Annotated in this window: 56 protein-coding genes (2 of these 56 cut by a window edge); 3 read left to right on the top strand and 53 right to left on the bottom strand. The window is 42.4% G+C overall.

What is annotated here, in order from left to right; genetic code table 11:
* From topA to EKQ44_RS02935, 29 genes are all read right to left on the bottom strand, one after another.
* A protein-coding gene (gene topA / locus EKQ44_RS03075) for a type I DNA topoisomerase (protein ID WP_237662036.1) crosses the window boundary here: on the bottom strand, positions 1–1838 show its 5' portion. Its footprint begins 241 nt before the window's first position; the window shows 1838 of its 2079 coding nt (coding positions 1–1838); it begins with the start codon at positions 1836–1838; the stop codon falls past the left edge of the window.
* Between the two features lie 635 nt (positions 1839–2473).
* Positions 2474–3361 carry a DNA-processing protein DprA gene (gene dprA / locus EKQ44_RS03070; protein ID WP_237662035.1) on the bottom strand — a complete coding sequence of 296 codons (888 nt, stop codon included), beginning with the start codon at positions 3359–3361 and terminating at the stop codon, positions 2474–2476.
* Between the two features lie 77 nt (positions 3362–3438).
* Positions 3439–4341, bottom strand: coding sequence for a succinate--CoA ligase subunit alpha (gene sucD, locus EKQ44_RS03065; protein WP_168863802.1), 903 nt, complete (start codon positions 4339–4341; stop codon positions 3439–3441).
* A gap of 18 nt (positions 4342–4359) precedes the next feature.
* Complete coding sequence (gene sucC / locus EKQ44_RS03060) at positions 4360–5520, bottom strand: ADP-forming succinate--CoA ligase subunit beta (protein ID WP_237662034.1); 1161 nt, start codon at positions 5518–5520, stop codon at positions 4360–4362.
* Positions 5521–5746: 226 nt separating this feature from the next.
* Positions 5747–6043, bottom strand: coding sequence for an EscU/YscU/HrcU family type III secretion system export apparatus switch protein (locus EKQ44_RS03055; protein WP_237662033.1), 297 nt, complete (start codon positions 6041–6043; stop codon positions 5747–5749).
* On the bottom strand, positions 6040–7152 hold the full coding sequence (locus tag EKQ44_RS03050) for a primosomal protein N' (protein WP_237662032.1): 1113 nt from the start codon (positions 7150–7152) through the stop codon (positions 6040–6042). Before EKQ44_RS03050 ends, EKQ44_RS03055 begins: the two co-directional genes overlap by 4 nt.
* Positions 7153–7168: 16 nt before the next feature.
* The gene (locus tag EKQ44_RS03045; protein ID WP_237662031.1) at positions 7169–7939 is read right to left on the bottom strand and encodes a ribonuclease HII; all 771 of its coding nucleotides are present in this window, start codon (positions 7937–7939) and stop codon (positions 7169–7171) included.
* A gap of 53 nt (positions 7940–7992) precedes the next feature.
* Positions 7993–8850 carry a ribosome biogenesis GTPase YlqF gene (ylqF, locus tag EKQ44_RS03040; protein ID WP_237662030.1) on the bottom strand — a complete coding sequence of 286 codons (858 nt, stop codon included), beginning with the start codon at positions 8848–8850 and terminating at the stop codon, positions 7993–7995.
* Positions 8851–9161: 311 nt separating this feature from the next.
* The gene (gene lepB, locus EKQ44_RS03035; RefSeq protein ID WP_237662029.1) at positions 9162–9713 is read right to left on the bottom strand and encodes a signal peptidase I; all 552 of its coding nucleotides are present in this window, start codon (positions 9711–9713) and stop codon (positions 9162–9164) included.
* 161 nt (positions 9714–9874) lie between these two features.
* Positions 9875–10219 (bottom strand): 50S ribosomal protein L19, encoded by a 345-nt coding sequence (rplS, locus tag EKQ44_RS03030; protein ID WP_237662028.1) that lies wholly within the window; start codon positions 10217–10219, stop codon positions 9875–9877.
* A gap of 121 nt (positions 10220–10340) precedes the next feature.
* The gene (gene trmD / locus EKQ44_RS03025; RefSeq protein WP_237662027.1) at positions 10341–11090 is read right to left on the bottom strand and encodes a tRNA (guanosine(37)-N1)-methyltransferase TrmD; all 750 of its coding nucleotides are present in this window, start codon (positions 11088–11090) and stop codon (positions 10341–10343) included.
* 1 nt (position 11091) lies between these two features.
* Positions 11092–11610, bottom strand: coding sequence for a ribosome maturation factor RimM (gene rimM / locus EKQ44_RS03020; protein ID WP_237662026.1), 519 nt, complete (start codon positions 11608–11610; stop codon positions 11092–11094).
* 137 nt (positions 11611–11747) lie between these two features.
* The gene (locus EKQ44_RS03015) at positions 11748–11978 is read right to left on the bottom strand and encodes a KH domain-containing protein (RefSeq protein ID WP_237662025.1); all 231 of its coding nucleotides are present in this window, start codon (positions 11976–11978) and stop codon (positions 11748–11750) included.
* 8 nt (positions 11979–11986) lie between these two features.
* Entirely contained in the window at positions 11987–12259 is a 273-nt protein-coding gene (gene rpsP, locus EKQ44_RS03010) for a 30S ribosomal protein S16 (RefSeq protein WP_010193419.1), read from the bottom strand.
* A 118-nt stretch (positions 12260–12377) separates the two neighbouring features.
* Positions 12378–13724, bottom strand: a complete 1347-nt coding sequence (gene ffh, locus EKQ44_RS03005) for a signal recognition particle protein (protein WP_237662024.1) — start codon at positions 13722–13724, stop codon at positions 12378–12380.
* Between the two features lie 12 nt (positions 13725–13736).
* Positions 13737–14075 carry a putative DNA-binding protein gene (locus tag EKQ44_RS03000; RefSeq protein ID WP_237662023.1) on the bottom strand — a complete coding sequence of 113 codons (339 nt, stop codon included), beginning with the start codon at positions 14073–14075 and terminating at the stop codon, positions 13737–13739.
* A 608-nt stretch (positions 14076–14683) separates the two neighbouring features.
* Entirely contained in the window at positions 14684–15682 is a 999-nt protein-coding gene (gene ftsY / locus EKQ44_RS02995; protein WP_237662022.1) for a signal recognition particle-docking protein FtsY, read from the bottom strand.
* 18 nt (positions 15683–15700) lie between these two features.
* Positions 15701–19267 (bottom strand): chromosome segregation protein SMC, encoded by a 3567-nt coding sequence (gene smc, locus EKQ44_RS02990; protein WP_237662021.1) that lies wholly within the window; start codon positions 19265–19267, stop codon positions 15701–15703.
* A 308-nt stretch (positions 19268–19575) separates the two neighbouring features.
* On the bottom strand, positions 19576–20289 hold the full coding sequence (gene rnc, locus EKQ44_RS02985) for a ribonuclease III (RefSeq protein ID WP_237662546.1): 714 nt from the start codon (positions 20287–20289) through the stop codon (positions 19576–19578).
* A 481-nt stretch (positions 20290–20770) separates the two neighbouring features.
* Entirely contained in the window at positions 20771–21004 is a 234-nt protein-coding gene (gene acpP / locus EKQ44_RS02980) for an acyl carrier protein (protein WP_010193151.1), read from the bottom strand.
* 542 nt (positions 21005–21546) lie between these two features.
* A complete protein-coding gene (fabG, locus tag EKQ44_RS02975; RefSeq protein ID WP_237662020.1) occupies positions 21547–22287 on the bottom strand; it encodes a 3-oxoacyl-[acyl-carrier-protein] reductase in 741 nt (246 codons plus the stop codon).
* Positions 22280–23236: an ACP S-malonyltransferase gene (fabD, locus tag EKQ44_RS02970; protein WP_237662019.1), complete on the bottom strand. Its 957-nt coding sequence runs from the start codon at positions 23234–23236 to the stop codon at positions 22280–22282. The genes fabG and fabD overlap by 8 nt, the downstream gene beginning before the upstream one ends.
* Positions 23236–24255: a phosphate acyltransferase PlsX gene (gene plsX / locus EKQ44_RS02965; RefSeq protein WP_237662018.1), complete on the bottom strand. Its 1020-nt coding sequence runs from the start codon at positions 24253–24255 to the stop codon at positions 23236–23238. Before plsX ends, fabD begins: the two co-directional genes overlap by 1 nt.
* 19 nt (positions 24256–24274) lie before the next feature.
* Positions 24275–24841, bottom strand: a complete 567-nt coding sequence (gene fapR, locus EKQ44_RS02960; protein ID WP_237662017.1) for a transcription factor FapR — start codon at positions 24839–24841, stop codon at positions 24275–24277.
* A gap of 141 nt (positions 24842–24982) precedes the next feature.
* Positions 24983–27031, bottom strand: a complete 2049-nt coding sequence (gene recG, locus EKQ44_RS02955) for an ATP-dependent DNA helicase RecG (protein WP_237662016.1) — start codon at positions 27029–27031, stop codon at positions 24983–24985.
* Positions 27024–27911, bottom strand: coding sequence for an L-serine ammonia-lyase, iron-sulfur-dependent, subunit alpha (gene sdaAA / locus EKQ44_RS02950; protein WP_237662015.1), 888 nt, complete (start codon positions 27909–27911; stop codon positions 27024–27026). The genes recG and sdaAA overlap by 8 nt, the downstream gene beginning before the upstream one ends.
* A gap of 58 nt (positions 27912–27969) precedes the next feature.
* Positions 27970–28632: an L-serine ammonia-lyase, iron-sulfur-dependent subunit beta gene (gene sdaAB, locus EKQ44_RS02945; RefSeq protein ID WP_237662014.1), complete on the bottom strand. Its 663-nt coding sequence runs from the start codon at positions 28630–28632 to the stop codon at positions 27970–27972.
* A 112-nt stretch (positions 28633–28744) separates the two neighbouring features.
* On the bottom strand, positions 28745–30421 hold the full coding sequence (locus EKQ44_RS02940; RefSeq protein WP_237662013.1) for a DAK2 domain-containing protein: 1677 nt from the start codon (positions 30419–30421) through the stop codon (positions 28745–28747).
* Positions 30422–30437: 16 nt separating this feature from the next.
* Entirely contained in the window at positions 30438–30800 is a 363-nt protein-coding gene (locus EKQ44_RS02935; RefSeq protein WP_237662012.1) for an Asp23/Gls24 family envelope stress response protein, read from the bottom strand.
* Positions 30801–31164: 364 nt separating this feature from the next.
* On the opposite strand from EKQ44_RS02935, the gene rpmB reads away from it, so the two are divergent.
* Positions 31165–31353, top strand: a complete 189-nt coding sequence (gene rpmB / locus EKQ44_RS02930; protein ID WP_010193132.1) for a 50S ribosomal protein L28 — start codon at positions 31165–31167, stop codon at positions 31351–31353.
* Between the two features lie 494 nt (positions 31354–31847).
* On the opposite strand, the gene spoVM is transcribed toward rpmB, so the two are convergent.
* The 18 genes from spoVM to EKQ44_RS02840 form a co-directional block, all read right to left on the bottom strand.
* Positions 31848–31928, bottom strand: coding sequence for a stage V sporulation protein SpoVM (gene spoVM / locus EKQ44_RS02925; RefSeq protein ID WP_060665857.1), 81 nt, complete (start codon positions 31926–31928; stop codon positions 31848–31850).
* A 71-nt stretch (positions 31929–31999) separates the two neighbouring features.
* Positions 32000–32695 (bottom strand): thiamine diphosphokinase, encoded by a 696-nt coding sequence (locus EKQ44_RS02920; RefSeq protein WP_237662011.1) that lies wholly within the window; start codon positions 32693–32695, stop codon positions 32000–32002.
* Between the two features lie 204 nt (positions 32696–32899).
* Positions 32900–33079, bottom strand: a complete 180-nt coding sequence (locus EKQ44_RS02915; protein ID WP_237662010.1) for a hypothetical protein — start codon at positions 33077–33079, stop codon at positions 32900–32902.
* Between the two features lie 54 nt (positions 33080–33133).
* Positions 33134–33787: a ribulose-phosphate 3-epimerase gene (rpe, locus tag EKQ44_RS02910; protein ID WP_237662009.1), complete on the bottom strand. Its 654-nt coding sequence runs from the start codon at positions 33785–33787 to the stop codon at positions 33134–33136.
* Between the two features lie 2 nt (positions 33788–33789).
* Positions 33790–34668, bottom strand: a complete 879-nt coding sequence (gene rsgA / locus EKQ44_RS02905) for a ribosome small subunit-dependent GTPase A (RefSeq protein ID WP_237662008.1) — start codon at positions 34666–34668, stop codon at positions 33790–33792.
* 19 nt (positions 34669–34687) lie between these two features.
* Positions 34688–36661 (bottom strand): Stk1 family PASTA domain-containing Ser/Thr kinase, encoded by a 1974-nt coding sequence (gene pknB / locus EKQ44_RS02900; RefSeq protein WP_237662007.1) that lies wholly within the window; start codon positions 36659–36661, stop codon positions 34688–34690.
* Positions 36662–36666: 5 nt separating this feature from the next.
* Complete coding sequence (locus EKQ44_RS02895) at positions 36667–37416, bottom strand: Stp1/IreP family PP2C-type Ser/Thr phosphatase (protein WP_237662006.1); 750 nt, start codon at positions 37414–37416, stop codon at positions 36667–36669.
* 9 nt (positions 37417–37425) lie between these two features.
* Positions 37426–38517: a dual-specificity RNA methyltransferase RlmN gene (rlmN, locus tag EKQ44_RS02890; RefSeq protein WP_237662005.1), complete on the bottom strand. Its 1092-nt coding sequence runs from the start codon at positions 38515–38517 to the stop codon at positions 37426–37428.
* A 3-nt stretch (positions 38518–38520) separates the two neighbouring features.
* Complete coding sequence (gene rsmB / locus EKQ44_RS02885) at positions 38521–39858, bottom strand: 16S rRNA (cytosine(967)-C(5))-methyltransferase RsmB (protein WP_237662004.1); 1338 nt, start codon at positions 39856–39858, stop codon at positions 38521–38523.
* A 1-nt stretch (position 39859) separates the two neighbouring features.
* A complete protein-coding gene (fmt, locus tag EKQ44_RS02880; protein WP_237662003.1) occupies positions 39860–40804 on the bottom strand; it encodes a methionyl-tRNA formyltransferase in 945 nt (314 codons plus the stop codon).
* A gap of 5 nt (positions 40805–40809) precedes the next feature.
* Positions 40810–41289: a peptide deformylase gene (gene def / locus EKQ44_RS02875; RefSeq protein WP_237662002.1), complete on the bottom strand. Its 480-nt coding sequence runs from the start codon at positions 41287–41289 to the stop codon at positions 40810–40812.
* An 18-nt stretch (positions 41290–41307) separates the two neighbouring features.
* Positions 41308–43719, bottom strand: a complete 2412-nt coding sequence (gene priA / locus EKQ44_RS02870; RefSeq protein ID WP_237662001.1) for a primosomal protein N' — start codon at positions 43717–43719, stop codon at positions 41308–41310.
* Entirely contained in the window at positions 43716–44924 is a 1209-nt protein-coding gene (gene coaBC, locus EKQ44_RS02865; RefSeq protein WP_237662000.1) for a bifunctional phosphopantothenoylcysteine decarboxylase/phosphopantothenate--cysteine ligase CoaBC, read from the bottom strand. The genes priA and coaBC overlap by 4 nt, the downstream gene beginning before the upstream one ends.
* A gap of 303 nt (positions 44925–45227) precedes the next feature.
* Complete coding sequence (rpoZ, locus tag EKQ44_RS02860) at positions 45228–45461, bottom strand: DNA-directed RNA polymerase subunit omega (protein ID WP_060665844.1); 234 nt, start codon at positions 45459–45461, stop codon at positions 45228–45230.
* Between the two features lies 1 nt (position 45462).
* On the bottom strand, positions 45463–46077 hold the full coding sequence (gmk, locus tag EKQ44_RS02855; protein WP_064101160.1) for a guanylate kinase: 615 nt from the start codon (positions 46075–46077) through the stop codon (positions 45463–45465).
* A gap of 15 nt (positions 46078–46092) precedes the next feature.
* Positions 46093–46356, bottom strand: coding sequence for an extracellular matrix/biofilm regulator RemA (remA, locus tag EKQ44_RS02850; RefSeq protein ID WP_010193107.1), 264 nt, complete (start codon positions 46354–46356; stop codon positions 46093–46095).
* Between the two features lie 59 nt (positions 46357–46415).
* Entirely contained in the window at positions 46416–47291 is an 876-nt protein-coding gene (locus tag EKQ44_RS02845) for a YicC/YloC family endoribonuclease (protein WP_237661999.1), read from the bottom strand.
* Between the two features lie 173 nt (positions 47292–47464).
* Positions 47465–50152 carry a calcium-translocating P-type ATPase, SERCA-type gene (locus EKQ44_RS02840; protein ID WP_237661998.1) on the bottom strand — a complete coding sequence of 896 codons (2688 nt, stop codon included), beginning with the start codon at positions 50150–50152 and terminating at the stop codon, positions 47465–47467.
* 159 nt (positions 50153–50311) lie between these two features.
* Between EKQ44_RS02840 and EKQ44_RS02835 the strand changes: the two genes are divergently transcribed.
* Positions 50312–52015 (top strand): Rqc2 family fibronectin-binding protein, encoded by a 1704-nt coding sequence (locus EKQ44_RS02835; protein WP_237661997.1) that lies wholly within the window; start codon positions 50312–50314, stop codon positions 52013–52015.
* 44 nt (positions 52016–52059) lie between these two features.
* On the opposite strand, the gene EKQ44_RS02830 is transcribed toward EKQ44_RS02835, so the two are convergent.
* On the bottom strand, positions 52060–52692 hold the full coding sequence (locus tag EKQ44_RS02830) for a hypothetical protein (protein ID WP_237661996.1): 633 nt from the start codon (positions 52690–52692) through the stop codon (positions 52060–52062).
* Entirely contained in the window at positions 52679–53209 is a 531-nt protein-coding gene (locus EKQ44_RS02825; RefSeq protein WP_237661995.1) for an RNA polymerase sigma factor, read from the bottom strand. The genes EKQ44_RS02830 and EKQ44_RS02825 overlap by 14 nt, the downstream gene beginning before the upstream one ends.
* A gap of 176 nt (positions 53210–53385) precedes the next feature.
* On the opposite strand from EKQ44_RS02825, the gene EKQ44_RS02820 reads away from it, so the two are divergent.
* Positions 53386–54144, top strand: coding sequence for a SurA N-terminal domain-containing protein (locus tag EKQ44_RS02820; RefSeq protein WP_237661994.1), 759 nt, complete (start codon positions 53386–53388; stop codon positions 54142–54144).
* Here EKQ44_RS02820 and EKQ44_RS02815 read toward each other — a convergent pair.
* The 4 genes from EKQ44_RS02815 to EKQ44_RS02800 form a co-directional block, all read right to left on the bottom strand.
* Entirely contained in the window at positions 54136–55218 is a 1083-nt protein-coding gene (locus EKQ44_RS02815) for a nuclease-related domain-containing protein (RefSeq protein WP_237661993.1), read from the bottom strand. The two genes, EKQ44_RS02820 and EKQ44_RS02815, sit on opposite strands and share 9 nt — an antisense overlap.
* 1013 nt (positions 55219–56231) lie before the next feature.
* On the bottom strand, positions 56232–56864 hold the full coding sequence (pyrE, locus tag EKQ44_RS02810; protein ID WP_237662545.1) for an orotate phosphoribosyltransferase: 633 nt from the start codon (positions 56862–56864) through the stop codon (positions 56232–56234).
* Between the two features lie 8 nt (positions 56865–56872).
* A complete protein-coding gene (pyrF, locus tag EKQ44_RS02805; RefSeq protein ID WP_237661992.1) occupies positions 56873–57586 on the bottom strand; it encodes an orotidine-5'-phosphate decarboxylase in 714 nt (237 codons plus the stop codon).
* A protein-coding gene (locus EKQ44_RS02800; protein WP_237661991.1) for a dihydroorotate dehydrogenase crosses the window boundary here: on the bottom strand, positions 57558–57671 show its end. The gene runs 828 nt beyond the window's last position; only the last 114 of its 942 coding nucleotides appear in the window; its start codon lies beyond the right edge, outside the window — the gene reads right to left on this strand; it ends in the stop codon at positions 57558–57560. Before EKQ44_RS02800 ends, pyrF begins: the two co-directional genes overlap by 29 nt.

The following is a 57671-nucleotide window of genomic DNA, read 5'->3' as shown; positions in this document are numbered from 1 at the left end:
ACAATCGGTTTGGTATTACGACAGTCTGGAAAATTGGAACATGCCATGAACTTACCGTATCTTCCCATTTTGAACACCATTTCATGACCGCATAGTTCGCAATCCTCACCGGCTGGTTCATCCTTGATCTCGATTTCTTCCATTTCCTGTTCCGCTTTTTCAAGTCGTTTGGCAAACTCGTGATAAAAACCGTCTATTATATCGACCCAGTTAACTTTCCCATCCTCCACATTATCCAAATTGGTTTCAAGGTCCGCTGTAAATTCCACATTGATGATTTCAGGGAAGAATTCCAGGATAAGTTGAATAACGATCTCCCCAAGCTCGGTTGGGACAAATCGTTTATTATCCAAAGCCACATAGCCCCGCTTTTGAATAGTATCAAGCGTTGGAGCATATGTTGATGGTCTGCCTATGCCCAATTCTTCAAGCGTCCTAACTAATCTCGCTTCGGTATACCTTGGCGGTGGTTGAGTGAAATGTTGCTTGGGATCGATATCTTTCGAAAAGACTGTATCTCCTTTTTCCAAAGGAGGCAAAAGGTTTTCCTTTTCTTCCTGCTGATCATCATTACCTTCCACATATACTTTCATAAAGCCAGCGAACTTGACGGTGGAACCTGTTGCACGGAATTGGACATTGTTTTGTATAAGATCCACACTAACTGTATCCAAGATGGCTGGAGCCATTTGACTTGCGACAAAACGTTCCCAAATCAATTTATATAGGCGATACTGATCTCTTGACAGATATTCTTTGATAGACAAAGGGTCTTTCATTGTAGAAGTAGGACGTATCGCTTCATGGGCATCTTGTGCATTGCTTTTTTTCGTCTCTTTTCTCTCTTCTTTGGAGACAAATTGATTGCCATAGGTTTTTTCGATATACTCCACCGCTTCTTTTTTGGCTGTTTCAGAAATACGTGTGGAATCTGTACGCATATAAGTAATGAGACCTACCGTTCCTTCTTTGCCCAGCTCAATTCCCTCGTACAACTGCTGTGCCATCATCATCGTTTTCTTTGCACGGAAATTCAGCTTACGTGCTGCTTCCTGTTGCAGAGAAGAAGTAATGAAAGGTAGGGCTGGATTTCGTTTTCTTTCCTTTTTGGTTACACTTTTCACTTCAAATGCATTGCCATCCAGCTTTCCTAATACATCTTTTACTTCCGCTTCTGACTTTAGTTCCGTCTTTTTACCATCTATCCCATAAAAGTTTGCTTCAAATTCCTTGGACTTTCCTGTAAGGAATGAACTTTTTATGGACCAATATTCTTCTGGAATAAAAGCATTTATTTCTTGTTCTCTTTCAATCACAAGTCTGACTGCGACGGATTGAACCCGACCTGCACTTAATCCCTTTTTCACTTTCTTCCATAGTAAAGGACTGATATTGTATCCAACAAGACGATCAAGGATCCTTCTTGCCTGTTGGGCATCCACCACATCCAAATTGATTGGTCTAGGATGCTTAAAGGACTCTTTAATGGCATCTTTGGTGATCTCATTAAACACTACTCTGCAGTCTGAAGTGATGTCGATATCCAAACTGTGGGCGAGATGCCAAGCAATCGCTTCCCCTTCACGATCCGGGTCAGCCGCGAGAAAGATTTTCTTCGCTTTTTTAGCTGCGGTCTTGAGCTCTTTCAGTACAGGTCCTTTACCTCGGATGGTGATATACTTTGGTTCAAACTCATGATCCACATTCACACCCATTTGGCTTTTAGGAAGATCTCTTACATGTCCCATGGATGCTTTTACTTTATATTTTTTTCCTAGATAACGTTCAATCGTTTTCGCTTTCGCTGGTGATTCCACAATAACTAAGTAATCTGACATTCAATAATCCTCCTCAAGAGGGTAAATTCTTAGAAAAAACATGGTGTAGCGTTTTCTCAAAGTTTTTAGCTTCTATGTTTAATTTTTACTTATGTTTAGGTTTAGTGCATTCTATTCCAGTGGTTCTCTTAAAGCAACCTAGCTGTTGAATGAAGCAATAGGCGAAGACTCCTAAAGGAGATAGCGTTTAGGGGAGACCCCGCAGGCCCAAGCCGAGGAGGCTCCCCAAACGCCCCTAGGAAAGCGAAGCCTAGTGCGATAATCAACAACGGTTTTTATTAGAGCCATTCCATTAGAAATCTTCACCATTATCAAATATTATGTAACACTTTGTCAAACAGGACTGTATGTATTTATTCTATTTTCCTAGTTTCCCATTCCATAAACATTACGTTAAACCTTATGTACTATATGTAGACACAGAATGTACTTTATATACTTGACTTCCATAACTTTTGTGTGCAGTCCATGAAAGTGAGTTTATATAATGAAGGAAATAAAAAAGGTACAATCCGCAATATCATTGTACCCTATAATAATATAGACATATATTCATTTGTAAAGTGAAAATCAAAAATTCTATTAAAAAAGTGAAAGTTTTTTGTCACTTTTTTGTAATTTATTTGAATTTTATTTCAATTAACCAATTTACCGCCCTTCAGCTCTTCAAGAATATCATTTGTATCTGCAACGAGCTTTGCGCCTTGCTTTATCAAAGAATTCGTCCCTTTTGAGGTCTCCGAGAGAATTGATCCTGGCACAGCAAATACCTCTCTTCCCTGCTCCATCGCCTGATCGGCGGTTATGAGGGACCCGCTTTTCTCTTTGGCCTCGACCACAATCACCCCTTCACTTAATCCGCTAATAATACGGTTTCTCATCGGGAAATTCCATTTTGTTGGAGCAGTATATGGAGGGTATTCAGAAAGGAGGAGATGATATTGAGACATAAAATCTGCAATTTTCTTATGCTCTTTGGGGTAAATGTTAAATATTCCACTTCCAAGAACAGCAATCGTATTCCCCTTCATTTTCATCGCGAGACAATGGGCATGAATGTCTACCCCTTTGGCCAACCCACTAACTATCGTGAAATTCTCACTTATAAGTGGGGGTATCAATGATTGCAACGCCTCACTCCCATAGGATGACATTTTCCTTGCGCCTACCATCCCTAGCATCCTAGTATTCAATAAGTGATGGTTGCCTTTCAGATATAATACAAGAGGGGGATCGTAGATTTCTTTTAAAAGGGAAGGGTATTCATGATCGAATATGGTAATCAGGCGGATATTTTGCGCCTTGTATATGGAATGAAGTTTAGACATGTTATTTATTCTTATGTACTGGTGGATTGCTTCTGCCTGTTGGTGGGTGATGGAGAATAAGGAAGCCATATCTGATGGGGTGTACTTATAAAGATTTTCTAGTGTAGGGTCGTGTCTGAGAAGGTGTCTTATAGATTTGCAGCTTAGTCGGGGACAATGGTGAAGGGTTATTAATCTTTCTTTCAACAATTGCATATATCGATGCACCTCTTCCGCTTTTATTTAAACAGAAATAGGGATAGTCTGAATTGACTATCCCACTTTCATGTCTATCAGTGTGTTTTACATTTGTCGTAAATGCCTTGTTCCTTGATGACTTTAATAAGTGTTTCTCCCATAACGGATGGAGTATCCGCTACTTCTATGCCACACTCATTCATCACACGGATCTTCTCATCTGCAGTACCTTTACCGCCGGAGATGATTGCTCCCGCGTGACCCATACGCTTACCAGGAGGTGCAGTACGGCCGCCGATGAAGCCAACAACAGGTTTTGTCATGTTCTCTTTTACCCAAAGAGCAGCTTCTTCTTCAGCTGTTCCACCGATTTCACCGATCATGATAACCGCATACGTATCTTCATCTTCATTGAATGCTTTTAATACATCAATGAAATCCGTACCGTTAACCGGGTCTCCACCGATACCTACTGCTGTAGATTGACCGATACCTTCTTGAGATAATTGGTGAACCGCTTCGTACGTTAATGTACCAGAACGGGAAACAACCCCAACATGGCCTTTTGTATGGATATATCCAGGCATGATTCCGATTTTGCACTCACCTGGTGTGATGACGCCAGGGCAGTTAGGACCAACAAGACGTGTCTTTTTCCCTTCCATATAACGCTTCACTTTTACCATATCAAGTACAGGAATATGCTCTGTAATACAAATAGCCAAGTCAAGATCTGAATCTACCGCTTCCATGATCGCATCAGCTGCGAATGGAGCAGGTACATAAATAACAGATGCATTAGCACCAGTAGCTTTAACAGCTTCTTCTACTGTATTGAATACAGGTACACCTTCAACTTCAGTGCCACCTTTTCCAGGTGTAACCCCACCAACGATTTGTGTGCCATACTCAAGCATTTGCTTTGTATGGAACAACGCTGTGGAACCAGTAATACCTTGTACGATTACTTTTGTATCTTTATTAATGAATACACTCATGAATGTCCCCTGCCTTTCTTATCCTACTTGCGCTACGATTTTTTGTGCACCATCAGCCATGGATTCTGCTGCCACGATATTTAAGCCAGACTCACGTAAGATTTGTTTACCTAAATCTACGTTTGTACCTTCCAAACGTACTACTAAAGGTACTTCAAGTCCAACTTGCTTCGCTGCTTCCACAACACCTGTAGCAATGATGTCACATTTCATAATTCCACCGAAAATGTTTACGAAAATACCTTTTACATTATCATCAGAAAGGATAATTTTGAAAGCTTCTGTCACTTTCTCAGCAGTTGCTCCGCCCCCAACGTCCAGGAAGTTAGCAGGGTCTCCACCATAATGCTTGATGATATCCATCGTTGCCATCGCAAGACCGGCACCATTTACCATGCATCCGATGTTTCCATCAAGTGAAATGTAGCTAAGATCGTATTTGGAAGCTTCGATTTCTTTTGCATCTTCTTCTTCCAGATCACGGTACTCAAGGATATCTTTGTGACGGTATAATGCATTAGAATCGAAGTTCAATTTCGCATCAAGAGCCATTACGTTCCCGTCGCCAGTCACCACAAGTGGATTGATCTCAGCGATCGAACAATCTTTTTCCACAAAAGCTGTATATAGTCCCATCATGAACTTAACTGCTTTTCCAACCAATTCCTTTGGAATATTGATGTTGAACGCGATACGGCGTGCTTGATAGCCAGTAAGACCTACAACTGGATCAATCACTTCTTTGAAGATTTTTTCTGGCGTTTGCTCTGCCACTTCTTCAATTTCTGTTCCGCCTTCTTCAGATGCCATCAATACAACTCGGGAAGTTGCACGATCTAATACAAGTCCGATGTAGTATTCCTTCTTGATGTCGCACCCTTCTTCGATAAGTAAGCGTTTTACTTCCTTACCTTCAGGACCCGTTTGGTGAGTAATTAACGTTTTGCCTAGGATTTCACCCGCATATTCACGAACTTCATCCAAGTTCTTGGCAACTTTCACTCCGCCCGCTTTACCGCGGCCACCAGCGTGAATTTGCGCCTTCACTACACAAACTTGTGTTCCTAACTCTTTTGCAGCCTCTACTGCTTCTTCAACAGTAAATGCTACGCGGCCGTTCGGAACAGCTACCCCGTATTTTCTGAGGATCTCTTTTCCTTGATATTCATGGATATTCATTTCCCATCCTCCAATCTTATGTATAACAGAACATTATTTAAAAATAGACTGCGCTTTCATTTTATTAAATGCGCTAACAAATGTCTACCTTTCTGCAAAAATATTATACTATTTTCAAAAAATTAATAGATTGACATCTGAATATGTCGACAAAAACAACTAATAGCGCAAAAAAGAGTGTAATTTGACAGATAATTCAAACTTCTTTCATTATGCTAAAAAACTTTCACGTGGTTTTATTCACATTCTTTTTTGCTTCTTCATGGAGGTTGTAAACATAAGCCAGGATCTCTGCTACCACTTCGTACAACTCTTCAGGTATGGTTTCATTCAGATCCAGTTCCATCAAGATTTCCAAAAGTGCTTTATCCTCCTGGACCGGAATATTATGTTTACTTGCCTCTACCAATATATTTTCCGCAATAATCCCTGCACCTTTCGCCTTCACAACAGGCGCAGTTGTTTTTGCTTGGTCATATTTTATAGCAACTGCTTTTTTCCTCTTGTTTAGGTGTTCTTTCATATTTTCATATCCAATCCCTTCTCAATAGGATGAAGAATTGCCTTCAGAAAATCAACAGGTATGCCCGGGGTTTCATCCTGCTCCTTCCACTCCGGTTTAATGGCGCTTAAAGTAAAACCTTTAGCGGTTAGGCTCTTCCTAAGGAGCGGTGAGCTTCTTTCTAACAATTCCTCCATGCCCTTATAGGAATGTTGTAAGGAAATACTGACCACTTTTTGTTGTATGAATACATCCACCATCACAGAAGAAAATACAGGCATATCTAACATAAAGACGACACGACAATAATCCGGATCAAGCATTTCATCTTTTTTCTTCGAGCTTAAATGTACATACCATTCCTTCGCTTCTTCATGCATTTTGATCGGGAGTGGTAAAAAAACATGATGAAGGTTTCCTTCTTCTCTTGAAAGCAGTTGGAAACTGGTCATTCTGGAAAGGAGCTGTGTGATTGCAGCTTTCTCTTCAGGTGTTTCCACTTGTTGTAAATAATTCATCAATAAAGGCTTTAACCGTTCCATTTTTCCCTCTGAAAAAGGCTGCCCCTGCCTCATCAAGTCACTTAGACCTTTTTCAAAGTCTAGATCCAGCAAGGACAATGCATGCCTGATAAATTGCAACGCTTCGTTTTTTGTATGGATTGTTAGCGGTTGTTGCATCTGTTGGATGACATCCATAAGCTTTTGCTGTGCAGATGTAGGTAGGGTTATGTTCCGGAGACTTGTTTCCACTTTTGCAAGTGTCTGTAAGGTTGTCTCTTTATCAGCTAAACTTGATAGTATCATTTGCAACTTTTCAGGGATGTTTGTGATTCCGGTCCGGCCAGAAAGCATTTTCAGTAACTCTATGGCCCTCTCCTTATCAACCGGTGGCAGGCGATCTATCACCGATACAAGATCTTTAATAGTGCCATTAGGCATATGATCCCCTTTTTGTGAAACTATTGCCTGAATGCGTTCCTGAGTTGTTTGAGGAGGTGCTGATTTCTCCGTTGATAAGGCAGAGGTCATAACACCAGTATCTTTTTCAACTAATGAAGGAGACCTGTTGAATGAAGACATATTTTGTTTAGCAGTAACTTTATGCTGCATTAATTGCCAGATGTTCATAGCTAACTCCTTTTTCTCAGTCCACCATTTCTTTTACCGGTGAAAATGATTGACGGTGTTCTCTGGTCACCCCTATTTCATGTAAAGCAAGAAGATGCTCCTGTGTACCATACCCCATATTCTTTTCAAATCCATACTGCGGAAATTCTTGTGCAAGCTCTTTCATGTATGTATCCCTTGTCTCTTTTGCCAACACAGATGCTGCAGCAATGGATATGCTTGTTGCATCCCCTTTTATAATGGAGGTCTGCTCCATGTCCAGATCCAACTTCATCGCATCAATCAAAAGATGGTCGGGTTTGTGGTGGAGATTTCCCACCGCTTCCATCATCGCAAGCTTTGTCGCTTCATAAATATTGACTTCATCGATTCTTTTGGAATCTATCATGCCTATCCCGTAGCTGATAGCATGTTCTTTGATATAGTGGAAAAAGTGTTCCCTTTTCTGCGTACTCAGCTTCTTAGAGTCAGTAAGTCCCGGCAGGTAAAAATCTTTCGGTAGAATGACGGCAGCAGCTATCACTGGACCTGCAAGGGGACCGCGTCCCACTTCGTCGATTCCAGCGATATACTGGCACCCGCTTTCCCAAAGAAGACGTTCATATTTTTTCATATCTTCAAACTGTTGGAGAAGCTGCTCCTTTTCCAACCTTCTCTTTTCCCACCTTTTCAGAAGGGCTTGGACGCCTTTCCGCTCGTCTTCTCTGATGGATAGAAGGAAAGGGTCTTTTTCACTTTCAATTCCAACAAGCTTTCTCTCTATATCTTTTATCGACTTTTTTTCCATGTTTTTAACTCCATTTCCCCAAAAGAAAAAGGCTGCATGATAACAGCCTCTTCCTAAAGTTTTTCCGGTCTTTCCAAACTGAGCTTGCCTAGTTTCTCGGAACGGATCTCCCGTATAATCAACTCTGCGGTTTTATCATAATCGATTAGCCCACCGCTCATCTTACACCCGCGTTTAGAGCCTATCGCATCAAAGAGTTCCACGATATCTACTGGTATTTCTTCTAGTCCATATCGGTCTTTCAATCGCTCCGGATATGCGTCTGTCAAGAACCTTAGGGCAAATACGGCAATATCTTGAAGATTGATTATCGTATCTTTGATCGCACCAGTTGTCGCTAAGCGATAGCCGACCTCCTGATCCTCGAATTTTGGCCAGAGAATTCCAGGTGTATCGAGCAACTCCAGTTCCTTTCCAACCTTCACCCATTGCTGGGCTTTGGTAACACCGGGTCTATCGCCGGTTTGAGCTATGTTTTTCTTGGCAAGCCTATTGATCAACGTTGACTTACCAACGTTCGGGATACCTACTATCAACGCCCTGATTGCTCTTGGCCTGATACCGCGTGACTGCATTTTATCGAATTTTTCTTTCAGCAATTCTTTTGATAAGGTAGCAATCTGCTGAATCCCTTTACCTGTCTGCGAATCAATTGCTATTGCTTTAGTGGTGGAACCAGGCAGATTGAAATACTCCAGCCACTCTCTCGTGACTTTTGCATCTGCCATATCCGCTTTATTCAAAAGAATGATCCGCGGCTTATTGGAGATGATTTCATCGATCATCGGGTTCCGGGATGATACCGGAATACGAGCATCCACCAGCTCGTATACGATATCAATCAATTTGAGTTTTTCTGTCACCTGTCTGCGGGCTTTTGCCATATGCCCTGGAAACCATTGTATTGTCATGGGAATTGCCTCCTGAAGTCCTTGCACAATTAAAGCTATTTTTAGTATCAGCCAAAGGCCGCTGTTGAATTCCACCCTGGGCTTCACCCAACAGCTGATTGCTGCTTATCATATAATAGTTATGGCTGTTTTCGTAAACTTTGTTACTTTTTCGTATTCATATATAAACCGTTATTTTCCTTACTGTCTTGCTCTTTTCCCTACTGAACTTTAAAATACTACTTGCAACCTTTATAGTATTTAATCAATAAAAAGTCCAATTGCCGACTTTTCACAAGAAAATAGCAACAAACTTTGAGAAAAGAGCCTATTTATTTTACCCTTCGCAAATCTGAAATTGGCCAGTACACAATATTTGTTTTCCCTAATACTTCTTCTTGGGGAACGGTGCCAATATGGCGTCCATCTCTACTGAACCTGCGATTATCGCCCAGTACAAAGATATGTCCTTCTGGTACGACTTTATGACCTGTCTTTTCTTCCAATGTGAAATCCTCTGTCAATGGACCATCTGGGTATTGCGCCTTAAATTCATCAAGGTACGGTTCATCATATGCCTTTCCATTGATATAAAGCACATCGTCCCGGTACTCCACTTCATCACCAGGCAAGCCGATGACACGTTTGATATAGTCCTTGTCCACTGTGGCATGAAAAACAACAATATCAAAACGCTCCGGTTCACCGATTTTGTAGCCAATTTTATTTACAATCATTCTATCCTGATCATGAAGGGTCGGCATCATGGAATCACCATCCACCACAATCGGGGCAAAAAAGAAATAACGAATTGCTGCTGCAAGAATTATCGCGATAGCTAACGCTTTGATCCATTCCCATAGCTCATTTTTAGAACCTGCCATATTTGTTCCTCCGCCGTTTGCATTATGTTTCTCGCATGTCCGAGAATCTATATGTACCATTTATTCTATTATATACTTTGTATATGCAGATGGAAAACCAATAGCCTGTTTGGATTTTTTTTAGTAAAAAAAGAGAGCTTGTCACCAAGCTCCCCTTTCTATTATCGAATTTCTTTAATACGCGCTTTTTTACCACGTAATGCACGTAGATAGTAAAGTTTCGCACGACGTACTTTACCACGACGAACAACATCGATTCCCTCAATCTTTGGAGAATGTACAGGGAATGCACGCTCTACACCAACACCGTAAGAGATCTTACGAACTGTGAATGTTTCGCTGATACCGCCACCACGACGCTTGATTACTACTCCTTCATACACCTGAATACGCTCACGTGTACCCTCTACAACCCTAACGTTAACACGTACAGTGTCACCAGGACGGAAAGAAGGAAGATCAGTTTTCAACTGCTCTTGAGTAATTTCTTGAATTAGTTTTTGCATAGTTTTCTACTCCTTTTCCACAGATGCTCATACCATACTTGTTTGATGCAGCGGAACATCGTTTTTAGACATAGCAATAGCTAAGTCACAAAGAGTATAATAGCATATTGACCGAATAAAATCAATATGACTTATCCTCTTTTTTAATTTCTTGTAACCACTCTTGCTGTTCTTCCGTCAACGGATATTGATCGAATAGGTCTGGCCTTCTGCTCCAAGTTCTTCTTAATGACTCTTTCGTCCGCCATTCATCTATATGTGCATGGTTTCCTGAAAGAAGGACATCCGGAACCCTCATTCCCCGAAAATCAGCAGGTCTTGTATAATGAGGGTGTTCAAGAAGGCCGGTACTGAAGCTGTCTTGTTCATGGGATGCCGCTTTTCCTAAAACATCCGGCAAAAGACGAACCACACTATCCACAATCACCATGGATGCCAACTCCCCACCTGTCAGGACATAGTCACCGATGGAAATCTCATCTGTCACTATATGCTCTCTTATCCGCTCATCATAGCCTTCATAATGCCCACAAATGAAGATCAGGTGCTCTTCTTTTGCAAGCTCCTCCGCTTTTTTCTGGGAATAGCGTTCTCCCTGGGGACACATAAGGATAACGCGGGGCTTTTTAACGGAAGATTGAGCTTCTGTAAGGGATAGTACGGCGTCAAAGATGGGCTGGGCTTTCAATACCATTCCCGCTCCGCCCCCATAGGGATAATCATCCACCGTTTTATGCTTGTTATCCGCAAACTCCCGGAAGTCTGACACGTTATATTCCACTGCACCTTTTTCGGCAGCTTTTTTTAAGATGGAAGATTCCAACACCCCTTTGAACATTTCAGGGAAAATGGAGAGAATATCAATTTTCATATTAGAACAGCCCCTCTAACGGCTCAATGATGATTGTTTTTTCCTTAACATCCACTTTCTTTACTACTTGATCGATATAGGGAATCAAAATGTCTTTCCCCTTTTTCGCCTTCACGACCCAGACATCGTTGGCACCAGGAGTCAAGACTTCCTTGACCATACCCAGCTCCTCCATACTTTCCTGAAGAATAACTTTGCAGCCGACGATTTCATGGAAATAATATTCGCCTTCTTCCAAGTCCCCAAGTTGATCTTCCGGAACTTTGACAATGGCACCTTTGAACTTCTCCACTTCATTTACATTATGGTAGCCTTCAAACGTAAGAAGATCAAATGATTTATGCACCCTTCTAGATGCTACCTTCACTTCAATAGGTTCCTTTTCATTTGGCATGAATAAATAAAGATGATTGCCCTTTTTATAACGTTCATCAGGAAAATCCGTTCTGGAAACAACACGCACCTCACCTTTTATGCCATGTGTATTGACCAGCTTACCTACATTGAACCATTTTGACATTTGTTGCACCTCCACGCGCAGCTTTCAACTATGCTATGTATCAATAGCGTACCCTTTTAAGGGGGCACTTAAAGCTTTTTAATGAGTGTTATTAATATTGTCCGACCATAAGAAAAGGGGAAGCTCGAAAGCCTCCCCTACTCCATAATCTCTAATTGCACTCGTTTATTCTCATGAGAGGCGGCAGCGAACAAGACTGTCCGGATTGCTTTCGCAATTCTACCCTGCTTGCCAATCACTTTCCCTAAATCATCTTGATGGACTGTAAGTTGATACGTAAGGGCATTACCTGTTTCCTTTTCCGTAACCACTACATTTTCTGGATGATCTACCAACGACGTCACAATTGTTTGGATTAATTCTGTCATTTTGCCTCTTACTTGCCTAATTTAGCATTGTGGAATTTTTCCATAATACCTTCGTTAGAGAAAAGGTTACGAACTGTGTCAGAAGGCTTCGCGCCATCTTGTAACCATTTAAGAGCTAGTTCTTCATTGATTTTAACTTCAGCTGGTTGCAATACAGGGTTGTATGTTCCAACTGTTTCAATGAAACGTCCATCACGAGGAGAACGAGAATCTGCTACTACAATACGATAGAATGGGGATTTTTTAGAACCCATACGTTTTAAACGAATTTTTACTGCCATTTAATATAGCACCTCCGAAAATATTTCACACAAGATAGTATGATAACAAGTAGTTACTTGTTTGTAAAGTGTTTTTTCTTGTCACTTCATTTATTAAGAGAAAAAATGGTGTGATTGCTTACATGAAAGGGAATTTGAAGCCGCCTTTTTTGCCTTTCCCTTTTTGCATGCTTGTCATCTGTTTCATCATTTTTTTCATCTCTTCAAATTGTTTAAGTAGGCGATTTACTTCCTGAATTGGTCGTCCGCTGCCTTTTGCTATCCGTTTTTTACGGCTAGCATTGATCAAATCTGGATTATCTTTCTCCGCTTTGGTCATCGATTGGATGATTGCCTCGACATGACCTATCTGCTTTTCATCCACCTGGACATTTTTTAAGCCCTTCATCTTGTTGGCTCCAGGAATCATTCCCAAAATCTCATCGAGCGGGCCCATGTTCCTGACTTGACCTAGTTGCTCTAAGAAATCATCAAACGTAAAGTTCATTGTACGCAGCTTCTGTTCAAGCTCCTTGGCTTTCTCTTCGTCCACGTTTGTCTGTGCTTTCTCAATCAGAGTAAGCACATCTCCCATACCTAATATACGGGAAGCCATACGTTCAGGATGGAAAGGTTCAATAGCATCCAACTTTTCTCCCATACCAATGAACTTGATAGGAGTATTCGTTACCGCCTTAACGGATAATGCCGCTCCACCACGGGTATCTCCATCCAGTTTGGTCAATACAACACCAGTCAAGCCCAGCTGTTCATTGAAGCTTTCCGCCACATTTACAGCATCTTGTCCTGTCATCGCATCCACTACAAGAAAGATTTCATCCGGGTTGGATAGCTCTTTTACCTGCTTCAGCTCGTCCATTAATGTCTCATCCACATGCAAGCGCCCCGCGGTATCGATCAGCACATAATCATGATGCTCATCTTTTGCTTTTTGGATGGCCTGCTTAGCGATTTCGACTGGACTAACCTGATCTCCTAAAGAGAAAACAGGCATGCTTAGTTGTTTCCCAAGTGTTTCAAGCTGTTTGATAGCTGCCGGTCGATAAATATCTGCCGCAACCAGAAGAGGCTTTCTATTGTGCTTTTTACGCAATAGGTTCGCAAGCTTTCCAGTTGTCGTCGTTTTACCAGCACCTTGAAGACCTACCATCATGATGACGGTCGGAGGTCGGCTGCTTACAGCGATTTTGCTTTGTTCCCCGCCCATAAGTGCGGTAAGTTCTTCTTTAACCACTTTGATAACTTGCTGACCGGGTGTAAGACTTTTCATGACTTCTTGTCCAACTGCACGCTCATTTACGCGTTTCACAAAGTCTTTTACTACTTTGAAGTTTACATCCGCTTCAAGTAAAGCCAATCGAACTTCACGCATCATTTCTTTAACGTCCTGCTCGCTTACCTTACCTTTCCCACGAATCTTCTGAATCGTATTTTGCAAACGGTCGGCTAAACCTTCAAATGCCATGTATGCCGCCCCCTAATCTAATTTCTCAAGCGACTCTATCAGCGCTGTAAGAGATTTGGCATTTGAGGTGTTATCCACCTTTTCTGCTTCATCCTTCAACTGCTGCAAAAGAGACTGCCGCTCTTGAAACTTTTGAAATAACAAAAGCTTTTCTTCATATTGCTCAAGCATCTGTTCTGTACGTTTTATGTTATCATACACTGCTTGACGACTTATGTTATATTCCTCTGCTATCTCACCAAGGGAGTGATCATCTAAGTAATACAAAGACATATAGCTTCGTTGCTTTGGTGTTAACAACGACTGATAGAAATCAAAAAGATAGTTCATTCTCGTTGTTTTTTCAAGCATCCTCTTCACTCTCCCTTGTTAAGTGAAATGCCTTTACAATAGATTAGTTTACAGGGTGGGATTGGGAATGTCAAGTTTTTTTCTTGACTTGGTAAACCTTAGGTTCATTTATACTTTTGGCTCTGTTAAACTCAACTGTTGATTTCAGCAAACGGCTTCGCTTTCCGCGGGGCGTTTGGGAAGCCTCCTCGGCTTGCGCCCAGGCCACTGAAAAAGTTCATAATTTTAGTAATCTGTTCCATACCGCTGTTGATTTCCGCGGGGCGACCTTGAGCCTCCTCGGGCTACGCCCTGCGGGGTCTCAAGAATGTCGCTATCCCCCCGCAGGAGTCTCCGCCTATTGCTCCAATCAACAGCTAGAAATTACGCTAACATTTGTTAATGCTTTTTCAGATAATCCTAAGTTAACAGTCATTTTGTTGATTGGAGTGGAAGGGACGGGTGAGACCCCGGAAGGCGGAGCCTGAGAAGGCTCACGGACCGCCCGCAGGCAAGCGAAGCGCCTGGAACGGGAATCAAGTACTTCCCATAATTTCTTTTCTATTTGGCTATGTTAAAAAAGCCGCCCTTCTGATTAGAGGGGCGGCGGGGAAGAATATCGTATGGTTTTAGCTTTCTTGTGCTTCTTCTTTTTCCATCATATCTGCAAATAATCCGTACACATACTGCTCTGCATTAAACTCTTGTAGATCATCAGCTTTTTCACCCAAGCCAACAAACTTGACTGGAATGCGCATTTCGTTTCGTATAGCTAGTACAATTCCACCTTTAGCTGTACCGTCTAGCTTCGTCAACACAATCCCTGTTACATTCGTTGCTTCAGAGAAGATCTTTGCCTGACTAAGGGCATTCTGGCCAGTGGTGGCATCCAATACAAGCAGGACTTCATGAGGTGCTCCAGGTACTTCGCGTTCTATTACCCGCTTCACCTTTTCAAGTTCCTTCATCAAGTTTACTTTATTTTGTAAACGCCCGGCTGTATCGCAAAGTAGTACATCCACTTTACGCGCTTTTGCCGCTTGGAGGGCATCATACATGACCGCCGCCGGGTCAGAACCAGCCGATTGCTTGATGACGTCAACGCCTACACGATCCCCCCATACTTCAAGCTGTTCAATCGCACCTGCACGGAAAGTATCTCCTGCTGCAAGCAGGACACTCTTGCCATCCTGTTTCAGCTTTTTGGCGATCTTTCCAATCGAAGTGGTTTTGCCGACTCCATTGACCCCTACTACAAGTACGACAGTCAAGCCATCTTGCTGAAAGTTGATACTCGGGGAAATTTCTTCACCTGACTCATAAATTTCCACAAGCTTTTCAGAAATGACACTCTGCACCTCAAGTGGATCTTGGATATTACGGCGTTTCACTTCCATTCTAAGCTCGTCGATCAATTCCATCACTGTATTTACACCAACGTCCGCTCCAATGAGGATTTCTTCCAATTCTTCAAAGAAATCCTCATCCACTTTACGGTAGCGTGCAACAAGATCGTTTACTTTTCCAGAAAAGGAGTCACGTGTTTTGGTTAACCCCTCTCTGAATTTTTCCGTCACAGACTCTGTTTGATTAGTAAGTTTGTCTTTCAATTTTTTAAAAAAACTCATCTTCTATTCTCTTCCTCTCTATTGAACAAGTTCTTTCGATTCTTCCAAACGGACTGAAACCAGTTTGGATACACCAGATTCTTGCATCGTCACCCCGTATAGGACATCACTGAATTCCATTGTACCTTTACGGTGTGTGATGACGATGAACTGCGTGTCTTCACTGAACTGCTTCAAATACTGGGCAAAACGATGAACGTTGGCTTCATCAAGAGCCGCTTCCACTTCATCCAAGATGCAAAATGGCACGGGTCTTACTTTCAGGATGGAGAATAGTAATGCAATGGCCGTCAACGCTCTTTCTCCCCCTGATAAAAGGCCAAGATTCTGAAGCTTTTTGCCCGGAGGCTGTGCTACGATATCCACCCCCGTATTCAACATGTCCGTTGGGTCGGTTAAGACAAGGTCCGCTCTCCCGCCACCAAACAAGGATCTGAATACATCATGAAAGTGTGCACGAATATTGGTGAAGGTCGTTTCAAAGCGCTTTTTCATTTCCTCGTCCATCTCTCCGATGACCTGGAAAAGTGTATCTTTTGCTTCCTGAAGGTCATCCTTCTGTTCCTTTAGGAAAGTATAGCGTTCGCTGACCCGTTCATATTCCTCGATTGCAGCTATGTTGACCGTTCCCAGCTCCTCGATTGCAAGCTTGATCAGCCTCACTTTTTTCCTCGCCTCGTCAATATCAATTTCTAGTGGATAGTCTTCTTTCGCCGCTTCAAAGGACAGCATATACTCTTCCCTTAAATGATGAAGTCTATTATCCAGCTCCACATCAAGACGGTTAAGCTTCACCTCTTCTGCCTTCAGCACCTCTGCAAGCTGCTTGTACTGACGCTTCAATTCTTTCAGCTCAAGTTCCTCTTGCTCTACTTTTTCATAAAAAGATAATCGTTCTGCACGGCGTTCTGCTATCAACTTCATGGTGGTGTTTTTATCATGCAGCTTTTCCTCTGCTGCTACTTCTAGTTTCTGTTCCCCTGAGGAATTATCATTCATTTCGCTTTGCAATAGAGCAAGGTCTTCCTGTATCTCTGTCAGCCTCTCTTGTGCATGTTCAAGGTCAGTTGCTAAGGTCTCTACCTTTTCTGACTGATTAAGAAGCTTCTCTTTCTTACTCGCATACTCGACTTTTAGATGTGTTAATTCTTGTTGAACGGTTTCTTTGGTTGCATGCTGCTCCACCTTCAAAGAGTTGAGGTCTGCAATTTCCTTATCTAGCGCAACTATCTGGACCCCAACGTTGTTCAATTCGGTTTTCAGTTTTACTTTTCTGTCACCGGCACTTTGTATCGAAGTACTTAGTTGTTGTTTTTCATAATCATACAAGCTTAAATGCTCATTGATGTTCTTCTCTTCTAGTTCCACTTCCCTAAGAAGACTAGTAACTTGCTGTTCCTTGTATCTCAGCTCTTCCCCAGAGCCTTTAAGTTCCATCACTTGTATTTCTTTCTCTTCAATTTTTTTCTTTAACGTCTTTACTTGGTCTTCTAAGAGAGCTGTTTTATTTTCCATCTCTTCTAGCTTTGCTGAGATGGACTCAAGCTCCCGCCCCCGGCTCAATAGCGAGTTCGATTTCTGCTTAACAGCCCCGCCTGTCATGGAACCACCAGGATTAACGACATCCCCCTCAAGCGTCACGATTCTGAAGCGGTGCTGAAGGATTCCAGCAAGTGCATTCGCCCCTTTCAAATCTTTCGCTATGACGATCGTTCCCAAAAGATTATAAACGATATTTTCAAAGGATGGATCATAATCCACCAGGGTAGCCGCTATTCCAACAAAGGCTTCATGCTGACTGATTTGGTTCACTTGATAGTCAGATAATGTACGAGGCTTCATGACTGTCATCGGGAGGAAAGTCGCACGGCCAAATCCATTCTTCTTTAAGTACTGGATGGAAGTCCTGGCATTCTGTTCATTATCCACCACGATATGCTGTGTCGCACTACCAAGAGCAATCTCGATAGCTGTTTCCACATCCTGTTTTACTTGGATTATCTCCGCGACAGCCCCTTTGATCCCCGTGAGCCTGCTTTCATCCCTAGCCTTCAGGATTTCTTTTACTCCTTGGAAGAAGCCAGTGAAATCCCCCTGCATGGTCTCTAACATTTCTTTTCTGGCACGGGTCTGTTGCAGGAATTGATAGGCCTGATACAGGGTAGTCTCCTTCTTCTGATAGGACTGCTTGTACTGCTCAAGTGCACCCTGCTCTGTCCTGAAGAGGTCAACTGTTTGATTCAGCTCTTCTTGAACTTTTTTCTGGTCTGTGAGCACCTTTTCCTTTTTCGCTTGTGTAGATGTGCGCATCTCCACATACTTTCGGTTGCCCTCATCAAGACGGGAGACTTTCATCCCTTCTTGTTTTTCCTGTTGTTCTAAATAAGAAAATTCATTACGAATGGAAGCCTGTTTATTTAGTAGTTCAATATATTCGCTCTTTAAGGCATCAATTTTCTCTTCGATGTTCTGGTCGAACTGTTCGTTGATGACCTGCTTTTCTTTCAGGTGCTGTTCGGTCAATACCAATTCCTTACGGAGTACATCCAAAAGACCACTTTCAGTTTTCAGTTTTTCCTTTTGGACTTGGATGAATTCGGCAAGTTCCACTGACGTTTTTTCCAATTGCGCCCGGTTCGTAGTGGCATTCTTCTTGCGTTCCTTGAGCACTTCTTTCCTGCCTTCAAGTTTCTCAAGCTCGGAACTTGCTACAAGTAGGGCCTGTTGCAAGGAATCGATGGATTCATCCAAAGCAGCTACTTGGTCTTTATATTTTTCAAGGGTTGCTTCTTTTTGGGATAGCTCGGCAGATAGGTGCAGCTCTTTTTCCGAACTGTTCTTCACTTCCAAGGAATTCTGTTCCCACTTTTGGTGCAACTCCTCAATTTCGTAGACCGTCACACCGACTTCGATCTGTTCTAGCTCCTCTTTTTTCTCCAAATAGTCCTTAGCAATGGATGCCTGGATTTTCAGTGGCTCGACTTGACCTTCCAACTCATGTAAAATGTCGGAGACCCGATTCAGGTTTTCCTGTGTATCCCATAACTTACTTTCTGCCTTCTTTTTTCTTGATTTGTATTTGAGGACTCCTGCCGCCTCTTCAAAAATACTGCGGCGCTCCTCCGATTTACTGCTAAGGATTTCTTCGACTTTTCCCTGACTGATGATCGAGAATGCCTCTTTGCCGAGACCTGAATCCATAAACAGATCGACAATATCCTTGAGCCGGCATGTCTGCTTGTTTATCAGGAATTCACTATCTCCTGAACGCAGGGCTCTTCTTGTGACACTCACTTCCATATAATCAATCGGAAGAATGCGGTTACTGTTGTCAAGTGTCAAGGTCACCTCTGCCATATTTAAAGCCTTCCTGCTATCACTCCCGGCAAAAATGATATCTTCCATTTTGGAACCACGAAGGGATTTGGCTGATTGTTCCCCAAGGACCCACCTGATGGCATCTATAATATTACTTTTTCCGCTTCCATTCGGCCCTACCACAGCTGTGACGCCTGGAACAAAGTCAACGGATATCTTTTCAGCAAACGACTTAAATCCTACTACTTCTAATCGTTTGAGGTACATACTCCTCACCTCATCTACACTCATAAAATTTCTTTGGTTGGTTATTGCCTATAACTATGTAATTGGAAGGCTCTTTTCTCAAAGATTGTTGCTATTTACTTGTAAAAAGTCGGCAATTGGACTTTTTACTGCTTACATACTCCAAAAGGTGCAAGTAGTTTCTTAAGTAGCAGGGAAAAGAGCACGACAGTAAGGAAAATAACGGTTGATGTATACATACGAAAAAGCAACAAAGTTTACGAAAAGAGCCAACTGGAAAAGAAGCGACCGTTCAGGCACACCTGTGCACCCTCAGATCGCTCACACTTTCACTTTTTGGCTTGTTTCAGCTTCTGAAGAGCAACCTGAGCGGCGTGTTGTTCCGCTTCTTTTTTGGAACGGCCCACACCTATCCCCATCTCTTCTTTATTCAAAGAGACTTTGGATACAAACTCCCTGTTATGCGCCGGTCCCTTTTCTTCAAGCACTTCATATTCGATGACACCAAGCGCATTACGCTGGATCATCTCCTGTAACTGACTTTTGAAATCCATCACATGAGAAAAAGCACCTTCATTAATCTTAGGGTATACATACTTTTCAAGGAATTGGAATACAGTATCCAGTCCAAGATCCAGATATAATGCACCGATAAATGCTTCAAATACATCGGCAAGCAAAGCTGGTCTGGCCCGTCCACCAGTGATCTCCTCTCCCTTTCCAAGCAATACATACTTTCCAAACGAAAGATCATTTGCAAATGAAACGAGGGATGGTTCGCATACAATGGATGCTCTTAGTTTTGTCAATTGACCTTCACTCATCATAGGGTATTTCTTATAAAGAAACTGTGAAATAGTCAACTCTAGAACAGCATCTCCTAGAAACTCCAATCGTTCATTATCTTCGTAAGGTTTTCTCCGATGCTCATTCACATAGGATGAATGGGTGAAAGCTTGATATAACAGTTTCTCATTTTGAAACTGAACTCCTAAATTATCTTGTAGAAAAGCAAAATTCTTTCTGATTGCTTCATTTTTCATTTCATTTATCCTACTTCTATTCCTAGTCATGTAAAGGAGCCTCCAACATACAATCTTCTTTCACTAAGATGGCAACATTCTCTTTGGGATGATGAAAGTTGTATAACATTACTATTTTAACAAATTATGAAGAGGATACAAATAGCAAGTTTCACATTTGAGCAGATTCCTTTCATTTTTATGGATAATTGTAACGGATCTGACATCAAACTACTTTATTTTCCCCTATGCTCTGTTAATCGCCGCTGTTGATATCCGCACTAGTCTTCGCTTTCCGCGGGACGACCTTGAGCCTCCTGATTTCACTGCGGGGTCTCAAGAATGTCGCTACTCCCCCGCAAGAGTCTTCGCCTTTTGCTACAATCAACAGCTAGGTTGTTGCAAATATCAATAGTATGCTTTAACAGAGCCAAAAAAATAAAAAGTCCCACCAGAGTGGGACAAAAAAGTGGTCCCACTAGGGGGACCAGAAAGAAAGCTATTAAGCGTTCGCTTTTATGTAGTTCACCGCATCGGCAACTGTTGTAATGTTTTCCGCTTCGTCGTCTGAGATTTCCATGTCAAACTCATCTTCAAGCTCCATCACTAGTTCCACTACATCAAGAGAATCAGCACCTAAATCGTCTTTGAATTTAGAATCAAGATTCACCTCGGACTCGTCTACACCTAAACGATCAACAATGATCTTTGTTACACGCTCTAATACATCTGCCATAACTTTCACCTCCCCTCAAGTATTATAGTGAATTTGGTTTTAAAAAACTAGTGTTTTATTGCTTTCACACTCCTGATGACTTCCGTTCCAGGTGTTCGTTTTCCGCGGGACGGTGCTTGAGCCTCCTCATTTCGTTGCGGGGTCTCAACCTATCGCTACCTCCCGCAGGAGTCTCTCACCCTGCACTTCAGTCAACAGGGGAAACTACTATAGTATATTTGTTCCGGTTTACTCCTGTTTCCTTCCGTTCCGGGTGTTCGCTTTCCGCGGGGCGGTGCTTGAGCCTCCTCACTTCGTTGCGGGGTCTCAAGCTACCGCTACCTCCCGCAGGAGTCTCTAACCCTGCACTTCAGTCAACAGGGGGGAACTCTTATAGTATTTTTGTTCCGGTTTACTCCTGTTTCCTTCCGTTCCGGGTGTTCGTTTTTCGCGGGGCGGTGCTTGAGCCTCCTCACTTCGTTGCGGGGACTCAAGCTACCGCTACCTCCCGCAGGAGTCTCTCACCCTGCACTTCAGTCAACAAGGGGGAATTTTTTCAGTAATTACATCACCATTCCGCCGTCGACGTGGAGGGTTTGGCCGGTGATGTAGGCACTTTTTTCCGAAGCCAGGAAAGAAACGACAGAAGCGATGTCTTTCGCTTCTCCAAATCTCGCAAGGGGGATTTGCTTCAGCATTTCCGCTTTTACTTCTTCTGTTAATTTGTCCGTCATATCCGTTGTGATGAAGCCTGGTGCAATGGCATTGACCGTAATGTGGCGGGAAGCAAGTTCACGGGCAGTAGATTTCGTCAGCCCGATTACGCCAGCTTTTGCCGCTACATAGTTTGCTTGACCTGCATTTCCCATTACTCCAACGATGGATGCGACATTGATGATTCTGCCGGAACGCTGCTTCATCATTTGACGGGTAACCGCTTTTGTCGCATTGAATACACCCTTCAGGTTGATATTGATCACATCATCCCACTCGTCTTCCTTCATGCGCATCAATAGGTTATCACGTGTAATTCCTGCATTATTCACCAAAATATCAATGGTCTCGAATTGAGCAAGTGCTTTTTTCATCATCGCTTGCACATCTTCCATGTTACCGACATTTGCACGGACTGCGATGGCCTCGCCACCCATCTCTTTGATTGCTTCCACTACCTCATGTGCTTTTGCTTCACTTCCTGAGTAGTTAACAACCACATTGGCACCTTTTTCGGCAAGTTCTAGTGCTACAGCACGTCCGATTCCACGGGAAGCCCCCGTTACAACCGCAGTTTTTCCTTTAAGCATTGGATGTGTCCCCCTCTTTAAAGTGATCGATTGCTTTTTGCAGTGTTTCGTTATCATACACCGGAATCGTTATCACTTTTCGATTCACTTTTTTTATAAGTCCTGACAGCACCTTTCCTGGACCTACTTCAATAAAAGTATCCACCCCGAGGTCTATCATTTTTTGGACAGATTGTTCCCACCTGACAGGTGAGTAGAGCTGTTCCACCAATTTAACGGGGATTTCTGTTGCGTTAGTCATCTCATCGGCATCCACATTTGCTATGACCGGAATGATTGCATCATTTATATCTATCGATGATAGTGTGTCTTCGAGCTTGGAGGCTGCCGGTTTCATTAAGCTGGAGTGAAATGGTCCACTGACCACCAACGGAATAACCCGCTTGGCACCCTTCTCCTTTGCTTTTTCAGAGGCTGCAGTTACACCTTCTGTAGTACCTGAGATCACAATCTGACCTGGACAGTTTAGATTTGCAAGTTGAACAGGACCTGCTTCTATAGATGCATCCTCACACGCCTCTTTTAAAAGTTGCTCCTCAAGGCCTAAAACAGCCGCCATGGACCCAATGCCTGCCGGAACTGCTTCTTCCATGTACTTGCCACGCAAATGAACCGTTTGAACGGCATCTTCAAAACGGATAGCTTCTGCGGCCACCAAAGCAGAATATTCACCCAGACTGTGACCAGCAGCATAATCAGCCTTGATTCCCGCCTTTTTCAGCATTTGCAAAATGGCTATACTTGATGTCAAAAGGGCTGGTTGGGCGTTGTAAGTAAGAGTGAGTTCTTCTTGAGGACCTTCGAACATCAGCGTTGACAGCTTATAGCCAAGCTTTTCGTCCGCTTGTGCGATCACATGTTGAACTTCATTAAAATCTTTGGCTAACTCCTGGGCCATACCTACTGTTTGTGAGCCTTGACCAGGAAAAACAAATGCGACCTTTCCCATTATTCTCCTCCGTTCTCTTGTGTTGTCACAAACTCCATCTTCTCAATTGTTTGTGCGATTGTTCCGACCATATCCGTTTCAAGCATTTCCCTGGTTTGTCGGATTGCATTGAACACAGCATTCGCATCAGATGAACCATGAGCCTTTACTACCGGTGCTTTGAGCCCGAAGAGAGCTGCTCCACCGTATTCGGAATAGTCCATTTGATTTTTAATCGTTTTCAGTTTCGGCTTTAGTACCGCTGCAGCCATCTTGCTTTTCAGATCACTGGTTAGCGCTTCTTTTAGCATGGTAAATACGGATAATGCCGTACCTTCAATCGCTTTTAACGTAACATTCCCGGTAAATCCATCTGTGACCACGACATCCGCTACTCCATTTAACAAGTCCCGCGCCTCCACATTTCCAATAAAATGGACCGTATTGGACTCTTTGATGTATTCAAAAGCAGCCTTTGCCAGCTCGTTCCCTTTCTTGTCCTCGGTCCCGACGTTCAATAAACCTACCCGTGGCGCCTTCACTCCGCGCACTTTCTCCGCATAGATGGAAGCCATCAACGCATATTGAAATAAGTGTTCTGGTTTTGCATCTGCATTTGCTCCAACATCGAGCATCACGAACCCTTTTCCATCAACTGTAGGTAAGGTAGGTGATAGGGCAGGCCTCTCAATTCCTTTGATGCGACCAACAATCAATAGGCCTGCTGTCATTAAAGCGCCAGTATTTCCCGCAGAGATACATGCATCCGCTCTTCCTTCCTTAATTTCTTTGGCCATCAGGACCATGGAAGAATTCTTTTTGCGGCGAACCGCTTTAACCGGTTCTTCATCCCCTAAAATGACTTCTTCTGTATGTATGATGCTTATATTCTTATCATTAGTTAAAAATGGTCGTATTTTATTTTCATCCCCAACAAGGGTGTATGTAACATCATTGTATTTCTCCACTGCTTTCATGACGCCTTCGACAATCGACTTTGGCGCATGATCGCCACCCATTGCATCTATGGCAATTCTCATAGCTTTAACCTACCTTTGATTAAGAACTTGTTGAACGGAACATTTCGAACTCTCCGTGAAAAACCTTTTCACTTCCGACAGAGCTTTTCACTTCAACAGTTGTTCTTCCTTTTTCTTTATCTACCTTACTTACAACTGCCTTTGCGACAATTCTCTCACCCAGTTTTACCGGCCTTGTAAAGCGAATGGTCGCTTTTGCCGTCAGGGCCAGCTCATCATTGATCACTGCAACCGCTAATGAATTGGCTTGGGCAAACAAGTGGTGTCCTCGTGTAATCTGATTTCTTTTAAAAACATGCTCGCTTTGTACATCAAAAATGGAAATGGCACTCTCGTCCAACTGCAGGTCGATGATTTCACCGATCACTTCATCGAGCGGCAAAGACCTTACCTCTTTTTCGAGTGTACGCGCTGCTACGTTTTTTATTCGCTCACGCAATTCAGGAATGCTCAACTCCAGGCGATCCAAACGAACAGTCTGGATGCTTACCTGAAAAAAATCGGCAAGTTCTTCATCTGTTATGAAAGGGTTCTCCTGTATCTTATCCTTTAAAGATAACTGGCGCTCCTTTTTATTTCTTCTCATAAATAACACACCATCCGAACTATTATGACTAGGTACTAATAGTAGTATATATACTTAAAAAGGAGATTGCAAGGAAAAAATATCGCTAAAAGAGGCAAAAAGGCCGAGGTCCGCCAGCTCAACGACATGCCTCTGCCTTGGTTAATCTAATTTATCGCCATCAAGAATCCCCGACTTTTCAATCATCTCTCTTAATCCTTTGTATTCCTCATCCTCCCAAAACCTTTGAGAGTATAGAAGTTCGTGAGCATCCTGCCTTGCAACCTCAAGGGCTCTGTAGTCATGGACCATGTCTGCCACTTTAAATTCTGGAACTCCGCTTTGTTTCCTCCCGAAGAAATCTCCAGGACCCCTTAACTCCAGGTCTTTCTCAGAGAGCACGAAACCGTCATTCGTTTCCGTCATGATTTTCATTCGTTCTTTTCCCACTTCCGATTTAGGATCGGCAAGAAGGATACAATAAGATTGTTCACTTCCGCGTCCCACACGCCCACGGAGCTGGTGAAGCTGAGAGAGCCCGAAACGTTCGGCATCATAAATAACCATCATTGTCGCATTCGGTACATTCACACCGACCTCGACGACAGTTGTGGATACTAGCAGCTGTACATCATTTTCACTAAAGGCTTCCATCACTTTTTCTTTCTCATCCGAACTTAATCTCCCGTGCATTAAGCCTATCTTCCACTTGCCCCGATAATAGTGGGTAAGCATATCATGAACATCAATGGCATTTTGGACATCCAGCTTTTCAGACTCTTCAATAAGGGGACAGATTACATAGGCCTGTCTTCCTTTTTGCAGTTCTTTTTCAACAAATCCAAGTACTCTATCAATCATCTGGTGCTTAGCCCAATATGTCTCGATGGCTTTTCGTCCGGCAGGCATCTCATCGATGATGGAGACATCCATTTCCCCAAACGCAGTAATGGCAAGCGTCCTTGGAATAGGGGTAGCTGTCATGAACAAAACATCAGGGTTTGACCCCTTTTCCCTAAGGACTCTTCGTTGTTCCACCCCGAAACGATGCTGTTCATCTGTTATTACCAGCCCAAGCTTAAGGAAATTCACTTCTTGTTGAATTAATGCATGTGTACCTACCAGAATATCAATCTCACCTTGTTGAAGTCTTTCTAACAACTCTTTTCTTCTTTTTCCTTTGACAGAACTTGTTAACAGTTCAATGTTCACTGGAGTTTTCTCAAAAAGACCTGTTAACGATTGTGCGTGCTGTTCTGCAAGTATTTCAGTAGGCACCATCAATGCCCCTTGATAGCCTGATAGATGGGCTGCATAGAGACTTATTGCCGCGACCACTGTCTTTCCGGAACCAACATCCCCTTGTAAGAGCCGATTCATCCGGAAAGGAGATGTGAGATCACCTATAATTTCACCTAGAACCCTCTCCTGTGCTCCTGTAAGAGGAAAAGGCAGAGTGTGGATAAACTGATCTAATGCATCTTTTGAAAAATGATGCACCAATCCTACTGTCTGCTCCCGCTTGTACTTGCGCAAGGCTTGGATTTTCAACTGAAAGAGTAAAAACTCCTCATAAACAAAGTACCTTCTCGCATGTTTTAATACATCTTGATTGACAGGATTATGTAGTGCCTTGACAGAGTCACTCTTCAAAGGAAGCTTATATTTTTGAAGTAAGGAAAGCGGAAGGGAACTATCAAGCTGGTCACCATAGGCATTAAGTGCATTTGTAATAAATTTGCGCATTTGCTTGACCGTGATATTGCCCTTTACTGAATAGACAGGCTCCACTTCACTTTCTTTTAAAAAAGGTCCGAAATGGATCTCCATGACCGTGATAGTTTGACGATGCTGATCCCATTTTCCCGTTATAGTGATGGTGTCATTGATGGAAAGTTTATTTTTATAATAGGGACGATTGAAGCAGACAGCCTTGACTAGAAATCGACCAACAAAAAAACGGAAAGTAAGCCTAGATTTCTTTTTTCCAAAATACATAAGAGAAGGCTCGCCATGAACCTTCCCTTCTACTGTTATCTTTTCTTCATGTTTGACTTCTGATATGTCTCTCAAGCGGTAATCTTCATATCGGTATGGAAAGTGCATAAGCAGGTCTTCTACAGAAAATATCCCCATTGCATGCAGGGAATTTGCGGTTTCTTCCCCAATACCTTTTAAGGTTGTTACAGTTATATCGGATAAATTAGTCACCTTTTTGTAAGGGAACACCAAATATTTTCGCTTCTAACTCACGTCCAGTTGGTGTTGCCGCCAACCCTCCTTGTGCAGTTTCTTTTAGTGCAGTAGGCATTGTCTGGCCGATCTTGTACATAGCATCAATTACTTCATCACAAGGAATTCTGCTTGTAATTCCGGCTAGTGCCATATCTGCTGCAACCATTGCATTAGCCGCTCCCATGGCGTTACGTTTCACACACGGTACTTCCACAAGACCTGCAACAGGGTCACACACTAATCCTAACATGTTTTTAAGGGTGATGGCCATTGCCTGTGCACATTGATCAGGTGTACCACCTGCCATTTCCACTATTGCCGCTGCTGCCATTCCAGAAGCGGAACCTACCTCAGCCTGACAACCTCCTGCCGCACCGGAGATGGAAGCATTGTTTGCGACAACGAACCCAAAAGCTCCTGATGTGAAAAGAAAATTGATCATCTCTTCCCTTGTAGGATTAAGTACATTCTTTACAGCAAACAGTGTCCCTGGAACGACTCCTGCAGACCCGGCAGTCGGAGTGGCACAGATCGTCCCCATGGCTGCATTCACTTCATTAGTGGCAACCGCTTTGCTGACAGCATCAAGTATGTTCTTCCCTGTAAGGAAGTTACCTTTCTCGATATACTTCTGAAGAAGAACGGCATCCCCACCAGTTAAACCTGAAACGGATTTGACTCCTTCAAGGCCCCTTTCCACAGCCTGCTCCATGATCTCCAGGTTCTTATCCATCTGGGCGAGGATATCTTCCCTGCTCTTGCCTGTAAACTCCATTTCCTGTTCAATCATAATCTCGGAAATCTTCTTATTCGTACTTTCCGCAATTTCTATAAGTTCTGCCACATTACGAAACATCGTTTTCCCCCCTAAAAGCTATACACTGATGAAAGCGCTGTCATTATTATTCCGAAAACTAGTCCACAATTTTTGTAACTTGTGTGATATTAGGCAATGCAGATAATTCTTGGATTACCTTATCATCAATATTCTGGTCCACTTCAATCGTCATCAAGGCTTTTTTGCCTTTTTCCTTGCGTGAAACTTCCATATGGCCAATATTGATGGCAAATTTCGCTAACACATTTGCCACTCCTGCAATGGCACCATAACGGTCGTCATGTACCACTAGTAAAGCTGGGTGGTTTCCAGATAGCTTTAGAGCAAAACCGTTCAACTCGGTAATTTCTATCTTCCCTCCACCAATCGAAATTCCAACCAGCTCCAATTCCCCATCTTCATCACCAAGTACCACTTTTGCCGTATTGGGATGATCGGTTATGGCATCTTCTTCATGAAATGAAATGCTGACCCCAAGAGAATCTGCTAGCTGTAGAGAAGTCTTGATTCTCTCATCATACGTATCAAAGTCCAGTAAGCCACCTACTATCGCTACATCTGTTCCGTGACCTTTATATGTCTTTGCAAATGATCCGTAAAACGAGATGTTTGCCCACTTAGGCTGTCTGCCGAAAAGACTTCTCGCAACTCGTCCTATACGCGCTGCTCCTGCCGTATGTGAACTTGAAGGTCCTATCATGATTGGGCCAATTATATCAAACACACTTCTATATTTCATCTCTGCCCACTCCCCTTTATTGAATTGAATCAGACATTATTTTTCATATATCTTTTACCACATACAAAAGAAGGGTATTACCCCTTCTTTTGTTTTCAAATATTATAGTAGCCTACTCTATCGAAAAGATAAAGGAATATAGTGGCTGTTTGCCATTATGAACTTCCACTTCAGCATCAGGATAGGTTTCTTCAAGCTCGCTCACAAGCTCTTCCACATCTTCTTCCGACACATCTTCCCCGTATATAACAGTGAGGATTTCCGCGTCATCATCCATCATGGTAGTAAGTAGTTCTTTTGCGGCAGCTTTTTTATCCTTGTTCGTCAGGACAATTTTACCGTCCGCAATTCCCATGAAGTCATCTTTTTGGATTTCCACCCCGTCAATGTTCGTATCTCTGACAGCAAAAGTGATTTGCCCAGTTTTAACAGAACCTAAAGCTTCCTTCATTGTCGCTTCATTGTCAGCAAGTTCGCCTGTAGGATTGAAAGCAAGAATCGCCGCCATTCCTTGTGGAACTGTTTTGCTTTCCACAACTGCTACGTTTTGCTCAGCAACTTCTGCAGCCTGTTTTGCAGCCATGATGATATTGCTGTTATTTGGAAGGATGATCACGTTATCAGCATTCACTTCGTCAATCGCTTTAAGGATATCCTCCGTGCTTGGGTTCATCGTCTGGCCGCCTTCAATGACAGCCTTTGCGCCGATGCTCTTGAATAGCTCGGCAATCCCTTCACCCATTGCAACCGTGATGATTCCAAATTTCTCGCGTTTTTTGTTTACTTCCGGTTTTGGAGCAGGATAAGCGTCCTCTTCAAAAAGAAGGTTGCTATGCTGCTCTCTCATATTTTCAATCTTCATGTTGATCAGGCTTCCGTATTTTTGACCATAAGTCAAAACATCTCCAGGCTGTTCAGCATGAATATGAACTTTAACTATTTCTTCATCGGCAATAACCAAAAGGGAATCCCCGTATTGAGATAGGTCGTTACGGAAGTTCTCCTCTGTGAAAGGATTATCCTTCACTTTGTCCTCTTCAAACTTGACCATGAACTCTGTACAATAGCCGAATTCGATATCTTCCGTATTGATAGCGGAATGAACACTCTTATGGTGTTCTGCATTAACAAGCTCGTTCATGGTAGTAGTAGGTACGATATCCTCTATTCTTTGGCCTTTCAGCTCTGCCAAGAAGCCCTCATAGACATAAACAAGTCCTTGTCCACCACTATCCACTACTCCTACTTCTTTCAAAACAGGAAGAAGGTCTGGTGTGCGTTTAAGGGAAGCATTCGCTTCTTTTAACGTTTCTTCCATCAATACAATGATGTCTTCTTCGTTTTTCGCTACAGCGACCGCTTTTTTGGCAGCATCTTTAGCCACCGTCAAGATCGTTCCTTCCACAGGCTTCATGACAGCTTTATATGCTGTCTGGACACCCGCTTCCAAAGCTTGTGCAAAATCTTTACTCGTAATGGTTTCTTTTGCTTCGATATGCTTAGAGAATCCTCGGAATAATTGAGAAAGAATAACCCCTGAGTTACCTCTTGCCCCCATAAGTAGGCCTTTAGCCAGAGCAGAACCAACCTTTCCGATATGCTCAGAAACATTGGCTTTTACTTCTTTAGCCCCAGAAGTAATGGAAAGATTCATATTTGTTCCCGTATCTCCATCCGGAACCGGAAAAACGTTCAACGCATCCACTGTTTTGGCGTTGTTTGATAAATGATTTGCACCCTGGATGACCATTTGTGCAAAACGTTTCCCATTTAGAACTTTTACTGACACTAAAATTTCCTCCTTATTACGGGTTCGTAACTCGAACTCCCTGTACAAAAATATTTAATGAATCAACGGAAAGACCGAGCATTTGATTCAGGGTATATTTTACTTTCGTCTGTACATTGTGAGCCACTTCGGAAATCTTTGTTCCATAGCTTACGATGATGTACATATCAATATGTAGCTGATCTTCTTCTTGACGCACGATGACGCCTTTTGTGAAATTCTCTTTTCTAAGTATCTCGGATAACCCATCTTTCAATTGACTTTTAGAAGCCATACCTACAATTCCATAACAATCTATTGCAGCTCCACCAGCGATGGTAGCAACTACATCGTTAGAAATATCTATTTGACCATAAGATGTTTTTAGTTCGATGGACATAAAGGTTCCCCCTTCGATTGGATTTTTCACCTAGTCTACTCGCTATTTTACTATAAATTCATTTATTTTAAAAGCAGGCGGATACTATTGTAACAATACTATTATTATACTGAATGCTAAAAACATGTATGTCAAGGTTTTTTTCTTGAAAGCTTTCCTTAGAACTATTGCAAAGTGAAGGGTAGTATGTTAAATTATATAAGTATTTTCAAGAGATTATTTTGGTAAAGAAAAACGGTACAGAAGGGTACTTCTTCAGACGTAGACCTTATGTAGGGTTTTTCTCGCAATAATAAGAAGGTACTTTCTTATTACTAATGAAAATATTGAATGATGTTTCTTTGTAGTTAGGAGGGAATTGAACATGGCACGTAAATGTGTAATCACAGGCAAAAAGACTGGTTCTGGAAACGCACGTTCACACGCAATGAACTCTACTCGTCGTACTTGGGGTGCAAACCTTCAAAAAGTTCGCATCTTAGTAGATGGTAAGCCAAAGCGTGTATACGTTTCTGCAAGAGCTTTAAAATCAGGTAAAGTGGAGCGCGTTTAATAGTTGCGCACATATGAAAGCGACAGGGAGGTTTTCCCTGTCGCTTTTTACTTTTGGGGTGGTTTTTTGATTAGGCAGATCGGTGCGATGAGATTGTTTACATAATGATTTTATCGTATACATTCTAGGAAAATTTGAAAATGAGTAGACTTTTTATGTTAAAGGTGTTTTTAATGCATGTGAAAATTGGTCCGGTCAATTTTTTGGCATGTTCGGTCAGTTGCATTGTTTTTTTCAAGGGGGTTCGGTCAATACAATTGGATGTTCGGTCAATTTCACCTTACCGTTCGGCCACTTGAAAAAGTAGTTCGGTCATTTATCCGAAAACTTCGGTAAACTTCGCAAAATCTTCGGTCAACTTTTGAAAAACTTCGGTCAAAATCAATAAAACTTCGGACATTTGCCCTCGTGCTCCAGGTTTCCCACTCTCAGGCAGCCTTCAAGTACAAGTAAAACTCTTATCATTTATAAAAAAAGCACCCTTTCGAGGTGCCTTACTCCTTCTTAAACGACCCAAGCATAGCCCGGATTATTCCCCCCAAGAATCTAGGTAGCTTGATTGTATAAAATTTCATTACATTCCCTCCTCCGAACTTTTACCTTTTTATTTAATCAGGTTGCAAATTAGCAGATCGTTGGGACCGTCTTAAGATAATGGATGATAATCACGGCTCCTTATCACCATTAATATGCCTTCATCAAATGAAAAAGTACCACTTTCCACTTCAAGTTCATTACTAATACATAGTGTGTCTCCAAAGCGAATATTCTTTTTTTCTAAAGGATATTTGAATCCCACTAACGTGATGCCTTTAACATGAGGCGTAATCGGCATGAAAGAAATGAATGGTAAAGAATCATCTTTCATAATGGAGTATGTACCTTCTTTAAGGGCATATAGTTGATTTTGAATGTCATGTATTTCTATTAATGTATGTCTCTCCATTCCCTTTAACATTAGTTGAATGTTTCCTAAAAAATGATCTAGCCTGCCACCTGTCCCTCCAAAGATCCGGATGAGCTCTGGATCATGGTCAAGCGCCCAATTGACTGCAATTTCTGTGTCGGTCTCATCTTTTTCGCTTGGATATACTTCAGCATGTGGTAGCTTTACTTTTATATCATGGAGCTCTCGACTAGTGATCGAATCGAAGTCTCCGAAAGCTTTGGCTGGTTGTATATTCTGCTCTAACAGGTAGGCAACTCCTCTATCCACCCCCACCCATATAACATTCTCCTCTTCTAAATGGTGCAGATCAGGTATCCGGTCTTTAGGTCCTCCTGCAACAATATGTATAATCAACTTCTTCTCTCCCTTTACTTCTTTATAGGCTATTTTCATAAACTTTGTTTTTACGTATTTTAAAACGGACGTTATATACCTTAATACCGGGCTCTTTTTCTTGCAATACGGGGTATTCTACTTGCATATCTAGGGTACGGAAACAACAAAAAGTACAATGACCGACTTTTTACAAATCAATAACATCAAAAAAAGCCTCTCTATAACAGCTGAACGTAAAAAAGCCTTCATGACGAAGACTTTTTACAGGCTGGAAGAGTCGTCATAGTCATAACGGAATCCGTCCAGGCTTTTATTTTCTACTGCTGAAAATTTCTTGAGCAGCTGTTCATACATATCAATTTCGTTATAATCCGTGCTATTGGCCAATGCGGAATGCAATGCCTGTTCCATAATTGCCTGGTCATCCTTCGAAATATTCATATCACAAAGTCCTCCCATCCCATTTACCATTAGCTTTCCGCACTAATAAAGAATCTATGACAAATTACTTCTAATGGAGGAAATTGCCTGCTTGCGATCTTCCTTGTTGTAAATGGCGGAACCTGCAACAAGAACATTGGCACCCGCTTCTACACATAACTTGGCAGTTTCTGGATTGACGCCTCCATCCACTTCGATGTCGATGGATAATCCTCTCTCTTTCACCAAGGAAGCAACCTGATAGATTTTGGGAAGTACATCATGGATGAAAGCCTGACCGCCAAACCCGGGGTTGACTGTCATCAAAAGCACCAAGTCCACATCATTCAATATAGGAATGATGCTTTCCACCGGTGTAGCAGGGTTGATGACCACGCCAGCTTTCACGCCTTGAGCCTTAATATGCTGGATGGTTCGATGTAGATGGCGGCATGCTTCAACATGCACCGAGATGATGTCCGCTCCAGCTTTGGCAAAATCCGCGATATACGCATCTGGATTCTCAATCATCAGGTGAACGTCCAATGGAAGCTTTGTGATTGGTCGTACGGCTTCCACTATTAACGGACCAATGGTGATATTAGGTACAAAATGTCCATCCATCACGTCAATATGAATATAGTCTGCTCCTCCTTGTTCCACATCAAGGATGTCCTTTCCTAAGTGGGCAAAATCAGCACTCAGAATGGAAGGGGCGATTTTTATCATATTTAGTACCTCGGCTTTCTATCTTTTATTTCTTCTACAAAAGAAACGTAATGTTTATAACGATAGGGAGCAATGTCTTCGTTTTCAACAGCTGCTTTAACCGCACATTTTGGTTCTTTCAAGTGAGTACAACCTCGAAACTTGCAATCATGGCTCATTTCGACAAATTCAGGAAAACAATCTTTCACATCTTCGGCTTCCATTTCCAAGAATTCCAATGAACTGAAACCTGGAGTGTCCGCAACAAAGCCATGGTTGATTTCCATTAGCTCGACATGTCTTGTTGTATGCTTACCCCTACCTAAATGGGAGGAGATATTATCTGTTTTCAATTCCAGCTCCGGGCGTAACACGTTAAGCAAAGATGATTTACCAACACCTGATTGCCCAGCTATCACAGATGTCTTATCCTTCAAGTATGGCAATATCTCCTTCAATTGCTCCGGTTCCTTCGTGGAAGTGAGCAGCACCTCGTAACCAATGGATCTGTAATAGTCTGCATATCCCATCAGGTTGGCATCTTCATCCAAAAGGTCCATCTTGGAAATGCAAATCAAAGGACTGACACCTTTGGATTCAATCAGCACTAGGAATCTATCCAAAAGAACCGTACTAAATTCAGGTTCTAACGCTGAAAACACCAGGATCGCCTGGTCAATATTTGCTATCGGAGGTCTAACAAGCTCATTTTTGCGAGGCAATACATCCATAATGTAGCCTTCTTGGTCGTTTTCCGCTTGAAATACAACGGAGTCCCCAACAAGAGGGGTAATCTTATTTTTTCGAAAAACCCCTCTTCCTCTACATTGGGTTATATCGCCATCTGCAGTCAAAACATAATAAAAACCGCTCAATGCTTTGACAATTTTGCCTTCTGGCATACACTCACTCCTTAATTGATTACTCTATATCGTCATAATCGATCGTGACATTTTCGATTTCTTCCCCGTCGACTACGATTCTGTACTTAGCCTGTTGTTTATAAGCTACCGTGATAGTAAAACTAGTTATTAAATCATCTGTTATGATGAAGGACTCCTTAGGCTCATCATCCATGGTGTTATTTAAATCCTCTATATAAAGTTCGACAGTCTGTTCCGCACCTTCTTCTTCAGGATCGTACTTTACTTCAAGTGGAATATCCACCGATTTATCTCCTGGCTCTGGTCCATCAGATACAATAAGCTTTATTGTATCCCCTTTTCGGACCTGTGATTCCGGAGCAGGGTCCTGCTTGATGATATTTCCTTCTGAAACGGAATCATTATATTCATTGGAAATATCCGGGACCAATCCAAGCCCTGTTAGGTGTCTTTGAGCAAAATCGATGGAAGACCCTTGATAGTTATCCAAGGTGATGGGACTAGATCCCATGGAGACAACCAGTTTAACTTCTGTCTCTTCCGGAATGACCATTGTACCCTCTTCAGGTTCTTGGCGAATTACCCTTCCCTCTGGAACATCATCAGAGTGTACTTCCTCTACGTTAACTCCCTTAAACTTTTCATTTATCCTTTGACTCGCATCTTCCACAGAAAGGCCTGTGTAGTCATCCATCTCCACTTCTTCTTTTCCAAGACTCCTGAAGATGGTGATCGCTTTGCCTTCCTTCACCACATCCCCTGCTTTAGGGAACGTTCTGGTGACTTTGCCTTTTTCAATCTCATCACTTGGCTCCTCCTTTGGTTCCTCAAGAACAAAACCAAGATCAATTAGTTCTTTGACAGCATCGTCATATTCATAATCAGTCAAATCCGGCACAGTAACATCTTTTGGTAAAAGCATGGATGGAAGGACGGTAAATGCAGCGACCGCTCCACCTATCAATAGAAAAAGTATAGCCAAAAGGGCGATCACCCATTTTTTCTTCTTCTTTTTCTTTTGCTTTGGAGGGGGTGTTTCTTTTTCCTCTTTAATCGGCTTTTCCTCTGGTGGTCGGATTCTTGTTTCTTCTTCAGTCGTAAGGTTTCCCAGACTCCCTTTTATAATCGGGATAGCCTTTGTTGCTTCATCATCATCATCCGGAATGATAAATTTAGGCTCATCCAAGCGACTTGGATCAAGTGCTGTCATGAGGTCTGATTGCATTTCATCTACAGATGCAAAGCGATGAAACGGATCCTTTGCCATTGCCTTCAATACCACATTTTCCATACTTTGAGGTAAAGTTGGATTCCATCGTTTCGGGGATGGTGTTTCCGATTGAAGGTGTTTTAAGGCGATGGAAACAGCAGATTCGCCACTGAATGGAAGTCGGCCGGTCAATAATTCGAACATGACGATTCCGAGTGCATAGACATCTGATTTCTTCGTGGCCAGACTCCCTCTTGCTTGTTCAGGTGACAAATAGTGAACAGAGCCTAAAAGTGAATTCGTTTGTGTGATGGTAGTAGAACTAAGGGCCATTGCAATACCGAAATCCGTTACTTTCACGGTCCCATAATCATCGATTAAAATATTTTGAGGCTTTATGTCTCTATGGATAATACCATTTTCATGGGCATGGGAAATGGCAGACGTCAATTGATTCATGATTTCTACCGCATTATATTGTTCCACAGGAGCATATTGTTGAATGTATTGCTTCAGGGTTTTTCCCTTGACATGTTCCATCACGATGTAATAGATGTCGTCTTCTTCCCCGATATCATAAATGCTGACAATATTCGGGTGGTCCAAACTTGTTGCCGATTGTGCTTCCCTTCTGAAGCGGCGAATAAATTCTTCATCGTTTGCAAAATCTAATCGTAATACTTTGACCGCAACATCTCTGTCCAAAATCATGTCGTGGGCAAGGTAAACGTTCGCCATTCCTCCGCCACCGATGACTTCCAAAATTTTATAGCGATCATTTAATCTTTTGCCTATTAACACCTATATCACCCACTCCCAGCTTCGGAGACAGATAATTCCAAAATGGCTACCGTGATATTATCTTCCCCACCGTAATGGTTGGCGCGTCTAATCAATTCCTCCGCCTTGGCAGATAAAGCTTGGCTTCCATTGTTCAACACCTCGACAATCTCCCGGTCATTGACTTTATCAGTCAAGCCATCTGAACAAAGGAGAATATATCCAGGGTCATCATATGTAATGGTTTTTATATCAATCTTTACCGTTTTCTCTGTCCCTAAAGCCTGTAGTATAACATTTTTTCTAGGATGATGCTCTGCATCTTCTTTAGATATCTGCCCAGTTTTCACAAGTTCATTAACAAATGTATGATCTTCTGTTAATTGCTTGGCACCCTCTTCTGAAATCAGATAGATTCTGCTATCCCCCACATGCGCAAGGGTCACAAAAGAATCCCCCAAAATTACAGCTACAATCGTCGTTCCCATACCATGACATTCTTCATGAGAATTAGCATGATCAAAAAGCGATTGATTGGTTTGGAGAATGAATGTCTTCAACCAGATTTCAGCAGGTTCAGGGGAAGAGATGTTTGTCGTCTCCTCCCACATTTCCTTGATGTGGCTTACAGCTTTTTCACTTGCCACTTCCCCTGCCTGATGGCCCCCCATGCCGTCACAAACAACTGCTAGCATTGTGCCGTCTTTATTAACAAAAACTCCCCCATTGTCTTCATTATGTGAACGAACTCTCCCTCTATCTGTTAAAAAGACCATTAACAATTGTCACCTCGTCTCTTCTTTCCGCTCCTTTGCACGCAGCTGACCGCATGCAGCATCAATGTCGTGGCCTTGCTCACGACGGACTGTTACGTTAACCCCTAGATTTTTCAAGGTTTTTTCAAATAAATTGATTTGTTCTTTTGGTGTTCTTACATAGTCCCGTTCCGGAACATAGTTAACTGGTATCAAGTTAACATGACATTTCATTCCTTTTAGGAGTTGAGCTAATTCCTCTGCATGCTCTACTTGGTCATTGACCCCACCGAACAAGCCATACTCAAAGCTAACACGTCGTCCCGTTTTGTTAATATAATAACGGATCGATTCCATGAGATCTGGAAGTTTATATGCTCTATTAATAGGCATCAGTCTTGAACGTATTTCTGTATTTGGAGCATGAAGTGAAACAGCAAAATTAATCTGCATATTTTCATCTGCAAATTTATAAATCTTAGGGATGATTCCACTTGTGGAAACAGTAATATGACGTGCACCAATATTAAGTGCTTTGTCATGATTGATGATCTTTAAGAAATCGAGCATCTCATCGAAGTTATCGAATGGTTCACCAATCCCCATGATAACAACGTGGCTGACACGCTCATCCATTTCATCAAGTGCCTGTTGTACCTTCACAACTTGCGCAACAATTTCTCCTGCTTCAAGGTTACGTTTTAACCCTCCAAGCGTAGAAGCGCAGAAAGTACAGCCGATTCGGCAGCCTACCTGTGTCGTTACACAAACAGAATTACCATATTCATGCTTCATTAGGACCGTTTCAATGGAATATCCATCATGTAGTTCAAATAAAAATTTCATCGTTCCATCGGAAGAAGTTTGTTGTACAATTGTTTTCAACGTTGTGAGCGCATAAGTCTCCTCAAGCTTTTCCCTTAGTCCTTTGGAAAGATTTGACATCTCCTCAAACGAAGTAACACGTTTCTGGTATAACCACTCAAAAATCTGTGTTGTTCTGAATTTTTTCTCTCCGATACTTAGTAACCATTCTTCCAATTCGTGTAATTGTAGAGAATAGATGGACGGTTTACGCGTTGCTTCTTCTTGTTTGATTTGTTCTTTTGTTTTATGTTCCATCTTTTACACCTGCCTTTTTAGTCTAACAATAAAAAATCCATCCGTACCAAAATAGTGAGGCAATAGTTGGAGCATACCTTCTTTAACATAGCTGTTTACCTTTTCTGGCAGTAATTCTTTAATGTTGAAATCTATTTCGAACTCTTTGTTTGCTTCTAGAAATGCATGTACTACATCAGTATTTTCTTCTTTATCAATTGTACATGTACTATATACCAAAGTTCCACCCTTTTTTACAAGAGGTGCCACTTCCTTTAGTATAGCCAATTGGATGGAAGCTAATTGCTTGATGTCCTCCATCGTTTTTGTATATTTAAGATCTGGCTTCCTGCGAATGACCCCGAAGCCTGAGCATGGGGCATCCACAAGCACCTTATCGAATTGCTCTTCTTTGAATATTTCTTTTGCTTTTCGGCTGTCAAGCGCCTGTGCTTCTATATTGGATAGGTGAAGGCGATCTGCCTGCTCTTTAATCAATTTCACCTTGTGATCATGTAAATCGGTGGATATTACGGTACCCGTTCCCTTTAATAGTTCGGCAATATGTGTGGTCTTCCCGCCCGGGGCTGCACAACAATCATAAACCTCGTCTTCCTTTTCAACACCAAGTGCTTTTGCAACAAGCATGGAACTCTCATCCTGAATGGTCATATAACCATTCTTGTATGCATTGGAGTATGCCATGTTTCCTTTTAGTGAAACAATGCTTTCCTCAGCAAGCTCCCCTTTTTCCACACTGAACCCTTGATCGGTCAACATTTGCAATACTTCTTCCACTTTCGCCTTGGCAGTATTTGCCCGGGCCGATTGGTGTGGAGGTACAAGGTTCATCTCACACATTCTTTCGGTATCATGGACGCCGTATTGCTCCACCCACTTTTCCACCAACCATTTTGGATGGCTGGTTGCAATAGAGATTCGGTCTATATCGTTCTCCATGGTTTCAAGATCTGGCACTCCATTACGCTGAATGGACCTAAGCACACCGTTTACAACAGATGCCACTCCTTTGTGTCCTCTTTTTTTAGCGATCTCCACTGCTTCATATATGGCTGCGCGGGCTGGTACTTTATCCAAGTATAGCATTTGATACAACGTCATTTTTAACAGCACCTTCACCCAGTCCTGTAACTTCTTCTGTTTTTCGATATTTGGCATCAGGTAGTAATCAATGGTGATGGAACGCTGGATGGTACCATAGACTATCTCTGTGAATAGTCCCGCATCTTTTTTGGACAGCTTCCCTGAATCAAGGTAATTGTTCAACAATAAGTTACTGTAGGCTTGCTTTTTTTCCACATTTAACAATGCTTCCAAAGCAAGTTCTCTTACATTTTTCATTTTAGTCTCCTAGCTTTGTGCCTTCAGATAAAGAAGCTCCTGCGCCGTTTAAATATTGCGCTCCGGTCATACGCTTTTTACCAGCAAGCTGCAAGTCTGTAATTTTTATACCTGTAGTATTGCCTGTTTTTACAATAAATCCATCTTCTTCAATTCCAATGATGGTTCCCGGTACTGCTTCTTTGGCCGCTTTTACTTTCACACCCCACCAGACTTTCATGACCTGGCCATCCATGGTTGTATAGGCAACAGGCCAAGGATGCAAACCGCGAATATGATTATAAATTTGCTCGCCATCTTTTGTCCAATCGATCTTTTCTTGCTCGCGTTTGATATTGGAAGCAAAAGTGGCTTCTTCATGGTTCTGGACAACTGCCTCCAGTTTATTATCAAACAATTGCGGGAGCGTGTCAGAAAGAAGCTTTGAACCAGCAACACTCAATTTATCGTGCAAGGTTCCAACGTGATCATCCTCTTCAATTTTCACTTCCACTTGTGTCAGCATATCCCCAGCATCCAGTTTTTCTACCATATACATGATCGTGACACCTGTCTTCTCATGGCCCTGAATGATGGAATAATGAATAGGCGCACCTCCACGGAGTTTGGGGAGCAGGGATGCATGCACATTGATACAACCATATGCAGGAGCATCAAGCAGTGGTTTAGGCAAAATCTGGCCAAACGCAGCTGTTACAATCAAATCAGGCTTTAATGACGTGATTTTCTCATATTCTGCAGGTTCTTTAATTTTCTCTGGCTGATAAACAGGAATTTGGTGTTTCTCCGCTTCCACTTTCACAGGTGGAGGCGTTAAAACCTTTTTTCTACCCTTTGGACGGTCAGGCTGAGTGACCACCGCAATCACTTCATAGCCGTCTTCGATTATTTGTTGCAGGACAGGGACTGCAAAATCTGGTGTTCCCATAAATACGATTTTTTTCATCTATATCACCCTTCTACTTCCAACTCGTCTTCTTTAAAATACCTCAATACTTTAGAGGTGAACAACACACCGTTCAAATGGTCCATTTCATGTTGGATTGCCCTGGCAAGGAAGCCGCGCGCCTCCAATTCGTACCACTTACCTTTACGGTTTTGGGCACGTACCTTTATATAATTGGAACGCTTCACTTCCCCATAGAGATCCGGAAAGCTCAAACAGCCCTCGGGACCCACCTGCTCGCCTTCTTCTTCTACTATTTCCGGATTAATCAGCTCAATTTTCCCATGTTGATCATCTATATCCACAATGGCAATTCTTTTTGCTATTCCGACCTGGGGAGCTGCAAGGCCTACCCCATCAGCCTGAAGCATCGTATCATACATATTGGTCAATAGTCGAACTAACCTTTTATCAAAGACGGTTACCGCCTCACAGTTCTGCTCCAATACAGGTGCAGGGTATTTAACAATAGCTAAAATAGTCAATCTTGATACCTCCATCTATTACATGAGCATATAAGGATTCAAGTCAATATGGATGGCAAGTTTCTCCTGATCCATTTGGGCTTGATACTTTTCCACCACTGTTTTTAATGCCTCATGTAAATTTGGTTCTTTTTTATATTTAACAATGCACTGATACCTATAACGATCTTTGATTCTCGCAATCGGAGAAGCAACCGGTCCAAGTATAACAGCCTCTTTCGATAATTGCATGTTTAAAAAATGGGTAATTTTTTCTGTGACCGTTACTACCTTTGTCAATTCTTGATGTGTCACGGTTACAAGGGCCAAATAGTAAAATGGCGGATACTGGTGGATCTTCCTTACTTGCATTTCTTTTTGATAGAAATCCAAGTAGTTATGCGTCCCTGCAAGCTCTACGCTGTAATGTTCCGGGCTATACGTCTGTACTACCACTTCGCCGGCCAATTCGTGTCTGCCTGCACGCCCACTTACTTGTGTTAGAAGCTGGAATGTTTTTTCTGACGAACGAAAATCCGGAATATTAAGCATAGTATCGGCTGTCAACACCCCAACAAGTGTTACAAAGGGGAAGTCTAAGCCTTTAGCAATCATCTGGGTTCCGAGCAGGATATCGGCTTTCCGGTCGCCAAACTGCTGTAAAAGCCTTTCATGCGATCCTTTTTTGCTAGTTGTATCCACATCCATCCGGATGACTCTTGCTTCTGGAAGGAGCTTGGTCAACTCTTCCTCTACCTTTTGCGTCCCTGTTCCAAAGAAACGGAAGTGTTCACTGTCACAAGATGGACAGGTGGACCTGACAGGCTCCTCGTATCCGCAATAATGGCATTTTAATTGATTGCTACTACGGTGATAGGTCAAGGAGATATCACAATGGGGGCATTCCACTACATACCCACAGTCTCGACACATTACAAAAGATGAATAACCTCTTTTATTCAAAAACAAGACGGATTGCTCGCCATGTGCAAGCCTTGTCTGTAGCTTTTCCAAGAGGCTTCTAGAGAACATCGAACGGTTTCCTTCCCGCAACTCTTCCCTCATATCGACAATTTCCACTGCCGGCATTCCTTGTTGACTCATTCTTTTATCCATCGTTAGAAGCTTGTACACCCCTTTGGATGCACGTGCGAAGGTTTCCAGTGTGGGGGTGGCACTGCCAAGGACAACTGGGCACTCATGATATCTGCCCCTTTCCAACGCAATGTCACGGGCATGATAACGCGGGGTATCCTCCTGTTTATAGCTTGTTTCGTGTTCCTCATCGATGATGATGATCCCAACATTCTCAAATGGGGCAAATATCGCGGATCTGGCACCTACCACTACTCTTACTTCTTTCCGATGAATTTTTCGCCATTCATCATATTTTTCGCCCATACCAAGTCCACTGTGCATCACTGCGACCTCAGAGCCGAACCTGGACTTGAATCGGTTAACCATCTGTGGTGTCAAGGCAATTTCAGGAACAAGTACGATTGCTTCCTTTCCTTGTTGCAGGACCGTATCCACTGCCTGCATATAAACCTCCGTTTTTCCGCTTCCCGTCACACCGAACATAACAAATGCTTCATGCCTCTTTTGTTCAATCGAATCTAGGATCGGAGTGATGGCTTCTTGTTGTTGTTGCGTTAATAGTAGAGGTTGGGATTGCTCAAACTTTCTGTTTTCATATGGGTCCCTATAAATCTCTTCATCTTTTTCTATAAGAATTCCTAATTTGACTAATGCCCCGATGGCACTTGTGCCGATCTGCAGCTCTTCTAAAAGTGATTTTTTATCCATCATCTCTTGTTTTGTTTCGATAAAATAATCTAGAAGTTTATGCTGTGCCGCTGCACGGGGGGATAGCTTCCCTTTGGCATCTTTTAGATCTTCATAGGAAGTTTGTCGTTGAACTACTTTTCTCGTTTTTTTAGCAAGCTTATCCTTCACTTCATAATATACTTCGAGAATATCTTCTTGTATCAAAAGCTTGATTGTATGGAAGTGGTTGGTTCCAGCCAATTCTTCAAATTTAACACGGGAAGTATTCTGAAAAAATAATTGAAGTTCTTCGGGTACACGATCGATGTCCCTTACAATGAGCCACTTTTCATACTTTGCTTTCAAGGCGGCAGGTAGCATGGCTTGATAAGCAGAGATGGTAAAACAAAGGGTATGATCTCTGAGCCAAGTTGCCAGCTGCATTAGTTCCTTCGTAAGAATAGGTTGGATATCAATCAAAGAAGTGATGGGTCGAGTTTTCGGCACCGTTGTATGGTCTTTGACTTCCACCACAAATCCTTGTATTTGCCTTGGGCCAAAGGGGACATTCACCCTCATGCCCGGTTGAATGAAACCATTCCATTTAGCGGGTATCTCATAGTCAAAGGCTCTATCCGTCTGTTTGGCGGGAACATCCACAATCACACTCGCATAAAAGGTCATCGCTTTTCCCCGAGGGTGGTTGCGACTTCTTCCAGCAGCGCAAAAGCAACATCCCGCTTTGTCATCATCGGTAAAGAGGTACTCGTGCCGTCTTTTTTGTAGATGGTTACCAGGTTTGTCTCCGTTCCAAATCCCGCACCTGAGACTGTTACATTGTTCGCGACCACGAAATCCAGGTTTTTCTTGATAAGTTTTCCTTTGGCATATTCTTCTACATTATTTGTCTCGGCAGCAAATCCCACGAGTAGTTGATGTGTTTTTCTTTCACCAAGAGCCTTAAGGATATCTTGGGTCCTCTCCAGCTCCAGCACACTATCCCCATCCTGCTTTTTCATCTTGATATCTGATACATATTTCGGGCGATAATCAGCCACTGCTGCTGATTTTATGACAACATCGGTTTGTCCAAAATTGTCCATCACCGCATCATACATTTCCTGTGCGGATTCCACCCTGACAGTTTTAACATTTTGTGGGTCAGGCAGCTGGGTTGGACCAGAAACCAATGTGACATCAGCACCCAGGCTCGCAGCCACTTCCGCAATGGCATACCCCATTTTCCCTGTTGAGCGGTTAGTGAAAAAACGCACAGGATCCACTTTTTCCACGGTCGGTCCTGCCGTAACAAGCACACGTTTCCCCGCAAGTGTTCTATCTTCATGTTTTTGAAAAAATCGTATGAGTCCTTCTACAATGGTTTCCGGCTCTTCCAATCTCCCTTTACCTACATAGCCACATGCCAAAAAGCCCTCACCTGGTTCAATAAATCGATAACCAAAAGAAGCAAGGCGATCCATATTCTCCTTTACGGCAGGATGGTCATACATATGTACATTCATCGCAGGTGCAATCCATACAGGAGCAGTGCTGGCAAGAAGCGTTGTCGTTATCATATCATCCGCCAAACCGTTTGCTAGCTTGCCGATTACGTTTGCCGTCGCGGGTGCGACAAGGACTACATCCGCCCAGTCAGCTAGATCGATGTGGGAGATGACAGCAGGATTCTTTTCTTCGAAGGTATCTGTGAAAACATCGTTTCTAGATAACGCTTGAAAAGACAATGGTGTAACAAATTTGCAGGCGGACTGGCTCATGATGACCTTCACTTCGGCACTTTGTTGTACTAGCTTGCTTGTAAGTGCCACTGCCTTATAAACGGCAATTCCCCCAGTAACACACAATAAGATTTTCTTGTTCTTTAGCATTCCACTGACCCCCGTCCTGTTTTTACTTGATAATGAGTATTATATACAACTCCCAGTAGCTACCCGTTCCAGATGTTCGCTAATCAAGAGGGCGATGCTTGAGCTTCCTCACAATGTTTCAACGGTCTCAAGCTACCGCTTCCCTCCCGCAGGAGTCACAAACCTTGCAGGAGTCTCCCGGACCGCCTACGGAATGCGAAGCGCCTGCAACGGAGATTAACCGCTAAATACAAACATAAAGCTTGAAAGAGAAAAATCTACTTTTCACTAAAAAAATAACAACCTATTTCTAGGTTGTTATCTTTACTTGTGATTAAGAATGCCTTCGCTTCTTTCTGCAGTTTTGATGGTCTTGGCAGATAGTAGACCCGCGTCAATCTCCTCAAGGGCTTTCCCAACAAATTTATGGGAAACTGTTTTTTCGATCATTTGATCGTTCACTTGTTGAAGTTCACGAGCACGTCGCGCAGAAACGGTTACAAGTGTATATTTTGAATCTAACTTTTGCATCAATGAATCAATGGATGGGTATAGCATATTATTCAGCCTCCAGCATTTGTTTATATTTTTCACGCAGTCTAGTCCGCTTACAATGTTCAGCCTGTACGATTGCCTGGATTCTGTCACAAGCAAGGTCTACATGATCATTCTCTACCACATAGTCGTATGCGTCCATCATTTCGATTTCCTCTTTCGCAACCGTCATGCGATTGTTGATAAGATCCTCTGTTTCCGTACCTCTAGTCGTGATGCGGTTTTTAAGCTCAGATAAGCTTGGCGGCATCAAGAAGATGAAAACACCTTCCGGGAACTTGCTTTTCACTTGAATGGCCCCCTGTACTTCGATCTCAAGGAACACATCTTTGCCTTCAGCAAGGCATTGCTCCACATACTCAACGGGAGTTCCATAGTAGTTTCCTACATATTCTGCCCATTCAATAAATTTATCCTCTTCAATAAGCTGCTCAAATACTTCTCTAGATTTAAAGAAATAATCCGTTCCATCTACTTCTCCTTCACGCGGATTGCGTGTTGTCATGGAAATGGAATAATGCAAACTGACGTCCTCTTTTGAAAATAATGCTTTTCTGACTGTTCCTTTTCCTACCCCTGAAGGTCCGGAAAGGACGATCAATAATCCTCTATCTCTCATTATATTAACAAATACCTACCCTTCATCAGACATATCATCTTTATTTACCAGTCGCTGTGCAACAGTTTCAGGCTGCACCGCCGATAAGATAACATGATCACTATCCATTATTAGTACTGCTCTTGTTCGTCTTCCATAGGTTGCATCTATTAGCATTCCCTGATCTCTTGCATCTTGGATGATCCGTTTGATCGGCGCAGATTCAGGACTAACAATAGAAATGATTCGGTTTGCTGATACGATGTTTCCAAAGCCAATATTTATCAACTTTATACTCATGTTTCCACCTCTAGTTACAAACTCTATTCTAACCGTGTTTTTTGCTCGGTAATCAAAGTTTACTCAATGTTTTGCACCTGTTCTTTAATTTTTTCCAGGCAAGCTTTCATTTCGACTACCAAATTTGCAATCTTTGCGTCATTGGCCTTGGAACCGATGGTATTCACTTCCCTGTTCAATTCTTGGACAAGGAAATCGAGCTTCCGCCCCACTGGATCTGTCGAATGAAGGGACTGTGTGAATTGACCAAGGTGGCTATGTATCCTCTTCAGTTCTTCATTAATATCCGCTCTATCCGCAAAAATAGCGGCCTCTGCCATGATCCGTTGTTCAACGATCTCAGAACCGAGAAACTCCTTCATTTTCTTCTCGATTCGTTTACGATAAGCTTCCACCACCAAGGGAGCAAATTGTTGAAGCTCTTGGGCCATATTTTCGATATATGTAAGATGAATGAAAATGTCCTCTTTCAACTGTTCCCCTTCAAGGGTCCGCATGGAAACCAATTGTTCTGTCGCCAATTGTACTTGTTCAAGCAGAGACTTTTCTATCTCTTCCATACCGGTGTGAGCTTCTTTTATGGTAAAAACATTCTCTAGTTTAAGTATATCATTAATTTCAATGGAACCGGAAATCTGGTGTCTATCCTTTGCTTTATGTAATGCATCTATATATGCAGAGAGCAATTTCCAATCTACATCCAGTGAATGTTCATGGATGTTTTGCCCTTCAATAGTAATGAAAACTTCGACTCTTCCTCTATGCAAATAAGAGCCTACTGCTTTTTTTAATTTTTCTTCCAATACTAGAAACTGCTTAGGCATTCTAATATTGATCTCACAGAAGCGGTGGTTGACAGATTTCATTTCGACAAGAATCTTATAAGTCCCCTGATTTGCTTCCGCCCGACCAAAGCCTGTCATACTTTTGACCATTTTACTCACTTCCGTTCTGAAGTCTTGCGCTGGTATTGGCTATTATTGATGCTAAGCAACCACTATATTAGCATTGTTTCCCTTATTTTAAAAGCTATTTTTACATAAATTTAACCTATGAATCTAAAGAAGAAAAGGCAATAGAGAAAACCTCTCTACTACCTTCCAAAAAATTATACCATATTCTTTTTTGCTTTTCCTGTAAAAAGGGTGCCAACCAATAAAAATGTTGGAAGGGAAGCCATTCCGAGAATTAACAGCCATTCTTTCGGATCAAGTGCCACGGTATGGAAAATACCCTGCAACGGAGGATAATAGATGACGATCAGCATCAAGATGATACTCGAGATGACCGCACCAACAAGGTACATGTTCTGAAACGGGTTACGATGGAAAATGGATCTTTCACTTCTGCAATCGAAAACATGGATGAGCTGGGCCATGACTAGCGTAGCAAAAGCAACTGTCTGGGCATATACCAAGTTGTCCGGATGTTGCTTGTAAACAATGATGAATGCAATCAAAGTGGCTAGGCCGATTAAAAACCCACGTGATACAATCTTCCACCATAGCCCTCTTGCAAAAACCCCTTCCCGCGGATGTCTAGGCTTTCGCTTCATTACATCGCCCTCCGCCTGATCAAGTCCAAGCGCCATGGCAGGAAGTCCGTCTGTCACAAGATTCACCCATAATATCTGAATCGGTACAAGTGGCAGTGGCAAGGCCAAAAGCATTGCGAATAGCATCACCAAGATTTCTCCAACATTTGAAGCCAACAGGTAACGAATGAACTTCCTGATATTCTCATAGATGTTACGCCCTTCCTTGATGGCTGACTTGATGGTGGCGAAATTGTCGTCAAGAAGGACTAAAGAAGATGCTTCTTTGGCCACATCCGTTCCGGTGATACCCATTGCTATCCCAATATCTGATGCTTTTATCGCCGGAGCGTCGTTTACTCCATCTCCCGTCATCGCCACAATATGACCCTTCTTCTGTAGAGCCTTAACAATGGATAGTTTATGTTGGGGCGATACCCTTGCGAATACGTAGACATCGTCCACCATTTCCTCCAACTGTTCCTGTGTCATCGTTTGAAGCGTTTTTCCTTCTAACACCTTACCACCCATCGGTAGGATGCCGATTTCGGATGCAATCGCTTTTGCCGTCACAATATGGTCTCCTGTGATCATGACCGTCCTGATCCCTGCCTCTTTACATTCCCTGACAGCCTGTTTCACTTCTGGGCGAGGGGGGTCGATCATCCCTTGGATACCTATAAACACCAGGTCCTTTTCAATCTCTTTTTCAAGCATACTTTCATGGAAATTGGAGATCGGCTTAAATGCTACGGCGATATTACGTAATGCTTGGGATGCCAATGTATGAACCGTATCTTTGACGATGTTTTCATACTTACTTGAGAAAAGCTCCCTTTTGCCGTCCCATAAAAGTGATTCACTCACATTTGTTATCACATCAGGAGCACCTTTTGTGATGACAAACATTTTTCCCTGCTGATCTTTCACCACGATGCTCATCATCTTACGTTCTGAGTCAAACGGATATTCCTTTATTATTTGAAATTCACTCAAAAGGCTTTCACGAGTGTAACCCGCCTTCATTGCGGCAACCGCAAGCGCCCCTTCTGTAGGGTCTCCATCTAAGATGTACTGCTTATTCTTCTGAATAATGTTGGCATGATTACATAACAGCCCAAACGTTAAAAGTTGTTGTAGTGATTTGTTCTTATTGGAACTCTCGGCCCCTTCAGTATGAAACTCCCCTTTCGGTTCATACCCGTTGCCTGTCACACTCCAGGTTGTTCCCCCAGACCAAACATGGGTGACTGTCATTTTATTCTGGGTAAGCGTTCCTGTTTTATCCGAGCAAATGACAGATGCACAGCCAAGGGTTTCCACTGCCGGAAGCTTTCGGACAATGGATTTTTGTTTGATCATCCGTTGCACACCAAGAGACAGTGCCACCGTCACAATCGCTGGAAGACCTTCCGGGATGGCCGCAACTGCCAAAGAAACACCAGCAAGGAACATGTCATATAAACTATGGCCTTGAAGAACCCCTACTACCACCACTAAAAGGGTCAGGATCAAGGCTACCGTGATCAGTATCTTTCCAAGCTGCTCCAACTTTCTCTGCAAAGGGGTAATCGTCGTCTCGGCAGATTGCAATAGATCAGCAATTTGCCCCATGGCAGTGTTCATGCCCGTGGCAACTACTACACCCACACCGGTTCCACGTGTGACGAGCGTTCCCATAAAGGCCATATTTTCCTGGTCTCCGATTGCCACATCCGACCCTTGTACAGGTTTATCGCTTTTTACAGAAGGAACGGACTCCCCCGTTAAAGCGGATTCTTCGATTTCAAGGGAACTGGCCTGTACAATTCGAAGGTCTGCACCGATCCTGTCACCACTGCCAAACTTGATGATGTCACCGACCACCACTTCCCTTGAAGCCACTTTCCGCCATTCCTTCTCCCGTAGCACTGTCACCTGTGGAGCTGATAGTTCCTTCAATGCTTGCAGTGACTTTTCCGCTTTTCTTTCTTGGAAAAAACCAAGAAATGCATTAATGACAACAATGGCTATTATGGCAACAGCATCAATATATTCACCAAGGAGCCCAGAAATCAACGTTGCTGCCAGTAATACAACCACCATGAAATCCTTGAACTGCTCTAAAAACAATAAAAAGGCGTTCGGCCTCTCCGCCTCTTGAAGTTCGTTCGTCCCAAATTGCAACAGACGATTTTTCGCTTCTTTTTCACTAAGCCCTGCTTCCAAATCTGAGTTGATCTGCTCTTCCACTTCTTCTGCTCTCATTTCATGCCATTTCATCTGTCCCACCTCACAACCTTTGCACAAAATCTATCTACCAAAGCATATTCGGACTCGTCCAAAAAAATGATATACTTTTTGGGCGTTCATCAGATTGATAAGATATAATGAGGAAAAGAGACAATATAAGTTTTTTGACAAGAAGGGAAGTTTACATATATGAGTTTTGATGGAATTTTTACATACGCCATGACAAACGAGCTGAAGGAAAAGCTTGAAAGCGGAAGGATCACAAAGATCTACCAGCCTTACAAAAATGAGCTAGTGCTCACCATCCGTTCTGGCCGGACAAATCACAAGCTGCTCATCAGTGCCCACCCAAGCTACGCAAGAATGCACTTGACAGAGGAATCCTACGAAAACCCGTCAGAGCCGCCGATGTTTTGCATGCTCCTACGAAAGCATTTAGAAGGCAGTATCATCACGGATATCCACCAAGTAGGCATGGACCGCATCATAGTGTTCGATGTTAAAGCACGAAATGAAATCGGGGATGTTTCCTACAAGCAGCTAATCGTAGAAATCATGGGACGCCACTCCAATATCATTTTCATCGATAAAGAAAAGCAGATGATTCTAGACAGCATCAAGCATGTCCCGATGGCCCAGAACAGACATCGAAGCCTGACACCAGGCCAAACGTATGTCCTTCCACCTGCTCAGGATAAAATCAATCCTCTAGAAGCGACTGAAGAAACGGTACAGAGAAAACTGGACTATATCGGAGGAAAGCTCGACAAGCAGCTTGTTAACACTTTTGCCGGGGTCTCCCCTTTATTCGCCAAGGAAGCTGTCCATTTAGCTGGACTGGCTAATAGGGACACCCTTCCTAAAAGCTTCATTGCCTTGGTGGATAAAATCAAAAAGGGGGACCTCTCGCCGCAGATCATTACATCAGACAACAAAGAGGTTTTCTATTTACTTGACCTTGAACACCTTAAAGGGGAAGGTAAGCAGTTTGCTTCACTCAGCGAAACACTTGACCGATTCTACTTCGGAAAAGCATCACGGGATCGCGTAAAGCAGCAAGCAAACGATCTCGAACGTTTTATCACAAACGAAATCCAGAAAAATGAAAAGAAGATTGTAAAGCTTGAACAGACCTTAGTGGATGCAAGGGACGCAGAGAAATTTCAATTATATGGGGAGCTCCTGACTGCCAACCTTTATCAAATCTCGCGCGGAGATACCGAGGTGACCGTCGTGAACTATTATGACGAAGAAGGCGGCACCATCACCATAGCACTGGATCCGCAACGATCTCCTTCTAGCAACGCGCAACGATACTTTAACAAATACCAAAAAGCAAAGAATTCGTTAGCTATCGTAGAAGAACAAATCGAAAAAGCGAAAGCGGAAATCGAATACTTTGACATGCTGAACCAACAGGTGGAAACAGCCTCTCCAAAGGATATCCAGGAAATCCGTGAAGAGCTGATGGAAGAAGGCTATCTGCGCATGAAACAAAAGCGAAAAAAGCTGAAACCACAAAAACCAGTTCTTGAGAGTTATGTTGCAAGTGACGGGACAGAAATTTTAGTAGGCAAGAACAATAAACAAAACGACCACCTTACCAATAGGATTGCCCGTAGAGACGATATATGGCTCCATACAAAAGACATACCAGGTTCCCATGTCGTCATCAAAAACTCCGACCCGACAGAGGAGACCATTAAAGAGGCTGCCACCATCGCTGCCTACTTCAGCAAAGCCCGACACTCAAGCTCTGTTCCAGTCGATTTCACCAAAGTCAGAAATGTCAAGAAACCTTCAGGGTCCAAGCCTGGATTTGTGATCTATGAACAGCAACAGACCATCTATGTGACTCCTGATGAAGAGATGATCATTGGGCTGAAGAAGTGATGAAAGAAGCACCTGCCCTCATGAGAGAGCAGGTGCTATTTAATTTATCTTAAATTATTTTGAAAGCTTTCAAGAATCACTGTTGCCCCTTGTTCCAACTCATGGTCTACGTCAGGAACGTTAATTCGCAAATAGGCAAAAGGCTCTCCATCTTCCCTGCTCATAATGAAATGCTGAGTTTGAAAAACATTCATTGACTTCACATGTTCTCGATATAAAGTGGTGGGATAGCTTAAACCTTTCAGGTCCCGTTCTTCCATAACCTTCATTCGATCGATCTCTTTATCACATTGTTTTTCACAAAATGCAAGTTTTCCGACCATCTCTCCATTTTCTTTTAGGATTAACCATGTGTTCATCTGATCCTGGCTAAGCCTTAACCCCATTTCACTTAAAACAGGGATTTTTGGAGTGGGATTTGCTCCACCGCTAGTATAATGATCCACATTTGCTTTCCCATTAACCAGATAATATCCTCCAACAACAAGTGTACTTATGAATAGAACTATAGATACAATGGGGGCTAGATGGAAGTTATATTGCCTTAACCTCTTTTTTTTCGACATATTTACTTGCAACGAATGGAGGACTTCCTGCTTTTCGTTCGGTTCCAAACCTATTAATTGAAAGCTTTTAGAAATTCGCTCCCATCCATTCTGATCATTAGATATTTTCATGTATATAGCCCTCCTTTTCCAACTGTTTTTTTAACGCCAGTTGAGCTCGAAAAAGGGTTGTCTTCACTTTTGCCTCTGACCAATCGAGGACTTCTGCGGTTTCGTGAATGGACATTTCTTTTAGTTTCCGGAGTACAATTACCTCTTTATAGGAATGTTTCAGTTTACTAAGCGCAGCATATAAATGCACTTCCGTTTCCCCCAATTCCACTATCTTTTGCGGACAATTCCCCTCGTCTACCGATAAAAGATTCCACTCCTGTAAAAAGAAAGCAACCGGCCTAGCTCTTCTCTGATAATCTATCGTTACACTTCTGGCGATCCGATATAACCAATTTTTCACACTTACTTTCCCCTGATAATGTTGCAAACTGAAATAAGATTTCAAAAAAGTATCATGCATGAGATCCTTGGCTACTTCCTGGTCCCCCGTAAGCATTACTATAAAACGATAGATTTCATCGCTATGTATATCGTACCACTCTTGGATTTTTTGTTTGGCAAATTCCTCGTCCATCCCGTCCCCTCCTTTTTCATGTGTTTTAAAGACGAATAAGAAAATTTAAAGTTACACCAAATTTTCATATTTTTAGGTTTATTTTAACAAATAAAAGGGTAATCATTTGCTTCCTCATAAAAAGCATGTTTAAATGGAAAAATAGTTTTAAATGTTTTTCAAATGGAGGTTACAACATGAAAAAGAAATTGACGATCTTTCTAGTAGCGATGTTAACAGCTGTACTATTAGCTGCATGTGGTTCCAATGGAAATAATGCTGCTAACGAAGGGAAAGAAAACAAAGAGGCGCAACAAGGACAAGAACAACAAACTCCTGAAGTGGAAGAAGTAGATCCCGAGAAAGTTGTCGCTAAAGTCAATGGTCAAGAAATCAAAGGACAAGAATACAACAACATGCTTCAACAAACTCAGATGATGATGATGCAATTCGGTCAAGGCGGAGACGCTGAGGCAATGAAGGATCAAACTCTGAATACATTGATCGATCAAAAGATTCTTTCTCAAGAAGTAGCAGAGAAAGGCTACGAAGCAAGCGAAAAAGAAATCGAAGACTACATCAACGATATTAAAGCAGGTTACGAAAGCGAAGAAAAATTCGAAGAGGCACTAGAAGCAAGCCCGCTTACTATGGACACATTGAAAGCACAAATCGCCGAAGAGTTGGCTCTTCAAAAGTATATGGAAAAAGAATTCCCTGACACAAAAGTGTCGGACGAGCAAGTAAAAGAATACTACGACCAAGCGAAACAACAAAGTGAAGCACAACAAGCGGAAGCTCCAGAAGGAGAAGAAGCTCCAGAAAACGAATTCCCTGAATTCGCTGAAGTAGAAGACCAAATTCGCGGTCAACTAGAGCAAGAAGAAGTCCAAAAGAAACTTCAAACCCTAGTGGAAGACCTTAAGAAAGACAGCGAAATTGAGAAATTAATCTAATAGTACGAAGTTCACAAACGCACCCTTTAATCTGGGTGCGTTTTGTTGTTCTACAAGGCTTTTTAAACAGTACCTTGAATTGTAAGTAGTTCCTATTCGTTTGAGAGATAACTCATTTATCATTCTCCTGGCACTGCGTATATTATTTATGTGTAAAACCCTGCATACCTCTCGTATTGAAATGGATGTGCCAAATAAAAAAGAATAGTCAATCAAGGTTGAAATGTGAGCATCCTTTGACTGGTGTTTGCAAAATGGGCAGCTCCATTTCCTTGGGAGTTTCTCCATAGCCAGTTTGTTGCAATTAGGGCAAGCAACTCCTGTCAATATTTCTAATGCCCCTATATTATAATCTTTGAGGATATTTACATTTCTTGGAGCATGGTGATTGGTTATTAGAAAAGATATTTCTTGTGGGGAAAATCTGGTGGAGCGCTTTGGCTGCTGGTTGGCTAGAATGTCGTTGATTTTAAAAGTCAGGGCAGGGCTTCTCACCACGAATTCTTGTACTAGGGTAGGGTTGGAAAGAGCCTTTACAATAGCGTTTTGGTTTGTAACACCTACAAAACAAAAACCTGGGTACCCTTCTTTATTGTGGTTGGCTAACCACCGCTTGAATTGATTATATTGCATTTTTACTTGAAGGATCGGATCATGCCTAGAGATTTCAAGGTTTATATCTTCTTTCTTAATCTGGATGAGTTGTTGGTAATCTGGATCAAAAAGAAGTGTTCCAGTTAAGTGTTTAGTTTCTAGGAGGATAAAAAATGAAGGAAACAGTAGAAGAGTATCCATTTGGAAGTGATGCTTATTGAGGAGTAGTCTTGCTCCTTTTACTATTATACAATCTTGAACTTCACTTAATTGCGACAAATAATAATCTATGGAGTTTTCTCCAAAATCCCCAGAACGCCTTTTACCTAAATCACTCTCAATCTGTAGATATTTTTCATGTTGAGGTGGCAGCCTCCTAAGTAAGGCATCTAGTTTACACTGCATCTTTGAACGACGGTATCCTTGTTTATCCAATTTTTCACACCTTTCTATTTTTAGTTTGGTCACATATTTCGACATTTATTGGTGGGGTTCCTGCTTTAATGGGTGATTTTGTTATATTTTTTTGGGGATATTTTATTTTAATCATAGGAATCCTCTGATGGGCTTGGGGGTTCTACAGTAAATTCGGAAGCTTCTACACTTTTCCGGCGACCTTCTACATTTCCTGGATCATCTTGTACATTTCCCAACCTCCCTTTTACCACTAAACTTTCATATTCTACACTTTTGCTCTTTTCAGCTACCTAATTTTAAATACAGGTAATTTTCCCCGCTTCTGTGACTACACTCAGGCTACTGGTATCGACGTGTGGCCTTAGGCTGGAGGGCGACATAGTTCCTGCATTAACCTCTCTCCCCCTACAATCCACCTTCTACCGTTAAATCTCAACCTTCTACCACTTCCCGTGCTACCTTCTACATTTCCCGGATTACCTTGTACATTTCCCAACTGTCCTTCTACCACTAAACTCTCACATTCTACACTTTCCTTTATCCTCAGCTACCTACATTTAAAAGTAGGATATTTTAATCATTGGGATCCACTGGTGGGCTTGGGGGTTCTACAGTAAATTCGGAAGCTTCTACACTTTTCCGGCCACCTTCTACATTTCCTGGATCATCTTGTACATTTCCCAACCTCCCCACTAAACTTTCATATTCTACACTTCTGCTCTTTTCAGCTACCTAATTTTAAATACAGGTAATTTTCCCCGCCTCTGTGACTACACTCAAGCTACTGGTATCGACGTGTGGCCTTAGGCTGGAGGGCGACATAGTTCCTGCATTAACCTCTCTCCCCCTACAATCCACCTTCTACCGTTAAATCTCAACCTTCTACCACTTCCCGTGCGACCTTCTACATTTCCCAACTGTCCTTCTACCACTAAACTCTCACATTCTACACTTTCCTTTATCCTCAGCTACCTACATTTAAAAGGAGGTAATCTTCTAGTCCAATATTCTACTACCACAGCAAAAAATCCCCCAGACCACAAGGCCCAGAGGAAAACACTCCAACTATATTCAACTTAAAACTCCATCCAAGTCTCACTTGTCGGGTTCTGCACCCACTTTGAAAGCTTCTTGCGATCACCTTCGAGAATGTAGTCCTTCTCAATCGCCACATCCATCAATGTTTGATAATCACATAGTGCATGCGCTTCAATTTCATAGTTCGCCAAGTTGTCATGGGCTACGTCCAATCCGTATGTAAAAATGGCTACCACCCCAAGCACTTCACAGCCAGCTTCCCTTAGTGCTTGGACTGCCGCGATTGCGCTGCCGCCTGTAGAAATAAGGTCTTCCACTACTACTACTTTCTGCCCGGCTTCTACACGGCCTTCAATTTGATTTCCTTTACCATGCGCTTTCGCTTTGCTTCGAACATAGCACATCGGCAGGTTCAGCTCATTACTGACCAATGCAGCATGAGGTATCCCAGCTGTAGCTGTTCCAGCTACCACCTGCACATCAGAAAACTTTGAAGCAATCAATCTAGACAACGACTCCGCAATATTTCTACGTACACGTGGATATGAAATGGTCAAACGGTTGTCACAATAAATGGGTGACTTAATTCCTGAGGACCATGTAAAAGGGTCATTTGGTTGGAAAAATACCGCTTTGATTTCCAATAAGTCTTCTGCCACTGTTCTGTTCATAGTTTCGTTCATCCTATCTCCACTCCCTGCCATTGTTGTAGTATTGCTTCATACGCCTTACGAGGGTTTGCAGCACGTGTGATACTGCGTCCTACTACGATTTCTGTTGCGCCAAATTTTCGCGCCTCCAATGGAGTTACCACACGTTTCTGGTCATCCACACTATCCTCTTTCATCCGGATTCCAGGGGTGACTTTTTTGAACTCTTCTCCCAACGCATTCCTAAGCATGGTTGCCTCCAGTGAGGAACAAACCACTCCATCTAAACCGGATTCGAATGCATTCGTTGCATAATGCAGAACCACTTCATTAAGCTGACCGGCAATCATGAGGTCTTCTTGCATACGTTTTTCCGTCATACTAGTAAGCTGTGTGACTGCAATCAAGTTTGGTCGTCGTCCAGCCGCACCTTCCATCAATCCTTCGAGTCCTGCCTTCATCATTTCTTTCCCGCCCGCAGCATGGAGATTGGTCATCGTCACTCCTAACTTGCCAAGGCCTTTCATCGCTTGATAAACGGTATGGGGGATATCATGTAGCTTTAGATCAAGGAATACGTCATGGCCGTCTGCGACCAGAGTTTCCACAACCCTCGGGCCTTCTTGGTAAAACAATTCCATCCCGACTTTCACATACAATTTTTCATCTCCGAAATTCGCAAGAAACCTTGAAACTTCTTCTCTTCCAGCAAAATCAAGCGCGACTATAAGCGATTTTTGCATGCTGCTTCCAGCTCCTTCCGATACACTCTGAAATGTGCTCAAACCCTAATTCGTGCATTTTATATGGAAGTTCTTCGATGATGGT

The organism is Sutcliffiella horikoshii, assembly GCF_021991925.1.
GTDB lineage: Bacteria > Bacillota > Bacilli > Bacillales > Bacillaceae_I > Sutcliffiella_A > Sutcliffiella_A horikoshii_F.
This window is presented reverse-complemented; position numbering and strand designations above follow the sequence as displayed.

Bases quoted from the DNA above. Each gene is read 5' to 3' on its own strand.
- fapR (WP_237662017.1), bottom strand. From the start codon at position 24,841: ATGAGAAGAAATAAAAAGGAGCGCCAGTTATCTTTAAAGGATAAGATA.
- EKQ44_RS02820 (WP_237661994.1), top strand. From the start codon at position 53,386: ATGAAAAAGAAATTGACGATCTTTCTAGTAGCGATGTTAACAGCTGTA.
- rpmB (WP_010193132.1), top strand. From the start codon at position 31,165: ATGGCACGTAAATGTGTAATCACAGGCAAAAAGACTGGTTCTGGAAAC.
- remA (WP_010193107.1), bottom strand. From the start codon at position 46,356: ATGAGTATAAAGTTGATAAATATTGGCTTTGGAAACATCGTATCAGCA.
- pyrE (WP_237662545.1), bottom strand. From the start codon at position 56,864: ATGAACAGAACAGTGGCAGAAGACTTATTGGAAATCAAAGCGGTATTT.
- trmD (WP_237662027.1), bottom strand. From the start codon at position 11,090: ATGAAAATTGATATTCTCTCCATTTTCCCTGAAATGTTCAAAGGGGTG.
- ffh (WP_237662024.1), bottom strand. From the start codon at position 13,724: ATGGCATTTGAAGGTTTAGCCGACCGTTTGCAAAATACGATTCAGAAG.
- spoVM (WP_060665857.1), bottom strand. From the start codon at position 31,928: ATGAAATTTTATACAATCAAGCTACCTAGATTCTTGGGGGGAATAATC.
- dprA (WP_237662035.1), bottom strand. From the start codon at position 3,361: ATGCAATTGTTGAAAGAAAGATTAATAACCCTTCACCATTGTCCCCGA.
- EKQ44_RS03015 (WP_237662025.1), bottom strand. From the start codon at position 11,978: ATGACAGAATTAATCCAAACAATTGTGACGTCGTTGGTAGATCATCCA.
- EKQ44_RS02840 (WP_237661998.1), bottom strand. From the start codon at position 50,152: ATGAAATGGCATGAAATGAGAGCAGAAGAAGTGGAAGAGCAGATCAAC.
- rsmB (WP_237662004.1), bottom strand. From the start codon at position 39,858: ATGAAAAATGTAAGAGAACTTGCTTTGGAAGCATTGTTAAATGTGGAA.
- rpoZ (WP_060665844.1), bottom strand. From the start codon at position 45,461: ATGCTATACCCATCCATTGATTCATTGATGCAAAAGTTAGATTCAAAA.
- ylqF (WP_237662030.1), bottom strand. From the start codon at position 8,850: ATGACAATACAATGGTTTCCAGGGCATATGGCAAAAGCCCGCAGACAG.
- priA (WP_237662001.1), bottom strand. From the start codon at position 43,719: ATGACCTTTTATGCGAGTGTGATTGTGGATGTTCCCGCCAAACAGACG.
- fabD (WP_237662019.1), bottom strand. From the start codon at position 23,236: ATGGGAAAGGTCGCATTTGTTTTTCCTGGTCAAGGCTCACAAACAGTA.
- rnc (WP_237662546.1), bottom strand. From the start codon at position 20,289: ATGAAAAATGAAGCAATCAGAAAGAATTTTGCTTTTCTACAAGATAAT.
- EKQ44_RS02830 (WP_237661996.1), bottom strand. From the start codon at position 52,692: ATGAAAATATCTAATGATCAGAATGGATGGGAGCGAATTTCTAAAAGC.
- rlmN (WP_237662005.1), bottom strand. From the start codon at position 38,517: ATGGAACATAAAACAAAAGAACAAATCAAACAAGAAGAAGCAACGCGT.
- sdaAB (WP_237662014.1), bottom strand. From the start codon at position 28,632: ATGAAATATAGAAGTGTGTTTGATATAATTGGCCCAATCATGATAGGA.
- rpe (WP_237662009.1), bottom strand. From the start codon at position 33,787: ATGATAAAAATCGCCCCTTCCATTCTGAGTGCTGATTTTGCCCACTTA.
- rpsP (WP_010193419.1), bottom strand. From the start codon at position 12,259: ATGGCAGTAAAAATTCGTTTAAAACGTATGGGTTCTAAAAAATCCCCA.
- EKQ44_RS03045 (WP_237662031.1), bottom strand. From the start codon at position 7,939: ATGGAAAAAAAGTCGATAAAAGATATAGAGAGAAAGCTTGTTGGAATT.
- EKQ44_RS03050 (WP_237662032.1), bottom strand. From the start codon at position 7,152: ATGAACATCTGGCAATTAATGCAGCATAAAGTTACTGCTAAACAAAAT.
- sucC (WP_237662034.1), bottom strand. From the start codon at position 5,520: ATGAATATCCATGAATATCAAGGAAAAGAGATCCTCAGAAAATACGGG.
- sucD (WP_168863802.1), bottom strand. From the start codon at position 4,341: ATGAGTGTATTCATTAATAAAGATACAAAAGTAATCGTACAAGGTATT.
- EKQ44_RS03000 (WP_237662023.1), bottom strand. From the start codon at position 14,075: ATGCTTGAAAAAACAACGAGAATGAACTATCTTTTTGATTTCTATCAG.
- lepB (WP_237662029.1), bottom strand. From the start codon at position 9,713: ATGGCAGGTTCTAAAAATGAGCTATGGGAATGGATCAAAGCGTTAGCT.
- fmt (WP_237662003.1), bottom strand. From the start codon at position 40,804: ATGAAAAAAATCGTATTTATGGGAACACCAGATTTTGCAGTCCCTGTC.
- coaBC (WP_237662000.1), bottom strand. From the start codon at position 44,924: ATGCTAAAGAACAAGAAAATCTTATTGTGTGTTACTGGGGGAATTGCC.
- pyrF (WP_237661992.1), bottom strand. From the start codon at position 57,586: ATGCAAAAATCGCTTATAGTCGCGCTTGATTTTGCTGGAAGAGAAGAA.
- EKQ44_RS02895 (WP_237662006.1), bottom strand. From the start codon at position 37,416: ATGGTCTTTTTAACAGATAGAGGGAGAGTTCGTTCACATAATGAAGAC.
- EKQ44_RS03055 (WP_237662033.1), bottom strand. From the start codon at position 6,043: ATGAAAGAACACCTAAACAAGAGGAAAAAAGCAGTTGCTATAAAATAT.
- EKQ44_RS02815 (WP_237661993.1), bottom strand. From the start codon at position 55,218: ATGTCGAAATATGTGACCAAACTAAAAATAGAAAGGTGTGAAAAATTG.
- EKQ44_RS02845 (WP_237661999.1), bottom strand. From the start codon at position 47,291: ATGGTCAAAAGTATGACAGGCTTTGGTCGGGCGGAAGCAAATCAGGGG.
- gmk (WP_064101160.1), bottom strand. From the start codon at position 46,077: ATGAGAGATAGAGGATTATTGATCGTCCTTTCCGGACCTTCAGGGGTA.
- rplS (WP_237662028.1), bottom strand. From the start codon at position 10,219: ATGCAAAAACTAATTCAAGAAATTACTCAAGAGCAGTTGAAAACTGAT.
- EKQ44_RS02835 (WP_237661997.1), top strand. From the start codon at position 50,312: ATGAGTTTTGATGGAATTTTTACATACGCCATGACAAACGAGCTGAAG.
- sdaAA (WP_237662015.1), bottom strand. From the start codon at position 27,911: ATGTTTCGTAATGTGGCAGAACTTATAGAAATTGCGGAAAGTACGAAT.
- EKQ44_RS02935 (WP_237662012.1), bottom strand. From the start codon at position 30,800: ATGTCCATCGAACTAAAAACATCTTATGGTCAAATAGATATTTCTAAC.
- fabG (WP_237662020.1), bottom strand. From the start codon at position 22,287: ATGCTTAAAGGAAAAACTGCGGTTGTAACGGGGGCTTCCCGTGGAATC.
- EKQ44_RS02915 (WP_237662010.1), bottom strand. From the start codon at position 33,079: ATGAATATTTCGAAGGATGACCAGGCAATTATGGAACAGGCATTGCAT.
- EKQ44_RS02920 (WP_237662011.1), bottom strand. From the start codon at position 32,695: ATGAAAATAGCCTATAAAGAAGTAAAGGGAGAGAAGAAGTTGATTATA.
- rimM (WP_237662026.1), bottom strand. From the start codon at position 11,610: ATGTCAAAATGGTTCAATGTAGGTAAGCTGGTCAATACACATGGCATA.
- EKQ44_RS02825 (WP_237661995.1), bottom strand. From the start codon at position 53,209: ATGGACGAGGAATTTGCCAAACAAAAAATCCAAGAGTGGTACGATATA.
- acpP (WP_010193151.1), bottom strand. From the start codon at position 21,004: ATGGCAGATGTATTAGAGCGTGTAACAAAGATCATTGTTGATCGTTTA.
- rsgA (WP_237662008.1), bottom strand. From the start codon at position 34,668: ATGCCAGAAGGCAAAATTGTCAAAGCATTGAGCGGTTTTTATTATGTT.
- smc (WP_237662021.1), bottom strand. From the start codon at position 19,267: ATGTACCTCAAACGATTAGAAGTAGTAGGATTTAAGTCGTTTGCTGAA.
- ftsY (WP_237662022.1), bottom strand. From the start codon at position 15,682: ATGAGTTTTTTTAAAAAATTGAAAGACAAACTTACTAATCAAACAGAG.
- plsX (WP_237662018.1), bottom strand. From the start codon at position 24,255: ATGAGAATTGCCATAGATGCAATGGGTGGCGATCATGCGCCAAAGTCG.